This window comes from Alloalcanivorax mobilis (genome assembly GCF_002864685.1).
In the GTDB taxonomy this organism is placed as follows: Bacteria; Pseudomonadota; Gammaproteobacteria; order Pseudomonadales; family Alcanivoracaceae; genus Alloalcanivorax; species Alloalcanivorax mobilis.
In genome coordinates this window covers 56,576-114,246 of record NZ_NMQZ01000017.1, presented here as the reverse complement: position 1 = coordinate 114,246, position 57,671 = coordinate 56,576, and the positions used below count along the sequence as shown (strand labels likewise).

Genomic DNA, 57,671 nt, shown 5'->3' with positions numbered 1-57,671 from the left:
TCAAACTCTGACATTTGCGTAAATCTGTTGGACGCTAGACGCTAGACGCTAGACGCCGGACGCCGGACGCCGGACGCCGGACGCTAAATCAAAACCCGGCGCTGAAACGTTTACATGTTTCCTGGCAGGATGGTCCGTACCGACAGGCAACACGTCACACCGATCCGGTTACGGGTTTAGCGTCCGGCGTCTAGCGTCTAGCGTCTAGCGTCTAGCGTCCGGCGCCCTCCAGGGCGCCCAACAACCGATCCACATCCGCCTCCTCATGGGCCGCCGACAACGTCACCCGCAACCGCGCCTGGCCGTCGGGGACCGTCGGTGGGCGGATGGCGGTGACCAGAATGCCTTGCTGGGCGAGCGATTGGCTGAGGGCCAGGGCGGCGGCGTCGTCGCCAATCAGCAAGGGTTGGATCGGCGTGTCCGAGTCCATCAGGCCATAGCCCAGCTCGGCGGCGCCGCGCCGGAAGCGCGCGATCAGCGCGCTCAGGTGTTCCCGGCGCCAGTGTTCCGCCCGTGCCTTGCGCAGGCTGACCAGGCTGGCGGCGGCGACGGCGGCGGGCATGGCGGTGGTGTAGATGTAGGTGCGGGCGAATTGTATCAGTGTTTCGATCAGGTCCTCGGAGCCGGCGACAAAGGCGCCGGCGGTGCCCAGGGCCTTGCCCAGGGTGCCCATGTACACCGGCAGCCGCCCGTTCACCTGGTGGGCAAAGGCGGTGCCCCGGCCTTGGTGGTCGAGCACGCCCAGGCCGTGGGCGTCGTCCACCATCAGCCAAGCGTCGCTGGCCTCGCAGGCGTCCAGGTAGGCGGCCAGCGGCGCCTGGTCGCCGTCCATGCTGAACACGCCGTCGCTGACCACCAGCTTGCGCGGCGCCTCGGCGCGCGCCAGTTGCGCGGCCAGGGCGGCGGCGTCGTTGTGGGCGAAGCGGCGGGAGCGAGCACCACTGAGCAGGCCGGCGTCGAGCAGGGAGGCGTGATTAAGACGATCCTGGAACACCGCATCGCCTTTGCCCACCAGGGCGGTGATGGCGCCCAGGTTGGCCATGTAGCCGGTGGAAAACAGCAGCGCGCGCGCCCGGCCAGTGTGCTCGGCGAGCGCCTCTTCCAGCGCCTGGTGGGGGCGCTGGTGGCCGCACACCAAGTGCGAGGCGCCGCTGCCCACGCCCCATTGGTTGGCGGCGTCGCGGAAGGCGGCCACCACCTGGGCGTCGTTGGCCAGGCCCAGATAGTCATTGGAGCAGAAGTTCAGGCAGACACGGCCACCCACCTCGGCCACCCGGCCGCTGGGGGCGTCCATCAACGCCGGCTGGCGATAGCGGTGTCGGGCGCGCCGTTCATCCAGGCGCGCTTTAAGATCGAAACCCAAGGGGTGGCTCCGCTCGGCTCAGGCGTCCGCCGCTTGCTGGGCGGGGCGGCCGGTGTCCTTATCCAACACGTGCTTGGCGCCGCGTTTGTTAGGGCCGCTGTACGCCAGGGCGTCGTGGAACAGGCCACTGTTGTGCGCCTCTTCCTCGGCCACCTGGCTGCGCAATGCCTCTTCATGGGCTTCGTCGGAGGCTTCGTGGCGCGGGTCCAGCGGGTGAATGCCGAGCCGTTCGAACAGGCGGCGGTCGTGGTTCGCTTCCGGGTTGTCGGTGGTCAGCAGCCGCTCGCCGTAGAAGATCGAGTTGGCGCCGGCCAGGAAGCACAGGGCCTGCGCCTCGTCGTTCATTTCCTGGCGGCCGGCGGACAAGCGCACATAGGACTCGGGCATCAGAATGCGCGCCACCGCCACGGTGCGCACGAACTCGAACGGGTCCAGATCGTCCACGTCGGCCAGCGGCGTGCCCTCGATCTTGACCAGCATATTGATCGGCACCGATTCCGGATGGTGCGGCAGGTTGGCGAGCTGCTGCAGCAGGCCGACGCGGTCGTCACGGCCTTCGCCCATGCCGACGATGCCGCCGCAGCACACTTTCATGCCGGCGTCGCGCACATGGGCCAGGGTGTTGAGGCGGTCACCGTAGGTGCGGGTGGTGATCACCTTGCCGTAGTACTCCGGCGAGGTGTCCAGATTGTGGTTGTAGTAATCCAGGCCGGCGTCGGCCAGATCCTTCGCCTGCTGCTCGTCCAGCATGCCCAGGGTCATGCAGGTTTCCATGCCCAGGGATTTCACCTGACGCACCATGTCCAGCACATAGGGCATGTCCTTGGCGCGCGGGCTGCGCCAGGCGGCGCCCATACAGAACCGCGACGCGCCCTTGTCGCGGGCGGCGCGGGCCTCTTCCAGCACGCGTGCCACTTCCAGCAGCTTCTCTTTTTCCAGCTCGGTGTTGTAGTGGCCGGACTGCGAACAGTATTTGCAGTCTTCCGGGCAGGCGCCGGTCTTGATCGACAGCAGCGTGCTCACCTGCACCGCGTTCGCATCAAAGCTCTGCCGGTGCACGCCGGCGGCGCGGAACAGCAGATCGTTGAACGGCAAGGCGAACAGCGCTTCGATCTCACCGCGATGCCAGTCATGGCGTACGTGGATGGAAGCGGATGTCGTCTGGGACGTGGCGGCGGCTGCGGTCATCATGTCTCTCCCGAATGGTAAGCGAACAGACTAGCAGCCCGCCTTTCCCTGTCAACTTGAAAGCGTTTCAAAGGTTAACATTTGGATGTTTTTTAACCTCAATCCGTTTCGCAGCCAGGCGCCCTGCACCCTGTGCGCCCGCTCCGGCGGCGGCCTGTGCACCCTGTGTCGCGCCCATTTGCAGGCGAGTCTGACCCTGGAAAAGCCGCTGTGCCGCTGTGGCCTGCCGACCCCAGGGGTAGCGGCGGCCAGCCTGTGCGGTCGCTGCCTGCGCCGCCCACCGCCGTTCTCCGCCACCTACAGCCAATGGCGTTACGATTTTCCGGTGGACCGGCTGATCAATGCCTACAAACACCGCGGGCGTCTGCATCTGGAGCGGGCCCTGCTGAGCCTCGCCGAGCCGGCGCCGGGCCCGTGGCCAGAGGCCGACCTGGTGTGCCCGCTGCCCGCTCACTGGCGGCGGCGCCTCTGGCGCGGCTTCGACCAGGCCGAACGGTTCGCCCGCCATCTCGGCCAGAGCTGGCGCCAGCCGGTCGTCCCGTTGCTGCGACGGCGCCATGCCAGCCAACATCAGCAGGGGCTCAGCCAGACGCAGCGCCAGCGCAATCTGCGCGACGCCTTCATCGCCGACCCGCGCGCCCACGGTCAACGGGTTCTCCTGATCGACGACGTCATGACCAGCGGCGGCTCCGCCCGCGCCGCCAGCCACGCCCTGCTCAACGCCGGCGCGCTGGAGGTGCGGGTGTGGGTGCTGGCGAGGACGTTGCAGGGGCGGGTTTGAGCCACAAGCTGCAAGCTGCAAGCCACACGGATCGCGGCGCCTGGTAGCTTGTGGCTTGTGGCTTGTGGCTTGTGGCTTGTGGCTTGTGGCTTGTGGCTCATTTTCGACACGGAGCACGGCTTCACCGACGGCACGGCCTACGCTATTCCCTCCATCCTGGCCCCCAGCGCACCCCGTCCGTCATAATGCCGGCTCCTCTTTGCCCGCCACCGGACCGCGCCATGAAGATTCACATCGCCCAGGGCCACAATCCGCCGCACAACGTCAACGGCATCACCGTGGTGATCGATGTGATCCGCGCGTTCACCACCAGCCACGAGGCGTTTCTGGGCGGCTTGAGCCATATTTTTCCGGTGTCGTCGTCGGAGGACGCCTTTGAACTGCGCAAGCAATACCCGGACGCGTTGCTGGTGGGCGAGGTGCAGGCGCTGCCCATCGACGGTTTCGACCTGGGCAACTCGCCCTGGGAGATCCGCCACACCGATCTGCGTGGCCGCCATATCATCATGCGCACCACCAACGGTGTGGCGGCCACGTTGCGTGCTCGCGACAGCGCCCAGGTGCTGGTGGCGAGCCTGGTCAACGCGCGCGCCACCGCCCGCTATTTGCAGGCGCAAGCACCGGACACGGTGGTGCTGGTGGCGTCCCACCCCACCGGCGATGAAGACGTGGCCTGCGCCGAGTACATCCGCGCCCTGCTCGGCGGCGAGGGCATCGACCTGCAACAGGCTCAGCAACGCACCCGCAACGCTTTCGCCGCCCGCAAATTTCTGGATGGCAGCCACCCCCGCCTGCGTCCACAGGACATCGACATGGCCAGCCAGGACGGCGGCGACGACGCCCTGGTCATGGGCGTCACCTTCGAGCCCCTGCCCTGCATTCGGGTGGTGGAGACGTCCAGCGCCTGACGTCGGCGCCTGACGCCATGCGCCGTCCACTTGCCATTCGCCGCCTCGGCGCGTCGGCAGGCTCCCCGTGACCAAACTCGTCACTGCATCATCGGTTTGCATCAATGACGCTCCCGAAGTGTCCTGGTAGCGTCGTGCTATCCGGCAACTATCAGGAACGCATTCACCATGATCGAATGGAACGAACAGCAACAGATGATCCAGAAGATGGTCCGCGACTTCGTCAGCAAGGAAGTGGTGCCGAATCTGGATGACATCGAATACAACGGCGTGCCGCCTTACGACATCCTGCGCAAGATGATCAAAACGTTCGGCATGGACGTGATGGCCAAGGAACGCTTCGACAAACAGATCGCCCGCGAGAAAGCCGCCGGCGCCGACGGCGCCACCGACGCATCGTCGAAAAAAAGCGGCGGCTCCAGTGAGCAAGCGGCGATGACCATGATCCCGATCATCGAATTGTGCCGCCACGCCCAGGGGCTGGTGACCGCCATGGGGGTGTCCATGGGCCTCGCCGGCGGCGCGGTGATGGGCAAGGGCACCCTGGAGCAGAAGGAGCGTTGGGCGCTGCCTTTGTTGACCCTGGAAAAAGTCGGCGCCTGGGCGATTTCCGAGCCCAATTCCGGCTCCGACGCCTTCGGCCAGATGAAAACCGTGGCCCGTCGTGATGGCCAGGGCGGTTACCTCATTAACGGCAGCAAAACCTGGATCACCAATGGCCCCTACGCCGACACCATTATTCTGATCTGCAAACTGGACGAAGAGGGCGTGGAACCTCGCGACCGGAAAATCGTGTCGTTCATTCTCGACCGTGGCATGCCCGGGCTGGAGCAGTCCAAACCGTTCAAGAAGATGGGCATTGGCTCATCGCCCACCGGCGAACTGTTTCTCAGTGACGTGAAAGCCGGCCCGGAGCGCCTGCTCGGCGGCAGCGAGACCGCCTACGGCCGCTCCGGCGCCAAAGCCACCTTTATGCAAGAGCGCGCGGGCGTCGCCGCCATGGCCCTGGGCATGGTGGAACGCGCCCTGGAACTGTCGGTGGGCTACGCCCGTGACCGCCAGCAATTCGGCCGGCCAATCGGTGACAATCAGCTTATTCAGTTGAAGCTGGCGAAGATGGAAGTGGCGCGCGCCAATCTACAGAACATGGTGTTCCGCTACATCGAGCTGACCGGCGCCGGCAAACAGATGACCCTGGCGGAAGCCTCGGCGATGAAACTGTACGCCGCCCAGGCCGCCATGGAAGTGGCCACCGAAGCGGTGCAGGTGCACGGCGGCTACGGCTACATGCGCGAATCCCGGGTCGAGCAATTGATGCGCGACGCCAAGATCCTGCAAATCTACGCCGGCACCGACGAAATGCAGGTGATCGCAATCGCCCGGGATTTGATCGGACGGGGCTGATGCTGGACGCTGGATGCCGGACGCCGGACGCCGGACGCTAAACCCGTAACCGGACCGGTGTGACGTGTTTCCTGTCAGTGGTTGACTATCCTGGCAGGAAACACAAAAACGCTTCAGGCCGGGTTTTGACTTAGCGTCCGGCGTCCGGCGTCCGGCGTCCAGCGCCCCTTGCCTGCAACACCCGCCGGGTCCTACCGTGTCAGTCACAGGTTCGATAACTCAAAAGGAGGTGCCCCATGGCATTGCAAGAACAGCGCTGCGAAGCGTGCCAGGCCGATGCGCCACGCATCGGCGAGCAGGAAGCCCAGGAGCTGCAACAGGAAATTCCGGATTGGAAGCAGATCGAGGAAGACGGCGAGGAGCGCCTGCAACGCCCGTTTACCTTCAAGAACTTCGCCGAGGCGCTGGCGTTCACCAACCGGGTCGGCGAGCTGGCCGAGCAGCAGGGCCATCACCCGGCGCTGCTCACCGAGTACGGCAAGGTCACCGTCACCTGGTGGACGCACAAGATCGGCGGCCTGCATCGCAATGACTTTATCTGCGCCGCCAAGACTGACCAAATCTTCCAGGAGCCGGTTAACCGCGCCTGAACCGCACCGGGGTAGACTCGAGCGTTCCAGCCACCCCAGGAGCGCACCATGACGCTGAGCGAACAACAACAGGCCGCCATCAAGGCGGCCGCCGATAACAGCTTTCCCTTCGTGGCACGCTGCGGCGTACAGACCCTGGAGGTCGCCCGCGGTTACTGCAAAATGAAGATGCCTCTGGCCGCCAACCTCAACCACGTCGGCATCATGTACGCGGGCGCGCTCTACACCCTGGCGGAACTGCCCGGCGGTGTGATCTATCTGAGCTCCTTCGACACCGCGCGCTTCTATCCGATCGTCAAGGACATGCGGATCCGCTTTCGACGCCCGGCCACCACCGACGCCACCGTGGAGGTGCGTATCAGCGAAGCGGATATTGAGCGCATCGAAGCCACCGCGCTGGCGCACGGCAAATGCGATTTCGAGTGGGATTGCCAGATCAAGGACGATCAGGGCGAGGTGGTCGCGCTCACCCACAACGTTTATCAGTTACGAAAAATCGGCGCCTGAGTCGCTTTATTTATTTTTTCGCAATTCAGGGTTGACGTTTTTTGCGCGTCAGAGCTAATCTAAACCTACGCCGGCAGCAACGTTCCTGCCTGTCGGTGAGATGATTGTCCGTTGGGGTCTTCGGATTCGCTCGGGCAAGCATCGGCACCCACTGCGCGGCCTTCGGGCCGCGCTTTTAATTGCTCCGCACTCTGAATTACCGCCATCGGCGCCCCTGGCATGTGGCGCGCCCCGCCGCCGACCGGCTCGGCGAATCAGGCGCCGCCCAACTCCACCACCGCTTCAATAAAGACACGGGCGTGCTCCGGGTCCACCTGCGGCGTAATACCGTGGCCAAGATTGAAAATATGGCCGGGGTGAGCGCCGAAATCGTCCAGAATCCGCTTCACCTCGGCGCGAATCGCCGCCGGTTCCGCGTACAGCACCGCCGGGTCCATGTTGCCCTGCAACGCCACCCGGTCGCCCACCCGCCGGCGCGCCTCGCCGATGTTGATGGTCCAGTCCAGCCCCAACGCATCGCAGCCGCTGTCGGCCATGGATTCCAGCCACAGGCCGCCGTTCTTGGTGAACAGGATCACCGGCACCTTGCGGCCGTCGTGGTCGCGGATCAGGCCATCCACGATCTGCTTCATATAGCGCAGGGAAAACGCCTGGTACGCCTCGGCGGAGAGCGCCCCGCCCCAGGTGTCGAAAATCTGCACCACCTGGGCGCCATGGCGGATCTGGGCGTTCAGATAATCGGTGACCGAGCGGGCCAGCTTATCCAGTAACGCATGGGCCAGTTCAGGCTGGCTGTAGACCATGCCCTTGAGGTGGCGGAAATCCTTGCTCGGGCCGCCTTCCACCATATAGGTGGCGAGCGTCCACGGGCTGCCGGAAAAGCCGATCAGCGGCACCCGCCCATTCAGCTCACGGCGAATGGTGGCCACCGCGCGCATCACATAATCCAGATCGGTTTCCGCGTTCAGCTCCGGCAGGGCCGCGATGTCCTCGGCGGTGCGCACGGCATGGCGGAATTTCGGCCCTTCGCCGGTCTCGAAATACAAGCCCAACCCCATGGCGTCGGGAATGGTGAGAATGTCCGAGAACAGAATCGCCGCGTCCAGAGGGTAACGCGCCAGCGGTTGCAGCGTGACCTCGCAGGCCAGCTCCGCGTTGCGGCACAGATCCATGAACGACCCCGCCTTCTCCCGGCTGGCCCGGTACTCCGGCAAATACCGACCCGCCTGGCGCATCATCCAGATCGGGGTACGATCCACCGGCTCACGGGCCAGGGCTTTCAGAAAGCGGTCGTTCTTTAGCGGAGCATTGGACATGGGCATTCCTGATTTCTGGCCGGACGCCCGACGCCTGACGCCGGACGCTCCAACCCGTCTCTTATGGCATTGCGGCTCCGCAAAGAACCTCTGCGGAGCCGCAACCCTTTGGGCACTGTTTGTTGTAAAGCGTCGGGCGTCAAGCGTCCGGCGTCAGGCGTTCTCAAACATCCAAATAGTCGAGAATACCCTTAGCGGCCTCGCGCCCTTCCCAGATGGCGGTCACCACCAGGTCGGAGCCGCGCACCATGTCGCCGCCGGCGAAGATCTTCTCGTTGCTGGTCTGGAACGGGAAGGCCTGTTTTTCCACGGCGGTGACGCGGCCGGACTCGTCGGTAACCACGCTGTTGCCGTCGAACCAGTCGGCCGGGCTGGGGCGGAAGCCGAACGCGATGATGACCGCGTCGGCGGGCAGCACTTCCTCGCTGCCGGGAATCGGCTCGGGGCGGCTGCGGCCGTTGTTGTCCGGTTCGCCGAGTTTGGTTTCCACCACTTTCACGCCGACCACCTTGCCGTTCTCGCCGACCACTTCGATGGGCTGGCGGTTGAACAGGAACTCCACGCCTTCTTCCTTGGCGTTGGCCACTTCGCGACGGGAGCCGGGCATGTTCTCTTCGTCGCGGCGGTAGGCGCACACCACGCTGTCGGCGCGCTGGCGAATCGAGGTGCGGTTGCAGTCCATGGCGGTGTCACCACCACCGAGCACCACCACCCGCTTGCCGCTGACATCAATGAAGTCGGCCGGGTCTTTCTCGAAGCCCAGGTTGCGGTTGGCATTGGCGACCAGAAACGGCAGCGCTTCGTGCACGCCGTCCAGGTCCTCGCCGGGGAAGCCACCTTTCATGTAGGTGTAGGTGCCCATGCCCATGAACACCGCGTCGAATTCTTCCAGCAGTTCGTCGATGGTGATGTCGGTGCCAATCTCGGTGTTGAGGCGGAATTCGATGCCCATGCCTTCGAACACTTCCCGGCGCTTGGTCATCACCGGTTTTTCCAGCTTGAATTCGGGGATGCCAAAGGTCAGCAGGCCGCCGATTTCCGGATAACGATCAAACACCACCGGCTTGACGCCGTTGCGCACCAGTACGTCGGCGCAGCCAATGCCCGCCGGGCCGGCGCCGATCACGGCGACTTTTTTGTCGGTCCACACCACCTTGGACATGTCCGGCCGCCAGCCCATCGCCAGGGCGGTGTCGGCGATGTACTTCTCGGTGGCGCCGATGGTGACCGCGCCAAAGCCGTCGTTGAGCGTGCACGCGCCTTCGCAGAGGCGATCCTGCGGGCACACCCGGCCGCACACTTCCGGCAGCGAGTTGGTCTGGTGCGCCAGCTCCACGGCTTCCATCAGGTTGCCTTCGCTGATCAGCTTCAACCAGTTGGGAATGTAGTTGTGCACCGGGCACTTCCATTCGCAATAGGGGTTGCCGCAATGCAGACAGCGATGCGCCTGGTGCTCCACTTCCCGGGTTTCATACGGGTAGTAGATCTCTTCGTACTTATGCTTGCGCTGCTCGATCTCCTTCTTGGTGGGGTCCACCCGCGGCACATCGAGAAACTGGAAATGATTGTTCAGACGTTCAGCCATGTTCTTCCTCGTTATGCCGGGTTAGCGCGCATGCTCTTGAGCAGGTCTTCCAGGCTCGCCGCCTTGGGTTTGACCAGCCAGAACCTGCGGCTGATGGCATCGAAATTGTCCAGGATGTGCTGGCCCCATTCGCTGCCGGTTTCGTCCACGAACTCATGAATCACATGACGCAGGTGACTGCGGTGGGATTCGGTGGACTCCGAGCTGATCCGGTGCAGCTCGATCAGTTCCGGGTTCACGCGGTCGAAGAAGTCGTTGTCTTCGTCGAGCACGTAGGCGAAACCACCGGTCATGCCGGCCCCGAAGTTGTGGCCGGTGCGGCCCAGTACCGTGACGCAACCGCCGGTCATGTATTCGCAGCAGTGATCACCGGCGCCTTCCACCACCGCATTGGCGCCGGAGTTGCGCACACCGAAACGCTCACCCGCAGTGCCCGAGGCGAACAGCTTGCCGCCGGTGGCGCCGTACAGGCAGGTGTTGCCGACGATGGCGGTGTCCTGGGTCTTGAACGGGCTGCCCTTGGGCGGCCGGATCACCAGCTTGCCGCCGGCCATGCCTTTGCCCACATAGTCATTGGCGTCGCCTTCCAGGTACATGTGCAGCCCGCCGGCGTTGAACACGCCGAAGCTTTGCCCGGCGGTGCCGGTGAAGCGCACCCGGATCGGCGCGCTGTCCATGCCCAGGTTGCCATGGTGGCGGGCAATCTGCCCGGACACGGTGGCGCCCACGGAGCGGTCGCAGTTGGTGATGGTGTAGTGGAACGAGCCCCCGGAGCGGCTTTCCACGGCGGTCTGCATTTCCTCGACCATTTTGGCGTTGAGCAAGCCCTTATCGAACGGCTCGTTGCGCGCCACCTGGCAATGGGTCGGCTTGTCCGCCGGAATGTGATCGTTGCGCAGCATCGGCGTCAGATCCAAACGCTTCTGCTTGTCGGTGCTGCCTTCGATGCGCTCCAGCAGATCGGTGCGGCCGATCAATTCCGCCAGGCTGTTGACGCCCAACGCCGCCAGCAGCTCACGCACTTCACGGGCCACGAAGGTGAAGTAATTGATCAGCATTTCCGGGGCACCGATAAAGTGCTCCTGACGCAGATCCTCACGCTGGGTGGCGACGCCGGTGGCGCAGTTGTTCAGGTGGCAGATGCGCAGGTACTTACAACCCAGCACGATCATCGGCACGGTGCCAAAGCCGAACGACTCGGCGCCGAGAATGGCCGCCTTGATCACATCCAGGCCGGTCTTCAGGCCGCCGTCGGTCTGCAGGCGGATCTTGTCGCGCAGGTCGTTGGCGCGCAGCGCCTGATGCGCCTCGGACAGCCCCAATTCCCAGGGCGAGCCGGCGTAGCGGATCGAGGTCAGCGGGCTGGCGGCGGTGCCACCGTCGTAGCCGGAAATGGTGATCAGGTCGGCGTAGGCCTTGGCCACGCCGGAGGCCACCGTGCCAACGCCGGGCTCGGACACCAGCTTCACCGACACCAGCGCTTCCGGATTGACCTGCTTGAGGTCAAAGATCAGCTGCGCCAGATCCTCGATGGAATAGATGTCGTGGTGCGGCGGCGGTGAAATCAGAGTGACACCGGGCACCGAGTGACGCAGCCGCGCGATCAGCGCATTGACCTTGCCACCGGGCAACTGACCGCCCTCGCCGGGCTTGGCGCCCTGGGCGATCTTGATCTGCAGCACTTCCGCGTTGACCAGATAATGCGGGGTCACGCCGAAACGGCCGGAGGCGATCTGCTTGATCTTGGAGACCCGCTCGGTCCCGAAACGGGCCGGGTCTTCACCGCCCTCGCCGGAGTTGGAGCGGCCACCGAGCCGGTTCATGGCGGTGGCGATGGCCTCGTGGGCTTCCGGGCTGAGCGCGCCCAGGGACATGCCAGCGGAATCAAAACGCGGCAGGATATCCTCGATCGGCTCCACCTGATCCAGCTCGATGGCGCTGACGTCGTCGCGCAGCTTCAGCAGGTCGCGCAGGGTCGCCACCGGGCGGTCGTTGACCAGCGAGGCGAACTCTTTGTAGGCCTGGTAATCGCCATTCTGGGTGGCGCGGTGAATGGCGTGCACCACGTCCGGGTTGAAGGCGTGGTATTCCTTGCCGTGGATGTACTTCAGCACGCCGCCAGGATCGATCGGCTTGCGTTGTTTCCAGGCGTCGGCGGCAATCGCTTTCTGATCGTTTTCGAAGTCTTCGAAATTGGCGCCTTCGATGCGGCTTTGCACACCGTTGAAGCACTGGTCGACCACTTCACTGGCGATGCCGATGGCCTCGAAAAGCTGAGCGCCACGGTAAGAGGTGATGGTGGAAATCCCCATTTTCGAGAGGATTTTCATCAGCCCCTTGTTGACGCCCTTGCGGAAATTCTTCTGCAGCTCCACCGCGTCGCCGATCAGCTCGCCGCTCTTGACCATGTCGGAAATCACGTCATAGGCCAGGTAGGGGTAAACGGCGGTGGCGCCGAACCCGAACAGCACCGCGAAGTGATGGGAATCGCGCGCCGTGGCGGTCTCGACAATAATGTTGGCGTCGCTGCGCAGGCCACGGGCGGTGAGGTGGTGATGCACCGCGCCACAGGCCATCAGGGCGTGAATCGTCAGGGTGTCCTGGGCGATGCCGTGGTCGGAGAGCACCAGGATCACCTTGCCATCGCGTACCGCCTGCTCGGCGTTTTCGCACAGGGCGGTGACCGCCTGCTTGAGGCCCTGCTCGGCGCCGTAATGCAGGCTGAGCCGTTCGAACCCGTAGCCGGGGCGATCAATCTTGAGCAGATTGGTGAACTTGGAATGCGACAGCACCGGCGTGGACAGAATCGCCCGGTCGGCGTGGTCGGCGGTTTCCTCGAACACATTGCGCTCGGCGCCGACACAGGTTTCCAGGCTCATTACGATCGCTTCGCGCAGCGGATCGATGGGCGGGTTGGTGACCTGAGCGAACTGCTGGCGGAAGAAATCGTAAAGCGGCCGCTCACGCTGGCTGAGCACCGCCATCGGCGTGTCGTCGCCCATCGAGCCGGTGGCTTCCTGGCCGGATTCCGCCAGCGGACGCAGCACCTGGTCGCGCTCTTCGAAACTGATCTGGAAGAACTTCTGATAGCTGAGCAGATCCTGCGGATCGATGTCGTCGGTGCGCTCGACCTCATGGTCGTAGTTGGCTTCGATGCGCAAGGCGTTTTCTTTCAGCCACTGACGATAGGGGTGACGCACCTTGAGGCGATTGTCGATGTCGCTGGTTTGCAGCAACTCGCCCTTGTCGATGTCCACCGCCAGAATCTGACCGGGCCCGACCCGGCCCTTGGCGACCACGTCTTCCGGCTGATAGCTGTACACGCCGATTTCCGAGGACAGCGTAATAAAGCCATTCTTGGTGATCACCCAGCGGGCCGGCCGCAGGCCGTTGCGATCCAGCATGCAGACCGCATAGCGGCCGTCGGTCATGACCAGGCCGGCGGGGCCGTCCCACGGCTCCATGTGCATGGAGTTGTATTCGTAGAAGGCGCGCAGGTCGGCGTCCATGGTTTCCACGTTCTGCCAGGCCGGCGGCACCATCATGCGCACCGCGCGGAACAGATCCATGTCACCGGCGAGCAACACCTCCAGCATGTTGTCCATGCTCGATGAGTCGGAGCCCTTGCGGTTGACCAGCGGGCTGAGGTCTTCCAGGTTCGGCAGCAGCTCGTTGTCGAACTTGTTCTGCCGCGCCACCGACCAGTTGCGGTTGCCCTGAATGGTGTTGATCTCGCCGTTGGGGGCAAGAAAACGGAACGGCTGGGCCAGCGGCCACTGCGGCGAGGTGTTGGTGGAGAAGCGCTGGTGGAAGACCACGATGCTGGTTTCCATCGCCTCGTCGCCCAGATCCGGGAAGAACGCCGGCAGATCCACCGGCATCATCAGCCCTTTGTAGGACACCGTGGACGCGGACAACGAGCAGACATAGAAGTAGCCGTCCTCGTCGATGCGCTTCTCCGCGTGGCGGCGCGCGTAGAACAGGCGGCGGTTGAGCTGCGCTTCGGTTTCTCCCTCGACCCCGGCCACCAGCACCTGGTGGAAGCCCGGCAGCAGGCGCATCGCCAGCTCACCCAGGCAAGAGGGATCGGTGGGCACTTCGCGCCACCCCAGCACGGTCAGGCCCTGGGCGCTGATCTGCTCTTCGACGATCGCTTTCTGAGCGTCGGCGCGATCGGCCTCCGGATGGGTGAACATCATCCCCACGGCGTAGGTGCCGGGCAGGTCGATGCCCTGCGCTTCGGCGACCTTACGGAAGAAGGAATCCGGCTTTTTGAGCAACAGCCCGCAGCCATCACCGGTCTTACCATCGGCATTGATGCCGCCCCGGTGGGTCATGCAGGTGAGTGCTTCGATGGCGGTCTGCAGGAGCTCATGGCTGGTCTGACCTTCCATATGGGAGATCAGCCCGAAACCACAGTTGTCCCGGAATTCTCCGGGCTCATAGAGGCCCTGCACCAGCGTTGAATTCTGCTGCATCAAAACCTATCCTCTTGAAATTCAGAGACTTACAGAAGGCGGAACTGGCGCCAATAAAACGGCGACGGCAAAAAAGGGATATGCATTCTACACATTGAGGGGATAGGGAACAAACGGGAACCGAAAGCGTCGCCGCCTCCGGTTTCCGTGGGTTCCTCCGACATTCCGCCGCGGCCGCGTTTGGCGCCGCGCGGCAGTGAAATCAGGGCAACTCTTTGCGTATATCCGCCATTGGCCTTGGGAACGGGCCACTTTTGCGCAAGGCGTCGGGCAACGTCTCCCTGGCCGCCAGTGCCGCGTCCCGGCTGGCGTAAGGGCCCGCCACCACCAGGTAGACGGTCTTTTCGCCACGCCGTGTGCGATAGTAGGCGCCCTCGCCCCGCAGTTGGTCAAGCACGCCGCGCGCACCCTCTTCCCGGCCGGTGGCGATCAATTGCAGAAACCAGTCGGAGTCGGCCCGGCCCGCCAGCCAGCCCGCCTGACGATAATCGGAAGCGGCGGCGGCCGGCGTCGCCGGCTTACTGGCCGGCGCCGGAGCCGGCGTCTGCGTCTGAGCGGGTTGCGGCCGGGCGGCGGGTTGATCCGCCGACGCCGGAGCCGGCTTATCGGTGGCCGGAGCGGCCTCCTGCGCGGGCGGCTCACGGCGGCTCTCGGCTTTCTCGAAGGCCTTGGCCGAATCGGCGTATTCCGCCAGGGCGCGGCGGCTCTGCTCGGGAGAATTGATCAACGCCGGGCGCTGCGGCTTGGCTTCGGCTTGCGCGTCCGGGTCGGCTGGGGGCGCGGCCGGAGGCGCCGGTACTTTCAATCCCACCACCCGGCTCGATGCCGGCGCCTCGTCGTCATCGCCACCGCTGGCCAGCCACAGCACCAGCACCACCAGCACCAGCGCCCCCACCGCCAGGCCGTGGCGCAGCGGAATCGGCCGCCGACCGCCGGTGGTGGCCGCCGCCGGCGGTCGCGACTCGTGGTGCTCAAGCAGGCCCAGCAATGGCCCGGGCAGGCCGTCGCTGCGCTCGCGCAGCTCCGCCGCCTGTTCATCGTCCAGATCAATGGCGAACGCTTCCTCGACAAAGGCGATCACCTGCTCATCGTCCAAAGAGGGCAATACCAGGGTGTCCGCCACCGTCAGCCCGGCCGCGCGCACCTTTTCGCTGGTGCCCGGCACGCCGCCAAACACATAGGCGAGCCGCTGGCCGAGCTTCTGTTTCAACGAGGCCATGGTGGTCAATGCGGCGCTTTCCAGTTGCTCGGCGTTGTCCACCACGATCATCAAGCGGTTGTGCGCCAGCGTCTGCTTCAGGGTCTCCGCCAGATCGGTGCGCTCAATGCCGAAATGCCCGAGCATGGCGTCCACCACCGCATTGGCGTCCAGCGCCTCGGCGCCGTCCAGGCGAATCAGCTCGAAATCGCTGACCAGGGACATGGCCAACATGCCCAGCAGAGTGGAAACACCGCTGCCGGTGTCGCCCTCCAGCACCGTGGTGGCGCCTTCGTGGGCGTGGCCGTTCAGGGCGTCGAGAAGGTCGCCGCGTTCAGCGCCTTCGTAGAAAAAATCCTCATCTCTCACAAAAGGCCTCGAGCGTTCGCATCAATGCGTTGGGATCGTATTCGGCTGTGACCAGGGCATTGCCGATTTGTTTCAGCAACACCAGCCGCAGCCGTCCGTTTTGGACTTTTTTGTCCAGCGCCATCAGTTCTTCAAAATCTTCGACCGCCATGCCGCGCGGCGCCGTGACCGGCAGCTTCCAGGCCGCCAGCGCCGCCCTGACCCGCTCCACGTCGGCGGCCTCCAGCCAGCCCTGGCCGGCGGACAAATGCGCCGCCATCACCATGCCCGCGGCCACCGCCTCGCCGTGCAGCCAGTCCCGGTAGTGGGTAAAGGTTTCCATGGCGTGGCCGAAGGTGTGCCCCAGGTTGAGCAGCGCCCGGTTGCCTTGCTCGGTTTCGTCGGCGGCGACCACCTCGGCCTTATTGCGACAACTGCGCAGAATTGCCTCCGACAGCGCCGCCGGCTGGCGTGCCTCCAGGGCCGGTTGTTGCTGTTGCAACCAGTCCAGAAAGGCCGGATCGCGGATCAGACCGTATTTGATCACCTCGGCCATGCCGGCGGCGAACTCACGCTCGGGCAGGGTGGCGAGCACGGCGGTATCGATGATCACCGCGCGCGGCTGGTGAAAAGCACCGATCATGTTCTTGCCGCGCGGGTGATTGACGGCGGTCTTGCCGCCCACCGAGGAATCCACCTGCGCCAGAAGAGTGGTCGGCACCTGGATAAAATCCACGCCGCGCTGATAACAGGCGGCGGCGAATCCGACCATGTCGCCCACCACGCCGCCACCCAGCGCCACCAGCGTGGTGGTGCGCGAGTGGCGCCGGGTCATCAGGGCATCAAAAATACGCTCCAGCGTGGCCAGGGTCTTGTGGGCCTCGCCATCGGGCAGCACCAGGGTGTCGCATTGCAGGTCCGCCAGCCCGGCGGTCACGCGCTCAAGATAGAGCGGGGCGATGGTTTCGTTGCTGACCACCATCACCTGATTGCCACGAACGTGCTCGCGGATCAGTGCCTGGTCGAGCAGCCCCGGCGCGATGTGGATCGGGTAGCTGCGCTCCGCCAGCGCCACGTCCAGCCGCAGCACCTCGGGTTGATTCATAGACGACTCCGCCGTTTTTCAGACCGGTACCCGGCGCACCGTGAGAGGGGCGCGCGACGCCCGCGCCAGATCCGAAGATGGGAGCATTATCAGCCGCCGTGGGCGTCCAGACAACCAAGCACCTGATCACAGACCTTCTTGAGGTTGCCGGCGGCGGTGGAGACCACCACGTGGGCCACTTCCCGGTACAGCGCATCGCGCTCGGCGAACAGCGCTTCCAGACGCGCCTGGGGGTCGTCGGTCTGTAACAGGGGGCGGTTACGATCATTGCGGGTGCGCGCCAATTGCACGTCCACCGGCGTCCACAGGTAGATCACGCAACCGCGCTCATGCAGATAGCGTCGATTCTCCTCGCTGGTGACCGCGCCGCCGCCGGTGGCCAGCACGATGCCCGGCAAGGCGGTCAGTTCGTCAATCACCTCGCGCTCGCGGCGGCGAAACCCCTGCTCGCCTTCCATATCGAAGATCCAGGGGATATCCGCGCCGGTCTTTTCTTCGATCACCCGGTCGGAATCGTAGAATGGACGGCCCAGCAGATGAGCAAGATGTCGGCCCAGGGTGCTTTTGCCCGCCCCCATGGGCCCAACCAGAAAGAGTGACGGAGAGTCCTTTTCGATCACCGATTAGCCATTGTGTCTTTCACCAGGCGAGGCGTGATAAAGATCAGCAGCTCTTGCTTGTTATCACGGTTCACCTTTTTGCGGAACAGGGCCCCCAGCCAGGGAATGTCACCCAGGAATGGGGTCTTGGTGACCGAGTTTAGCTGTTGTTGCTGAAAAATGCCGCCCAAAACCACGGTCTCGCCATCATTCACCAGCACCGACGTCTCCACCCGGTTGGTGTTGACCGTGGGGGCGGCGTTCTCGCCGCTGCCCACCATGGTGCCGAGGGAGTCGTTGTTGACCTTGAGCTGCATGATCACATCGCCCTCCGGGGTGACCTGCGGCGTCACCTCCAGGCGCAGTTCGGCTTCGATGAATTCCACCGCCGTCGCCCCGGATGACGTGGCCACGTTAAACGGCACCTGCTGACCGGAGGCGATTACCGCCGGCTGCTGGTCGGCGGTCAGCACTTTCGGCGTGGCCACCAGTTCGCCGTGGCCTTCCGCTTCCAGAGCCGACAGCTCCAGTTCGATCAGCCCGGAATCCAGCGAGGTGAACCCGATCGCGAAGCGGGTGGCCTCGGCCGCCGACACGCCCATGTCCACGATCAGATCGTTGTTTTCTTCCTCGTCGAATTCTTCCATCTCGCCGAGACTGCCGTCATCGTCCCGGTCGATGTTGGCGTAATGCAGCTCGCGCAACGAGGTCAGCCGGCCGCCCACCGCGAACGATTGGCCATCGTTGGCCAGGCTGCTGCCGTTGTAGCCCAGCCCGCCCCAGCGCACGCCGAATTCATCGGACACGTCGGTGCTGGCGACCACCACCCGCGCTTCGATCAGCACCTGCTGCACCGGCACGTCGAGCCGCTGAATCAGGTCCTTGATTTCCTGCAGCTTGGCGGCGGTATCCTGAACGATCAGCGTATTGGTGCGCTGGTCCACCGACACCGAGCCACGCTCACTGAGCAGCGAACGGTCTTCGCCGCCTTTCTTGGTGATCAGGGCCTGCAGGTTTTCGGCGCGGGCGTAATTGATGCTCAGATACTCGGTGCGCAGCGGCGCCAGCGACGCCATTTGCCGCTGGCTTTTCAGTTCCTGCTCCTCACGGGCGGCGATTTCTTCCGCCGGCGCCACCAACAGCACGTTGCCCACCTGGCGCTTGTCCAGGCCCTTGGTTTTCAGAATCAGCTCCAGAGCCTGGTCCCACGGCACGCTCTGCAGCCGCAGGGTGATCTTGCCGGTGACCGTGTCCGAGGCCACCAGATTGAGATTGGTGAAATCGGCGATCAACTGCAGCACCGAGCGTACTTCGATGTCCTGGAAGTTCAGCGACAGCTTTTCACCGGTGTACTTGAACGCGTCGCGGCGCTGGCTCTGTTCCTCGGCGCGGGTCATAGGCTTGATGTTAATGCTGAACTCGTTGTCGGCCTGATAAGCGAGGTAATCCCAGTTACCGTCCGGCTCGATGGTGACCACGGTGCTGCCGTCGCTGACCTTGGTGTCGATAAACCGTACCGGGGTGGCGAAATCGGTGACGTCCAGGCGGCGCACCAGCCGATCGGCGATGCCGGCGCCAACGAAGCGCGCCACGATGCGACCGCCCTCCTCACGCACGTCCACCGGGATCGAAGGTTTGGAGAGCTGAAACACCACGCGGCCTTCGCCGTCGCCGCCACGACGGAAATCCAGATCACGGATCGAGGCATCTTCCGGGCGCAGCGGCGCGCCGGCCTGGCTGGCGGCGTCGATGGCCGGCGGCCGGCTGTCGCGGCCCAGGGTGATCACCAACTCCTGGCCTTCCACCTCGGTATCGTAGCCGGTCAGTTGTTCCAGATTGAAAATCAGCCGGGTGCGCTTTTTGGCCTCCACCACGGTCACGCTGCGGGCATTGCCGGAGCCCAGATTATGCTGTTTGATCTTCAGCCGGCTGTCGGTGTCGAGCAGATCCAGGGCGATACGCGCCGGCTTCTCGATGCTGTAACCCTTGACCTGCGGCGCCGGCCCCTCGAAGGCGACGCGCACCTGCATGCCATCGCCGGGCAGGGTATTGGCGTTCAGGTCGGTAATGGTGGCCGCCGTGCCGGTGGCCGCCAGGGCCAACCCCGCCACCGCCACCAAGGCGGCAATCCAGCGCCGGGAGGCTGTCCTTGTTTTATCTGATGTAAAGGTAATCATAACTGGCATCCCCAGCAGCATTTATTCAGCAAGCGTGACGTTTCGGGAACGTTCCACCCAGCCATCCTGTCCATCCGGAACAATCTCGATCAGAGAAACCTGATCGTCGGACACGCTCACCACACGCCCGAAATTTTTCCCCATATGGCTGCCCGTGCGCACCCGGGTCACCGCTCCAGTGGGGTCCGCCACCAGGGCCTCCAACGGATGGCCGGGCTTGGTGATGGTGCCCACCATGTTCAGCGCATCCAGGCTGAACCGCTCCAGGTACTCCTGGGGCCGGCTGCGATCCGGTTCCACATGGCGGCCATCCGGCACCGCCAGCAGCTTTTCATCCATCGGCGGCGTAAACGGCGCGCGCAGCTTGTGCGCCGAATAGGTGTAGGTGGCGATCGGCTTGAACTCCGGCGGTGGCTCGATGCGCCCGCGTGGCCGTGCCTTGATCTCTTGCAGGCGGGCGTCCAGCGAGCCCAGATCCGCCCCCGAACCGCAACCGATCAACAACGACGAAGCAGCCAGCAGCATCAGCCAGCGCGCCATCGGGCGTCTCATAGAGCCTGCCATGGAATGTCGTCCACTCATGTTTTATCCCCTCAGGACCGGCCGCCTTTTTTCTTGCTCTTGGCGTTCTTGCCCTTCTTTCCTTTGCCGGCCGGCCCGGTGTCCTCGTCGCCACCCGCATAGCGGTAGGTCTTGGCGGTAATCACCAGGTTGAGCAACCCGCCGGCGGCCTCCCCCTTACCCTGCTTGACCGGCGCGATACTGAAATCGTGCAGCGTAACGATGCGCGGCAACGCCGCCACCCCGGACACGAACGCACCAAAGGCGTGGTAATCCCCGGTGACGCGAATGTCGATCGGCAGCTCGGCGTAGAATTCCTTCTCGATCTCGTCCTTCAACGCGATGGTTTCGAATTCCAGCCCGCTGCTCAAGCCGGTGTGGGTGATGTCCTCAAGAAGACCGGGCACTTCGGTGTCCTTCGGCAACTGGCTTTTCAGGGTTTCGAAGTTCTCTTCCATCTCCGCCAGCTGCTGCCGGTACTGTTCCAGGTTGTGGGCCTTAAAGGCCTTGTTTTCGAAGCTGGAAAGCTGCGTCTGCTCCTCGCGCTGCAGACGATCGTGGCGTGCGTTCAGATCTTTGATACTGAGAAAGTAACCCAGCGCCAATACACCCGCGAACACCAGAATGGCGGCGCCGATTTTCACCGGCGTTGGCCAGCCTCCCACGTTTTCGAAGTCGAGGCTGTTGAGTTCATCGATCAGGTCGCGCACGTCCAGATTTTTCAGATCGGAGGCTTTCATGGCTTGCCCTCCTCCTTGCCGTCTTCGCCGCGTGGCGAACCCTGCTTGACGGTGAGCGTGAACGTATTGGCCTGGGCACCGCTCTCCAGCGCCTTGACGTTCAACAGGTTGGGTTCCACGAACCACGGAGAGGCTTCCAGGTTACGCATCAAACGGGACACCCGGTTGTTGGATTCCGCCACGCCGTTGATGGTGTACAGATCGCCTTTGCGGTCCACCGAGCTGAAATAGACGCCGTCAGGCAGCGTGCGCACGAACTGATCGAACACATAGACGATGGTCGGCCGGTTGCCCTGCAGGTCCTGGATCACCTGCATGCGCGCCACCAGTTGATCACGGCGCTCCTGCAGCGCCTTGATCTCTTCGATCTGCTTGTCCAGTTTGGCGATCTCGCCCTGGATATGGTTATTGCGTGTTTGCTGGGCGGCAATGTGGTCTTCAACCACGCCTTTCCAGAGCCAGAAAATCAGGCCGGCCAGCAAGGCGGCGAAGATCAGCATGGCGACGAATTCCTGCTGCCGCTGCTTGCGGCGCGCCTCCCGCCAGGGCAGCAGGTTAATGGTGGTGGTCATGGCTCGAAGCTCCTCAACGCCAGGCCGCAGGCGATCATCATCGCCGCGGCGTCGTTGGCGAGCGCCTGGGCGTTGACCTTGCCGGCCAGCGCCATATCGGCGAACGGATTGGCCAGCGAGCAGCCGGACCCCACCTTCTCCTGAATCAGTTCAGGCAGCCCGTGAATGGACGCGGAACCGCCGGCCAGCAGGATGTAATCCACCTCATTGAATTGGGTGGAACCGTAGAAGAACTGCAGGGATCGGTTGATCTGCTGAACGATGGCGTCCTTGAACGGCTGCAGCACTTCGGATTCATAGTCCTCGGGCAGTTCGCCGGTCTTCTTGGCCAGCCCGGCTTCCTCCATGGAGATCCCATAGCGACGCTGGATCTCCTCGGTCAGCTGCTTACCGCCGAACAATTGCTCGCGGGTATAAACACTGCGGCCCTGGTGGAACACGTTGAGCGTGGTCATGGTGGCGCCAATGTCGAACACCGCCACGGTGTCCAGTTCATCGCCGTTGGGCAGCGCCGGCAGCACCAGCTGGAAGGCGCGCTCCATGGCGTAGGCTTCCACATCCACCACCTTGGGCTGCAGGCCGCCGATCTCCAGCGCGTCGGCGCGCATTTCCACGTTTTCAGTGCGCGACGCCACCACCAGAACTTCCACCCGCTCCGGGTTGTCTTCTACCGGACCGAGTATTTGAAAGTCCATGCGAACTTCATCGAGCGGGAAAGGGATATACTGATCGGCCTCCACCTTAAGCTGGGTCTCCAGGTCGTCCTCGTTGAGCGAGGCGTCCATTTCGATCAGCTTGGTGATGGTGGCCGAGCCGGGCACGGCCACGGCGGCGGTCTTGGCGCCCGGGCGGGCACGGGCGACCAGTCGGGCGACGACGTCCCCGACCCCTTCAACGTCATTGATGTTTTTTTCCACCACGGAGTTGGCCGTCAGCGGCTCGACCCCGTAACTTTCTACTTTAAACCGGTTACCCGACCTGGAAAGTTCGAGTAACTTGACGGCGGTGGAACTGATATCGATCCCCAGCAGTGTCTGGGCCTTTTTTCTGAGAAAAGGCAGCACAGTCGTCGTCCCGCTTGTATGTTTATAGTGGTTTTTTTGCTTCAAAATTATCAAGTTACGTGATTTTTATGCTGAATCACTTGAGAAGTTAGTATTAACAGAAAGGTTATTAGATCACAACAACCTTTCCGCCGTATAATGACGTGCTTCACGGGTCTGCTAGCCCTTTCTTCTGATCTCTACCTCAGTTGCAACAATATGCAATCATCCGTCCTCTGGATACGCTCTCTGTTCCTCCTGATCCTGGCCGGTTGCGCCGGCGGTTTGTTGATACTGGCCGGCTGCTATTTATACTTGGCACCACAACTGCCAGCCGCCACCCAGATCCGCGAGGTGCAATATCAGATTCCCCTGCGCGTCTACAGCCACGACGGCAAACTGATCGCCGAGTACGGCGAAAAGCGCCGCGAGCCACTGACCTACGATCAGATCCCGCCGCTGTTCGTGCAGGCGGTGCTGGCCGCCGAGGACGAGCACTTCTTCGAGCACCCGGGCGTCGACCCCAAGGGCCTGCTGCGCGCCGCCGTGGAGCTGGTGCGCTACCAGGACATCCGCTCCGGCGGCTCGACCATCACCATGCAGGTGGCGCGCAACTTCTTCCTCACCCGGGATCAGCGCTTCCTGCGCAAATTCAACGAGATCGTGCTGGCGATCCAGATTGAGCGCATTCTGACCAAAGAGCAGATCCTCGAGCTGTATCTGAACAAGATCTATCTGGGCCATCGCGCCTACGGCGCCGAGGCCGCCGCCCGCGTTTACTACGGCAAGTCGCTGAGCGAGCTGAGCCTGCCCCAGTGGGCGATGATCGCCGGCCTGCCCAAGGCGCCCTCGGCCTACAATCCGATCACCAATCCGCAACGTGCCCTGCAACGGCGCAACTGGATTCTGCATCGCATGATGGAGACCGGCTCCATCGATGAGGCGCGGATGGAACAGGCCATCGCCAGCACGCCCTCGGCGCGCTACCACGCCTCGCAACCGGAAGTGGAAGGTGCCTATATCGGCGAAATGGCCCGCCTGGCCGCCACCAAACTGGTGGACAAGGATGTCTATACCGACGGCGTGAGCATCTACACCACCCTGGACAGCGAACGCCAGAATGCCGCCGTTACCGCCCTGCGCGACGGCCTGCATGCCTACGACGAGCGGCATGGCTACCGGGGCCCACTGGCCCACGTGGACATTGACGACCTGCCCGAACTGGGCTGGCCGCAAAGCACCGACACCGAACAGGCTCCCGACAACGAAAAGCCCGAGCCGGAACTCGCCCAGCAGCAACAACCGGACGGCGACGACACCGTCGAACCGGCGCTGAGCACCTGGGTGGACACCTTCAAGGATCAGCCCGACTACGGCCCATTGCGCACCGCCATTGTCACCGGCGTGCGCGAACGGGAAGTCGCCACCGTGCTGGCCGACGGCCACCGCGCGGTGCTCGACTGGAGCGCCCTGAGCTGGGCCAGCCCGGCCCTGCGCAAAGGTTACGTGGGCGATGCCCCGCGCCGCGCCGGCGACGTCCTTAAACCCGGCGACGTCATTTATCTGCGCCCCAGCGGCTCCGGCGAGAACACCCGCTGGCGCCTGGCGCAACTGCCGAAAGCGCAGTCCGCGCTGGTGTCCGTGGACCCGCAGACCGGCGCCATTCAGGCGCTGCAGGGCGGCTACAGCTTCTTTGCCTCGAAGTTCAACCGCGCCATTCAGGGCCAGCGTCAGGCCGGCTCGGTGTTCAAGCCCTTCATCTATACCTCGGCCCTGGAAAACGGCTTCACCCCGGCAACCATCATTAACGATGCCCCGGTGGTGTTCGACAACGAGAATCTTAAAGGCGGTGCCTGGCGGCCGACCGGCGCCAGCAGCCGCTTTTATGGCCCCACGCGCCTGCGCGAGGCACTGTATCGCTCGCTGAACCTGGTCTCCATCCGCATCCTCCGGCAGGTGGGCATCGGCCAGACCATGCAAACCCTGGATCGCTTTGGCCTGCCCACCGAGCGTTTTCAGCGGGACCTGTCCCTGGCCCTGGGCAGCGCCTCGGTGACCCCTCTGGAAGTGGCGGGTGCCTACGCGGTGCTGGCCAATGGCGGCTACCGGGTGCAGCCCTGGTTCATCGAGCGCATCGAAGGCAAGCATGGGGAAGTGCTGTGGAAGGCGCCTGAGGTGATTCAATGCGAGGCCCCCTGCGCGGTGATCGCCGACCAGGATGACACCACCAACACTCAACCCGAGACCGACGACGACGGCCGCCCGGTGCAACCGCCGCCGGTCATGGCGCCCCGAGTGATTGAGCCAGACGTGGCCTGGCTGATGTATTCGATCATGCGGGATGTGATCAAACGCGGCACCGGCCGTGAGGCCAGTAAGTTGGCCCGCGACGATCTGGCCGGCAAAACCGGCACCACCAACGACCAGGTGGACGCCTGGTTCTCTGGCTTCTCGCCGGCCCTGGTGGCCACCGTCTGGGTCGGCTTCGACAGCCCCGCCAGCCTCGGCTACGGCGAATACGGCGGCCGCGCGGCACTGCCGATCTGGATCGGTTATATGGGCGAAGCGCTGAAAGGCGTGCAGGATCAGCCACGGCCGCAACCCGAGGGCATCGTCTCGGTGCGCATCGACCCGAAAAGCGGCCTGCAAGCCCGGCCCGACAACCCGAATGCGATTTTCGAATACTTCCGCGAAGGCCACGAACCCGACTTGGAACCGCCCAACAGCGGCGGCAAATCGCCGGAACAGATTTTTTAAAAGCAGTTGAAAGTTGCAAGTTAAAAGTTGAAAGCGCGGCGACGGCCAATACCACAGCGTCGCCCTCGCCGCGCATACAGCTCTTGGCCAGCCATCCCCTTAAAGACTGCTCCCGGTCTCAGCGGTTCGAACGCAAAAACGCGAAGAGGGCCCCACCCACGGCACGGCCCTCCTCGCGTTTTAACTTTTAACTTTTAACTGCCGCGGCGCTAAAGCTCCGGAAAAATCTCATCCAGCGACTTAAGCGGGTAGTGGCTCGGGTAACCCTTGCGGGCCACGCCGGAGTTGACCGCGGCTTCCGCCACCGCGGCGGACACCCGACCCAGCAGGCGCGGATCATTGGGCTTGGGAATGATGTATTCGCGGCCAAAGGTCAGCGCGCCGCCGCCGTAGGCGTCCAGCACTTCCTTGGGCGGGGCCTCGCGCACCAGTTCGGCGATCGCGTGCACCGCGGCGATCTTCATTTCTTCGTTGATCGAAGTGGAACGCACATCCAGCGCGCCGCGGAACATGTACGGGAAGCACAGCACGTTATTGACCTGGTTCGGGTAGTCCGAGCGGCCAGTCGCGATGATGGCGTCGGAGCGCACTTCCTTGGCGGCCTCGGGGCGAATCTCCGGGTCCGGGTTGGCGAGCGCGAAAATGATCGGCTTATCCGCCATCTTCTTGACCATCTCCTGGGTCAGCATGTCCGGGCCGGACACACCGATGAACACGTCGGCGCCGTCAATGGCGTCGTCCAGGGTGCGCTTGTCGGTGTCGTTGGCGAGCGCCGCCTTGTACTGGTTGAGATCATCGCGGCGGCTGTGGATCACGCCCTTGCGGTCCAGCACCAGGATGTTCTCCTTGCGCGCGCCCATCTCGATCAGCAGACGCACCGAGGCCACCCCGGCGGCACCGGCGCCCAGGCACACCACGCGGATGTCCTGGATGCTTTTGTTCTGGATTTCCAGCGCGTTGATCAGCCCGGCGCACACCACGATGGCGGTGCCGTGCTGGTCATCGTGAAACACCGGCACGTCGCACTGCTCTTTAAGCACCCGTTCGATCTCGAAGCATTCCGGCGCGCAGATGTCTTCCAGGTTGATGCCCCCGAAGGTGCGATGAATGCGCATCACGGTATCGATAAAGGCCTGCGGGTCTTCCGCGTCCACTTCGATATCGAACACATCGATGCCGGCGAACAGCTTGAACAGAATGCCCTTGCCTTCCATCACCGGCTTGGAGGCCAGCGCCCCCAGATTACCCAGACCGAGAATCGCCGAGCCATCGCTGATCACCGCCACCAGGTTGCCCTTGGAGGTGAACCGATAGGCCAGTTCCGGCTCCCGCGCGATCTCACGCACGGGTTCCGCTACGCCGGGGCTGTAGGCCAGGCTGAGGTCGCGGCTGGTCTTGGCCGGCTTGGTCACCTCGACGCTGATCTTCCCCGGGCGCGGTTTGGCGTGATATTCCAGGGCCGCCTTTTTTAAATCCTCGGACATGGTGCTCTCCGCTCCCGATCAGGGCTGTTACTCATAGTGCTGGAAAAACGCGGCGCTTAACGTAAAAAGCACCCGTGCGGGTGCTTTTTACAGGCAAAACGCAACGTGGTATCAGGCGAATCAGTTCTTGCCCGCGCGCATCATGCCAAAGCGCTGTTTGAACTTGTCGATCTGACCACCGGTATCGGCCTGCTTCTGCTTGCCGGTATAGAAAGGATGGCAGGCGGAGCACACGTCCACACTGAAATCCTCGCTCCGCGTGGAGCCGGTCTTGATCACGTTCCCGCAGCTACAGGTGATGGTGACTTCCTGGTATTCGGGATGAATGTCTGTTTTCATAGCAAAGCTCCTTCAGGTGTCGCTACCCGATCCGGGGCGTCCGCCACCGCCGTTGTTGAAAACGGCCTGACAGGCGCCTGTCGGGCACCACACTGGCTTGCGCCGGGCAAAAGTGAAGGCGAATCATAACAGCTTGACACCAATGCGCAAGCCGTTTCCGGCCTTGCCGGGCCCGTTTCGCGCCGCCCGCGGCGTAACCGGAATCCGCCTGGAAAGCCAGGTGGAAAGCCATGTAGAACGCCAGGTGGAAAGCCACCTGGAAAGCGGCCCATCCGGGCCTTTCGGCCGGCCTGTCGAACGAGCCTACAGCGGAACAATTCGTGCCTTTAGACTCTGTCATCCAAGTTGCCCTGCCGGTTCCTTTGCCCGGCTGCTTTGACTACCGCTTGCCCGCCGGCACCGCCCTCCCCCCCCAAGGCGCGCGCGTGCGCGTGCCGTTCGGCCGGCGCACCCTGATAGGCGTGGTGCACGGCCAACAGCCCAGCGATCTGAAAAAACTGAAGGCGGTGGAGCAGGTGCTCGACGACGATTCGGTCATCGACCCGCCTTTGTATGCCCTGTGCGAGCGCGCCGCCCGCTATTACCACCATCCCCTCGGCGAAGTCCTCGGCTTTGTGTTGCCCGCGCTGCTGCGCCAGGGGCAGCCGGCGCGCGCCGGCGGCGAGGTGCGCTGGCGGCTCACCGACCGTGGCCGCCATGTCGATCCGCAACGGCTGCAGCGCGCCCCCCGCCAGCAACAGGCCCTGACCCTGCTTCTTGAACATCCCAAGGGCCTGACCCCGGCGATGCTGGAAGCGCTGTCGGTGTCACGGCCGGCGCTGCAGGCGTTGCGCGATAAAGAGTGGGTCGAGCGGGTCGATCTGGACATCGCCGCACCGCCGCCGGTCAAGGAGGTGCTCGCCGAGCCGGCGCTGCGCGCCAATCAGGAACAGCGAGCCGCCATCCAGGCGATCAACGACCGCCAGGGGTTTCACCCGTTTTTGCTCGACGGCGTCACCGGCAGCGGCAAGACCGAAGTCTATCTGCAGGCCATGGCGCCGGTACTCGCCGCCGGCAAACAGGTGCTGATGCTGGTGCCGGAGATCGGCCTGACACCGCAAACGCTGCGCCGTTTTCGCCAGCGCTTCGCGGTGCCGGTGACGGTGCTGCACTCCGGGCTCACCGATCGGGAACGTCTGGAAGCCTGGCTGGCCGCCCGAGAAGGCCGCGCGCGCATCATCATCGGCACCCGCTCGGCGGTGTTCACGCCCTTGCAGACACCGGGCCTGATCATCGTCGATGAAGCCCACGACAGCTCCCTGAAACAACAGGACGGCTTTCGCTATCACGCCCGCGATCTGGCCACCTGGCGCGCCCAGCAACTGGATGTGCCGGTGGTGCACGGCAGCGCCACCCCGGCCCTGGAAACCCTGCAACTGGCCCGCGCCGGCCGCTACGGCTGGCTACGGCTGACGCGCCGCGCCGGCGACGCGGCGGCGCCCGCCATCGAACTGCTGGACGCCCGCGCCGCGACGCCGGATACGCCCCTGTTGCCCGCCTCGCTGGCCGCCATCGCCGACACCATCAAAAAAGGCGAGCAGGCGCTGGTGTTCCTCAACCGGCGCGGCTTCGCGCCGGTGATCCTGTGCCGTGACTGCGGCTGGCAATCGGAATGCCCGCGCTGCGACAGCGTGCTCACCTGGCACCGCAGCGAGCAGCAACTGCGCTGCCACCATTGCGGTCACCAGCAACGTCTGCCCAACCGCTGCCCCGGCTGCGGCTCCAGCAACCTCATCGACGCCGGCGCCGGCACCGAAAAGCTGGAAGCGCTTCTGAGCGAAACCAGCCAGGCGCCGGTGGTGCGCATCGACCGCGACACCACCCGCCGCAAAGGCAGCTTGGACGCCAAACTGGCGCAAATCCAAAAGGGTGAACCGGCGGTGCTGGTGGGCACGCAGATGCTTGCCAAAGGGCACCATTTCCCGCGCTTGAGCCTGGCGGTGATCATCAACATGGACGCCGGCTTTCTGAGCGCCGATTTCCGTGGCCCCGAACAAGCCGCCCAGTTGCTGCTCCAGGTGGCCGGCCGCAGTGGTCGCCAGGACCGCCCCGGCCGCGTGCTGATGCAAAGCCGCCACACCGACCACAACCTGGTGCAACTGGCCGCCGCCGGGGATTACCACGCCCTCGCCGACGCCCTGCTCGATGAACGGCGCGGCGCCGGTCTGCCACCGTTCGGCTACCTGGCGTTGCTGCGCTGCGAAGCGATGGTCATGAATCAGGCACTGGGCTTTCTGGAAGAATGCGTGCAGGCGCTGCCCACCGTGGAGGGCGTGCACGTGCTCGGCCCGGTGCCGGCCCCCATGGAAAAACGCTCCGGACGTTACCGGGCCCAACTGCTGCTGCAGAGCAACAACCGCCCGCTGCTGCATGGCCTGCTCGACACGCTCATGGAAATCGCCCGCGCGCTGCCCTCCGGCCGCCGCTGCCGTTGGCACCTGGACGTGGACCCCATCGACCTGCTTTGAAGCCGCAAGCGGCGGGCATGTCTATCCAGGCACTTCAGGCTGACACCCACCAGGCAACGAAACCGCTGTGGGAGCGATCCTTGATCGCGAACCGGCGCAGCCGGACGGCGTTGCAACTTCCGCCAGACTGATTTGTCGACCTCAACCCGGCCCTCAAGGAGACGGTAGGCCAGCCCGATCCGCGCTCCCCCCCTGTTTTATGTCATGTTTATTGACTAAAATAGCCCGCCACCCACCACAGGAGACTCCATGACCCAGGTTGACGCCCTGTTCGAGCGTTATGGCCCACGCTATCGCTGGTGGGTCACGCTGACGGTGATGCTGGGTCTGGTGGCGCTGGGCATGTCGATCACCATCGTCAACGTGGCGATTCCCTATATCAAAGGGGCTTTCGGCATGAGCGACGCCCAGGTGCAGTGGCTGTCCACCGGCTTTCTCGCTTCCACCACCGTGTCTCTGCTGGTGGCCCCGTGGCTGGTGTCCGCAATCGGCCAACGCGCCACGTTCATGGGCCTGCTGATGGTGTTTATCGCCTTTTCCATACTCGGCGGTATCGGCAACGGCATGGCCGCGCTGGTCACCGCGCGGGTGGTTCAGGGGGCCATGACCGGCCTGATCCGGCCAGTCGCCATGGAGGCGCTGTACGCCGCCTATCCGCCAGAGGGGCGAGGCATGGCCACCGCCATGTACGGCATGTGCCTGGGCCTGCCATTAACGCTGGCCACGGTGGTCGGCGGCTGGCTGGTGGAGAGCTTCACCTGGCGCTATGTGTTTTTCATCACCCTGCCGATCTGCGTGGCGGCGGTGATCATGGGCTTTTTCTTTCTGCCCGGGCGCGAACGCAGCGGCCCGCGAGCGCCGTTCGACTGGGCCGGCGTGGTGCTGCTGTTCACCGCGATTTTTTCGGTCCTGGCGGCGTTGTCCAACGGCCAGCGCTGGGGCTGGGACGATCTGCGCGTGCCCGGCCTGATCGGCCTGGGCGGAGTGTGCGCGCTGGCGTTCGTGATCTGGCAGAAGCGCAGCGCGCACCCGTTGCTGGATTTGAACATCTTCGGCAACCGCATCTTTCTGTTCGGCACCCTGGCCATGTTTCTGTTCGGCGGCACCTTCTACGGCATCATGTACCTGTTGCCGCAGTTCGTGCAGTCGGTGCTGCACTACAGCCCGGTCAGCGCCGGGCAGATCTTCCTGCCCTCCACCCTGGTGCTGGGCATTCTGGTGCCGCTGGTGGGCTGGCTCAGTGACCGCTACCCGCCGCACTGGATCACCATTCCTGGCCTGATCTGCACGGTGTGGGCCACCTGGCACATGGCGCAAATGGATTGGAACACCTCGTTCACCTACCTGGCGGTGTCGATGGCGGTGTTGTCCATGGGCATGGCGGCGTTCCCGCCGCCGACGTTGTCGCGGGCGATCTCCGCGTTGCCGCCCCGCCTCACCGGGTACGGCTCCGGCGCGATCAACTTCGCCTTGCAACTGGGTGGCGCCCTGGGCACCTCGGCGCTGGTGATCGTGCTCGACCGCCGCACCGCCCTGCACGGCCAGCACCTGAACCAGGGCGTGCACGCCGGCAACGCCATGGCGCAGCAACAGATGAGCCAGCTCGCCGAACTGGCCGCGCGACTCGGCATCGCCAGCAATCAGCAAAACGCCATCGCCGGGCATTTGATGGGCCAGGTGGAAACCGTGTGGGCGTCGATTCTCGCCTACCAGGATGGCTTCTGGCTGTTGGTGGGCAGCCTGTTGCTGGTGGCGATTCCGTCCTGGTTGCTAAGCCGCAAGCCCCGCCCCGCCGAAGGCTAACGCTCTTTTTATGATTACCGTTTCGAGGACCCGACGATGACGTCACACAGCGAATCCGATCAGCCACAGGCCGCCAAGGCATACCGCCGGGCTCGCCCCTCGCGCCGCTTGAAATTGCTGGCGCTGCTGGTGCTGGCCCTGCTGTGTCTGATCTGGATCGGCCTGGCGTTGCACCACCGGCTGACCCATGTGAGCGCCCAGGACGCACGGGTGATGGCCAATCAGATCACCGTCAGCAGCCGCCTGCCCGGTTGGGTCGATGCGTTTTCGTTGATCGAGGGCGACCACGTGGAGCGTGGCCAGACCGTGGCGCAGCTGAACCGCCGCCCGGACCAGCTGCAACTGGACACCCTGACCGCCGGTGTCGCCGCCATGCAAGCCCAGCTCGATTACGAGCAGCAACGCCTGGCGCTTTCGGAGAAGCAACTGAGCGGCGGCATCGACATCACCGATGACGTGCTCGCCACCAGCCAGGCCGCGGAACGGGCAGCCAAGGCCCGCATGGTGCAAGCCGAGCGCACCTTCAACCGCTCCAAGGCTCTGCTGGAGAGCGGCAACATCTCCAAGCAGCAGCGCGATCAGGACTATTACACCTACCAGGCCGCTCGCGCCGAATACCAGCGCGCCCGGCAACAGGTGGCGGTGGACCGCTCCGCCACCAAAAACGCGCAACTGGGCTTTCTCAACGGCGTGCAGATGCCGCTGCCCAGCCCCGGCATTCTGCGCGTGCAATTGCGCGTCGCCGAACAGAATCTGGCCCGCGCCCAGGCGCGTCTGGCGGAACAGAAGCAACGGCTCGATGATCTCACCGTGCGCAGCCCCAGCAACGGCGTGATCAATAAAACCCTGATCGAACAGGGCGAGTACGTGTCCGCCGGCCAGCCCATCGCGATGATGCACGACCCGGACAAACTCTGGGTGCAGGCCAACATCAAGGAAACCGACATTGGTGAATTGAAAGTCGGCCAGGCGGTGGCGATCCAGATCGACGCCTTCCCCGACCTCACCTTCACCGGCCGCGTGCAGGTGATCGGCCGCGCCGCCACCAGCCAATTCGCCCTGCTCCCCGACCCCAACCCCTCCGGCAATTTCACCAAGATCACCCAACGCATCCCGGTGCGCATCGCCCTGGAAAAAGGCCCCCGTGACCGGATCGGCCCGGGCATGATGGTGGAGGTGGATATTGACGTCAGCGGAAGCTGACGGTCGGACGTCTGACGTCTGATGTCTGATGTCGGACGCTAAACCCCGACGCGGCTATGCATGGTGTGTTTACTGACAGGAAACACGTCACACCGATCCGGTTACGGGTTTAGCGTCAGACGTCAGACGTCCGACGTCCGACGTCCAGCGTCCGGCGTGTAAGCGTCTTCATATTCCCGTACAATCGCCGGTCCACCCCCGGGCCCGGAAGACCATGAAAGACCGCCTTATATCCCTGATTGACCAGGCGCTGGATACCCTGCGCGACAACGGCACCCTGACCCTGCCTGAAGACGTCCGGCGTCCGGTGCAGATTGACCGCACCAAGGACAGCAGCCACGGTGATTTCGCCACCAACATCGCTCTGATGCTGGCCAAACCGGCGGGTATGAAACCCCGCGATCTGGCCCAGGCTCTGGTGGCGGCGCTGCCCGAGGACCCGGTGGTGGCACGGGCGGAGATCGCCGGCCCCGGCTTTATCAATTTCTTCCAGTCCGCCGAGTGGCTCAATCGCCAACTCGACGCCGCCCTCGCCGATCCGCACCTGGCGGTGCCGCGCCCGGGCACCGCACAGACCGTGGTGATCGATTATTCCTCGCCGAATCTGGCCAAGGAAATGCACGTCGGCCATTTGCGTTCCACCATCATCGGCGACGCCGTGGTGCGCACGCTGGAGTTCCTCGGCCACAAGGTGGTGCCGCAGAATCACGTGGGCGATTGGGGCACGCAGTTCGGCATGCTGCTGGCCTACCTGGAAGAACAGAAGGACCGTGAAAGCGACGGCGAGCTGAGCCGGGAACTGGCCAATCTGGAGCACTTCTACCGCGCCGCCAAGAAACGCTTCGACGACTCCGACGAGTTCGCTGATCGCGCCCGCGCCCTGGTGGTCAAGCTGCAATCCGGCGACGAGTACTGCCTGAAGCTGTGGCGCGAGTTCAATCAGGTGTCGCTGAGCCATTGCTTCGCGGTCTATCGGCGCCTGGGCGTGAAGCTGGGCCCGGACGATGTGCACGGCGAAAGCGCCTACAACGACGATCTGGCCCGTGTGGTCGCCGATCTGGACGCCGCCGGCCTGCTCACCGAAAGCCAGGGCGCCCAGTGCGTGTTCCTCGACGAGTTCAAGAACAAGGAAGGCCAACCGCTGCCGGTGATCGTGCGCAAGGCCGATGGCGGCTACCTGTACGCCACCACCGATCTGGCGGCGGTGCGCTACCGTGCCGGCGCGCTCGGCGGCGACCGCCTGCTGTACTTCGTCGATCAGCGTCAGGCGCTGCATTTCCAGCAGATTTTCAGTGTCGCCCGCAAGGCCGGCTTTGTCGGTGCGCAGGTGTCCATGGAGCACATGGGCTTCGGCACCATGAACGGCCCCGATGGCCGGCCGTTCAAAACCCGCGACGGCGGCACCGTCAAGCTGGTCGATCTGCTCGACGAAGCGGAGCAGCGCGCCTACGACCTGGTCAGCGGCAAGAACCCCGGCCTGGATGACGACGCCCTGCGCGGCATCGCCCGGGCGGTGGGCATCGGCGCGGTCAAATACGCCGACCTCAGCAAAAACCGCGGCAGCGACTACATTTTCAACTTCGACCAGATGCTCAGTTTCGAAGGCAACACCGCGCCTTATCTGCTGTACGCCTATACCCGGGTGGCCAGTGTGTTCCGCAAGGCCGGCCTGGACATGAACGAGACGCGCGGCGATTTCCGCCTGGATCATGAGGCCGAACAGGCCCTGGCGGCGCGTCTGGTGCAGTTCGGCGAAGTGACCCTTCAGGTGGCGGAAAAAGGCACGCCCCACCTGCTGTGCGCCTATCTGTATGACCTGGCCGGGCTGTTCTCGGCCTTTTATGAACACTGTCCGATTCTCGCGGTCGATGATGAAGCGATAAAAGCGAGCCGGCTGAAACTCGCGGCGCTGACCGCGAAGACCCTCCACCGGGGCCTGACCCTGCTCGGCCTGACTCCCCTGGAGCGCATGTAATGGCAAAGAACACCCCCCGTCGCGGCGCCAGCCGTGGCCCGACCCGCAAGAAAACCAGCCAGCGGCAGGTGCCCGGCTGGGTGTGGATGTTCACCGGCCTGGCCGCCGGCCTGTTCGTGGCTTTTCTGGTGCACCTGGGCAAGGTGCAAATGGACCAGGGCGGCGAGCGCGCGCGGCCGGTGGCGAAACAACCTGCGCAAAAAGCCAGTACCGACAAGCCGCACCAACAAGCCGCCGATGACAGCAAGGACGACCAGCCCAAGTTCGACTTCTACGCGGTGCTGCCCAAGATGGAAGTGATCGTGCCCAAGGGCGAGGGCGAAGACAGCAACAGCGCCGGCAAGGCGCCGCCCACCGCCACCGACAACAAAGGCGCGGGCGCCAACACGCCGGTGGCCGGCCGCCACGACGAGCGTTTCCTGCTGCAGGCGGGCAGCTTCCGCAACCGCGCCGACGCCGACCGGCGCCGCGCCGAACTGACCCTGAAAGGGTATGACGTCAGTATCCAGCCGGTGAAACTGGAAAGCGGCGACACCTGGCACCGTGTCATGATCGGCCCCTACGACAACGTCAATGCCCTGCACCGCGCCCAGGACAAACTGGTCACCGCCGGCGTCGAAACGTTGCCGATTCAGGTTAAGAAGTAAACGCCGGACGCTAGACGCTGGACGCTAAAACCCGCGGCTGATGGCGTTGGTGTGTTTACTGGCGCGCCTCACCCTCCAGGAAACACACCACTCACTTCCGTGACGGGTTTAGCGTCTAGCGTCTAGCGTCTTGCGTCCAGCGTCTTGCGTCCAGCGTCTTGCGTCCAGCGTCTTGAAAACCCCCCGCCCCACCCGCACATCCGATTGACGTCAGAGAAGGAGACCTCCGTGGAACAATATCACGGCACGACCATTGTTTCGGTTCGGCGCGGCGCCAATGTGGTGATCGGCGGCGATGGCCAGGTGACCCTGGGCAACACCGTGATGAAGGGCAACGCGCGCAAGGTGCGCCGGCTTTATCACGGCAAGGTGATCGCCGGATTCGCCGGTGGCACCGCCGATGCCTTTACCCTGTTCGAGCGCTTTGAAGCGCAGTTGGAAAAACACCAGGGCCATCTGGTGCGCGCCGCCGTGGAGCTGGCCAAGGATTGGCGCACCGACCGCGCCCTGCGCCGCCTGGAAGCGCTGCTGGCGGTGGCCGACAAAGAGAATTCCCTGATCATCACCGGCAACGGCGATGTGGTGGAGCCCGAGGAAGGCGGCCTGATCGCCATCGGCTCCGGCGGCCCGTTCGCCCAGGCCGCCGCCAGCGCCCTGCTGCGCAACACCGAGATGTCCGCCCGCGAAGTGGTGGCGCAAAGCCTGAAGATCGCCGGCGACATCTGCATTTACACCAACCAGAATCACACCTTCGAGGAGCTTGAATAGTGGCTTCCCTGACCCCCCGTGAAATCGTCAGCGAACTGAACCGCCATATCGTTGGCCAGGAAGACGCCAAAAAGGCGGTGGCCCTGGCTCTGCGCAACCGCTGGCGCCGCATGCAGCTCCCCGAGGAGATGCGCGCCGAAGTGGCACCCAAGAACATTCTGATGATCGGCCCCACCGGGGTCGGCAAAACCGAGATCGCGCGGCGCCTGGCGAAACTCGCCGACGCCCCGTTTCTGAAGATCGAAGCGACCAAGTTCACCGAAGTGGGCTACGTGGGCCGCGACGTGGAATCGATCATTCGCGATCTGGTGGAAGTGGCGGTGAAACTGCTGCGCGAGAAAGAGATGGCGCGGGTGCGTCATAAAGCCAGCGACGCCGCCGAGGATCGCGTGCTCGACGCCCTGCTGCCCGCCGCCCGCGGCGAGGAACCGTCCGATTCCAACACCCGGCAACTGTTCCGCAAGAAACTGCGCGAAGGCGAGCTCGACGACAAGGAAATCGAAGTCGAGGTCAGCGCCAACCCACAAGGCGTGGAAATCATGGCGCCGCCGGGCATGGAAGAAATGACCAGCCAGCTCCAGCAGATGTTTTCACGGATGGGCAACAACGGCCGCAAAAAAGCCCAGAAACTGAAAGTGCGCGACGCCCTGCGCCTGCTGCGCGATGAAGAGGCCGCGCGCTTCGTCAACGAAGACGAGCTGAAAGGCCAGGCCATTGATCTGGTGGAGAACCACGGCATTGTCTTTATCGACGAAATCGACAAAGTGGCCAAGCGCTCCGAAACCGGCGGCACCGACGTGTCCCGCGAGGGCGTGCAACGCGACCTGCTGCCGCTGATCGAAGGCTCCACGGTGAGCACCAAATACGGCATGGTGCACACCGATCACATCCTGTTCATCGCCTCCGGCGCCTTTCATCTGGCCAAGCCCAGCGACCTGATTCCGGAACTGCAGGGGCGCTTGCCGATTCGCGTGGAACTGAGCGCGCTGACCGCCGACGAGTTCGAACGCATTCTCACCGAGCCCAAGTGCTCCCTCACCGAGCAGTACAAAGCGCTGCTGGAGACCGAGGGCCTCAAGCTGGAACTCACCGACGACTGCATCCGCCGCATCGCCGAAGTCGCCTGGCAGGTCAACGAGCGTACCGAAAACATCGGCGCCCGCCGCCTGCACACGGTGATGGAAAAACTGCTCGAAGAAATCAGCTACGACGCCGACGACCTGGCCACCCAGTACCACGACAAACCGCTGGTGCTCGACGCCCAAGCCGTGGACCGCTACCTCGGCGAACTCGCCGCCGACGACGACCTGAGTCGGTATATCCTTTAGCGCTTGCACGCTGGCACGCACGCGCTTCGCGCTACACGCTGCACGCAACACGCTTAACCCCCTATCCGATAGGGCCGGAGTGTTTCCTGGTGGGATGGCATGGCCATCACTGGCCATCCTGCCAGGAAACACGCCAACCGGTTCCGCCCCGGGCTAAGCTTGCAGCTTGCAGCTTGTAGCATGCACCCGCCCCTAAAGATTTCCCTGCGCGTCGGGCACCGGGTTGGCGAGCAGCCCCACATTGATAAACCATTGCTGCCCGGCGAGCCGGCGGCGCCTTACCACCTCTTCCTGCAACTCGAACATGCCCGGCTGAAGATCCGTGTCGGCGATCGGTTGATCGGCGAAGCGCAGGTAATTTTCGTCGGTCCCGTATTGATTCCACTGAGCCGCACCGGCGTGGGCGGGCTGGCCCGTTGCCGCGAAAGAGACCCAGTAGTCGATCATGGCTTCCGACAATTCGCGCTGCTCTTCGCCGTCCGGGCGGGGCCAGTTTTCCGACAGCCGCGCCTGCTCGCCCACCTGGCCGAACACAAACGGCAGCTCGCTGGCGTGGAAGGCGCACAGGTCCCGCTCCCGCGCCGCCGGGTAGCAATGGTCGAAGCGATACAGATAGGCCGGCACGCCCACCTCGGTCTGCTTGCGCACCATGCGCTCGGTGGCCCAGCCGTAGATGGCGTCGCGGGCCGTCGCCATGGTGCTGTAGTCCATGTCCGAGGCCGGGTACAACGCCAGGAAATCCCCGGCAAGATCGCCGTAGAGTTCCGTGATGGTGTTCTCGTAGCTGGCTTCGTCGGCCGCCGGCGGCGCGATCAGCGCCCGCTGGGAGCGTACTTCGCCTTCATTGAAGCCGGCCAGCAGCGGCACCCTCGCCTGCTCGCCGGCATCGAACACCGCCACCAGCTGGTCGGGCAGCGCCCAGCCGTCAATGGTGCCTTCCGGGCTGAAGCCGGCTTGTTGGCCGATCGCCACCAACTGGTCCGCGTCCAGGGCCCGGAGCTCGCTCAGATTGTTTACGCCGGCCTCCTCCATCACCGCTTCGCCATGCTGCTGCGCCGATGGCAGGCCGTTCGCCACCGTCGCCAGCATCGGTAAGGAGCGGGTGTTGGCGCTTTCGGAAATCGCCTTCTGGAACAGCCCGCGCGCCGGGGGGCTGGTGAGCAGGAAGCTGACGCTAAAGGCGCCGGCGGATTCGCCCATGATGGTGACGTTGCCCGGATCGCCGCCGAAGCGGTCGATGTTGTCGCGCACCCAGCGCAGCGCCTGGATCTGATCGAGCAGGCCATAATTGCCCGACACCCCCTGCGCGGATTCAGCGCTGAGCTCCGCCAGCGCCAGCCAGCCCAGCACCCCCAGGCGGTAGTTGATGGAGACGATCACCGCCCCGGCTTGCGCCAGCCGCGCGCCGTCGAACATCGGCTGAGCACTGCCGCCGATGCGCAAGGAACCGCCGTGAATCCAAACGATCACCGGCAAATCGGTGGTGTCGTTCGGCGCCCACACATTCAGCGTCAGACAATCCTCGCTCATTGACGGAAGAGGGTCGCGATAGAGGCTGGTCTCGGCCACCTCCGGTTGCACGCAAGCCGGGCCGAATTCAGAGGCGTCACGCACGCCCTGCCAGGCCTCGGCGGCCGCCGGCTCGCGCCAGCGCCGCTCACCCACCGGGGGCGCGGCGTAGGGAATGCCCTTGAACACCGACAGATCGCCGGCATAGGTGCCGGCCAGCCGGCCCTGTCGCACCTCCACCTCTGGCCGGGCGGCGGCATCGTTGTCATTGTCGTGGTCGTCGGAACACGAGGCGAGCATCGACACCAGCGCGCTCAGCAGCAGGCCGGTAACGATGGCGGATTTTTTTGCAAACATAAGCGCTCTCTCTTGTTGGATTAATACGCGCAGCCGGCGGGCATCCGCCGGAAGATACTCACTCACAAGAGAAATAGTAAGAAGTGGAGAGGGAACTGTCCACCGGGCGCCACCATGGATCGATAAAACCCATAAAAAACAACACGTTAGAGATTACTATCGAAAAGGAAAGGCGGCCAGAGGGGCGAGCTCTCCAGAACGGCCCCGGGCTGACAAGCCCGGGGCCAGGCAAACCCTGCCATGCGGATTCAGAACAGATCCGCGTCCAGGCTCATCATGGTGTCGGCGCCGGCTTTGATCTGCTCGGCCAGGGCGCCGGCACGGGGCAACAGGCGCTCGAAGTAAAAACGGCCGGTGTTCAGTTTGGCGCGGCCGAAATCGTCGTCGCGGCCGGCGGCGGTGACCATCATGCGCGCCCACAGCCAGGCGTAGGTGACGTAGCCGAACAGGTCGAGATACTCCACCGCGTTGGCGTTGACCGCGTCCGGATTGTCACCGGCCTGGCGCAGCAGTTCGGCGGTGGTGGCCTCGAGCAGATCAACGGCGGCGACCAGTTTTTCGGCCACGCCGTCCAGCCCCGGGGCATCGGCCTGCTCGTCGATCCAGGCGCGCACGTCGGCCAGAAAAGCAGCTACGTACTGGCCACCATTGCGAGTCACCTTACGGCCGGCCAGGTCGAGCGCCTGGATGCCATTGGTGCCCTCGTAGATCTGCGCGATGCGGGCGTCACGCACGAACTGCTCCATGCCCCATTCGCGCACATAACCGTGGCCGCCGAACACCTGCTGCCCAATCACCGTGGTTTCAAAGCCACGGTCGGTGAAGAACGCCTTGGCGATCGGCGTGAGCAGCGCGACGCGATCCTGGGCTGCCTTTTGTTCTTCGTCGTTTTCAGAGAACTTGGCCTTGTCCAGCTCCATGCCCACATAAGCGGAGAGCGCGCGGCCGCCTTCGTTGAGGGCGCGCATGGTCAGCAGCATGCGGCGCACGTCGCCGTGCACGATGATCGGATCGGCATTGCCGGCTTCATTCTTCACACCGCTGGCGGCGCGGCCTTGCAAACGGTCACGGGCGTAATCCACCGCGCTCTGGTAGCTCACCTCGCCCAGGCCCAGACCCTGAATGCCAATCGACAGGCGCTCGTAGTTCATCATCGTGAACATGCACGCCAGCCCCTGATTGGCTTCGCCGATCAGCCAGCCCTTGGCGTTGTCGAAGTTCAGCACGCAGGTGGCGGAACCTTTGATGCCCATCTTGTGCTCGATGGAGCCGGCGGCCACGCCGTTGCGTTCGCCCGCATTGCCGTTCGCGTCGGGCAGGAACTTGGGCACCAGAAACAGGGAAATGCCTTTCGAGCCGGCCGGCGCGTCCGGCAATTTGGCCAGCACCAGATGGATGATGTTCTCCACCATGTCGTGCTCGCCGCCGGTGATGAAAATCTTGGTGCCGGAAATATCGTAGGCGCCGTTGCCGTCCGGGATTGCCTTGCTGCGCATGATGCCCAGATCGGTGCCACTGTGCGGCTCGGTGAGACACATGGTGCCGCTCCACTCGCCGCTGTACAGCTTGGGCAGGTAGGCCTGCTTGAGTTCATCGCTGGCGTGGGCATCCAGGCACAGGGTGGCGCCGTTGGTCAGCGCCGGGTACAGCGCGAACGAGGAATTGGCGCTGTGCATCATTTCCTCGAACAGCACCGCCAGGGATTTGGGCATCCCCTGGCCACCGAATTCCGGGTTGCCGGAAAACGCGCTCCAGCCGTTCCCGGCGTAGGTCTTGAACGCTTCCTTGAAGCCATCCGGGGTGGTCACTTCGCCGTTGTCGAAGTGGCAGCCCTGCTCATCGCCTTCCCGGTTGAGCGGGAACAGCAGGTTCTCCACCATCTTGCCGGCCTCGTCGAGAATGGCATCGGAGAGGTCCCGGGTGATCTCGGCGGTGGCGCTCATGGAAGCCCACAGAGTGTCCGCTTCGAACACCTCGTTGAGCACAAAACGCATGTCTTCCAGGGGGGCTTTGAACGTCGCCATGTCTGTCTCCCGAGTCTGGCAGGTTGGCCCGCGAATCGGCGCGGAAAAGGGCAATCGGAGCGGCGGAGCGGCCGCCTGCCCCGGAAAAACGGGACGCCAAGTGTAGTCAGCCGGGCATCCCGGTTGAAAGACTATTTGTGACCAGCCGTTCATGGCGCCCCTGAAAGCCGCCGCCAGATGCCCGCCGCGTCTGGCCCGGCCCGGTTTATTTCACGGCCGGTTATCCCGTATTCTGGGGTGCTCCTGAAGAACAACCGGGCTGTTTCGCCGCCGCTCGGCACCCGCCACTATCGCTCAGGTCCCTTATGGTTCATATCGACACCAGCAACGGCGTTCTCACCGTCACCTTCGACGAACCGGAACGCCGCAACGCCCTGGGCGTGGCCGACTACACCCGCCTCGCCGGCGCCCTGAGCACCGCCGCCAAAGACCCCACCTTGAGAGCGGTGCTGATCCGCGCCACCGGCACGGTGTTCTGCGCCGGCAACCGGCTGGATGAGTTCGAGACCGAATGGCCGCAGCCCGACGACGGCCCGGTGCTGCGCTTCTTCACCGCGCTGGCGGCCGCGCCGGTACCGGTGATCGCCGCCGTGCAGGGCGGCGCGGTCGGGGTCGGCGCCACCCTGCTGCTGCATTGCGATCTGGTGCTGTGCAGCGACGCCGCCTTCCTGAAATTCCCGTTCGTGCCGCTGGGCATCGCCCCGGAGGGCGCCTCCTCGCGGCTGCTGCCCGAACGCCTGGGCATCAGCCGCGCCATGGACATTCTGCTCACCGGCCGCAAGGTGGAGGCCGGCGAGATCGACGCCCTCGGCCTGGGCATCAAGGTCGGCGACGGCGAGGCGCTTGAGCAGCGGGCCGGCGACTGGCTTAAGCGCTTCGCGGAACTGCCGGCGGACGCGGTACGCACCACCAAGGCGCTGATCCGGCGCCCGCTGGAAGCGGACATCAACGAGCGCTTCGACGTGGAAATCCGCGCCATCAACGGGCTGCTCGAACAGCAAAGGAAGACAACATGAGCAACGATAAAAACACACCTCTGGTGCTCAAGGACTTCGACCGGGGCGTCGCCACCCTGACCCTCAACCGCCCGCAACACGGCAATGCCATGACCCAGCCGTTATGGGACAGCCTGCTGGAGGCTCTCAATGACTGCGCCGCCGACGACGCCGTGCGGGTGATCGTGCTCACCGGCGCCGGCAAGGCGTTCTGCGCCGGCGCCGACATCGACCGCCTGAAACGCTGGGCCGCCGGCGGCGAGATCGACCTGCCCATGGAACGTCCGCGACCAGAAATTGAAAACGGCCTGGCGCTGCCCGCGGGCTTCGACGACCGCTATTCCTATCTGGCGCAAATTCCCAAGCCGATCATCGCCGCGATCAACGGCCCGGCCGCCGGCTCCGGCTTCGCCCTGGCCATGTTCTGCGACCTCCGCTTCGCCACCCCGCAGGCGAAACTGTGCGCCGCGTTTTCCCGGCTCGGCTTGATCGGCGAGATGGCCCTGCCCTGGATAGTGTCGCGGGCGGCGTCGCCCCACGTCGCCGCCGATCTGCTGTTCTCCTCGCGGCCGATGCCCGGCGACGAAGCCGCCGCCGTGGGCCTGATCAACCGCACCTACCCGCAAGAACGTTTCCTGGATTCGGTCATCGACTACGCCCACGGCGTCGCCGAGAGCACCACGGCCTGGTCGCTGGCCACCATCAAACGGCAGATCTGGCACGGCCTGATGCAGAACCTGGACGAAGCGGTGGACGACTACTACCCGATCATGGAACAGAGCCTGCACCGCGAGGACTTCAAACAACAACTCAAGGCCATGCTGGCGGCCATGAACGGTAAGACGTAGGCGTCGCGGCTGAAGCCCCTCTCCCCTGGCGGGAGAGAGGTTGGGGAGAGGGGGAAACGATCAATCCAAGGCCATGCTGGCGGCCATGAACGGCAAGACGTAGGCGTCGCGGCTGAAGCCCCTCTCCCCTGGCGGGAGAGGGGTTGGGGAGAGGGGGAGACGATCAATCCAACGCGGCTAACGCGCCGAACGGACCTTACTCCTCTCCCTGCCCCTCTCCCGCAAGCGGAGAGGGAACCGGTCCGAAAAGCCGGCATGTGACCCTGGCGCTTTCCAGGATCAGAACGCGAAGTGCTCCGCGTCCAGTTCCATCATGCATTCCAGACCGCCTTCGATGGCGCCCTTGTGCCCAGCGGAACGGGGCAGAATGCGCTTCATGTAGAAACGAGCGGTGCTGATCTTGGCGTTGTAGAAGTCCTCGTCGCCAGCGCCAGCGGCGATCTGCTCCTGAGCCTTGGCGGCCATGCGCGCCCACAGGTAGGCCAACGTCACGTAACCGGAGTACATCAGGTAGTCCACCGAGGCGGCGCCCACGTAATCCGGGTTTTGCATCGCCTGCATGCCGATCGACTGGGTCAGCTCGCCCCACTCTTTGTTGCTGGCCGCCAGCGGCTCGATCAGTTCCTTGAGGTCGCCGTTGTCGGCCTGGGCTTCACAGAACTGGTGCACGATCCTGGTGAAATTCCGCAGCGCCTGACCCTGGGTCATCATGATCTTGCGGCCCAGCAGGTCCAGCGCCTGAATGCCGGTGGTGCCTTCATAGAGAGTGGAGATGCGCGAATCGCGCACGTTCTGCTCCATGCCCCATTCGCGCACGAAACCGTGCCCGCCGTAGATCTGCACACCGTGGTTGGCGGCTTCCAGGCCCACCTCGGTGACGAACGCCTTGGCGATCGGCGTCAGCAGCGCCATCAGTTCATGCGCTTCCTCGCGCTCGCTGTCGTCCTTGGCCAGCTTCACCACATCGCCCAACTGCGCGCACAGGTACACCAGCGCGCGGCCGCCTTCGGCGAACGCCTTGCTGGTCAGCAGCATGCGGCGCACGTCCGGGTGCACGATGATCGGGTCCGCCGGGCCGTCCGGGTTTTTCGGGCCGGACAGGCTGCGCATGGCGAGGCGGTCCTTGGCGTAGGTGAGACCTCCCTGGAAACCCAGCTCGGCGGCGGCCACGCCCTGGATGGCGGTGCCCAGGCGAGCGAAGTTCATAAAGGTGAACATGCAGTTCAGGCCTTTGTTCTCCGGCCCGATCAGGTAGCCGGTGGCGCCGTCGAAGTTCATCACGCAGGTGGCGGAAGCTTTAATCCCCATCTTGTGTTCAATGGAGCCGCAGGCCACCGCGTTGCGCTCGCCAACACCGCCGCTCCCGTCGGTGAGGAACTTGGGCACGATGAACAGGGAAATGCCCTTGGTGCCCTGGGGCGCGCCGGGCAGGCGGGCCAGCACGATGTGCACGATGTTCTCGGCCATGTCGTGCTCACCGGCGGAGATGAAGATCTTGGTGCCACTGATCTTGTAGCTGCCGTCGGCCTGAGGTTCGGCCTTGGATTTGAGAATGCCCAGGTCGGAGCCGCAGTGGGCTTCGGTCAGGCACATGGTGCCGGTCCATTCACCGCTGATCAGCTTCGGCAGATAAGCGTTTTTCTGCTCGTCGGTGCCGTGCTCTTCAATGGTGGCGATGGCGCCATGGGACAGCCCCGGGTACATGCTCCAGGACCAGTTGGCGGTGCCGGTCATCTCGGAAATAGCAATGCTGGAGGAGCCGGGCAGACCCTGGCCACCGAATTCCGGATCGCCGTTCATGGCCGGCCAACCGCCTTCCACGTACTTGGCGTAGGCTTCCTTGAAACCCTTGGGGGTGGTCACCACGGTGTCTTCGAAATGGCAGCCTTCCTCATCGCCGGAACGGTTCAGTGGAGACAGTTCGTTTTCGGCGAACTTGGCGCCCTCTTCGAGAAACGCGTTGAGCAGCTCGCTGTTGACCTCTTCCAGGCCAAGACGGGCATAGTGGCCGTCCAGGTCCAGGACTTCGTTCAGCACAAAGCGCATGTCGCGCAGGGGAGCTTTGTAATCGGGCATCTCAGGTCTCCCTAAAATCTGTTTTGAAAGCGGGAAAACCGGCCCCGAGAGGGCTGAAGCAGTGCGCAGCGGCGGGGCGGGTCCATCGTCAGGGGCGCCAATGTTAGCGCCGCCCCAGAGCGGCTGCCCACCACTATTTGTGACCCACAAGTCAAACAAGCGTTTGAAAACGCGATTTGCCACGAAACACTGGTATAGTCGCCTCTGCAGACGCTCGCGGAGCCCGCATCGCGCCTCCGCCAGCCCGGCCGGAACCGTCCACAAGGAGTAAACGCCGCCATGATCGACCCCAATCTGCTCGACATTCTGGTCTGTCCGGTGAGCAAGGCGCCGCTGATCCACGATGAGCGCAACAACGAACTCAAGTGCAAGGCCAGCGGCCTCGCCTATCCGGTGCGCGATGGCATTCCAGTGATGCTGGAAGAAGAAGCCCGCACCATGAGCGACGAAGAGATCGGCGGCCTGTAATTGCCAGCGCCGCCCGGCTCCGCGCCGGCTAGAACACCGATAAATACCGCCCCCTCGAACAAGGAAGTACCGATGAAACGGCTTCTGATCGCCTTGCTGATGATCGCCAGCACTCCGTTATTCGCCGACAACGCGACGCCAGACGTCGACCAGCAAAACGACAACTGCCTGCTGCGCGCCGCCCGCAACGCCGACCAGAACGTGACCCTCGGCGAGCTGCGCCAGTGGTGCCAGAAAAGCCAGCAGAGCGCTCCCGAGCGCAGCCCCCATGAAGACGCGCTGCGCGCTCGCCTGGCCCTGGAAAACAGCAGTAAGGGCAACCCGTTCGTGATCACGCCGCACAACCGCAACTACGTGATGCCGTTCAGCTATCACTCCAATCCGCAATTGAACGATCCGGACCGGGCCGACCGGCACACGCAGTCCAACGAACTCAAATTCCAGCTCTCGTTGAAAGCGCCGCTGTACGACAATTTCTGGGGCGGCAGCACCCTGTACGCGGCCTTTACCGGGGTGTTTTTCTGGCAGGCCTACAATGAAGACGAATCGCGGCCGTTCCGGGAAATCAATTTCACCCCGGAGCTGTTCGTCGCCAAACCGGTGGATTGGCAGCTGGGCCCGGTGGATTCCGAACTGATCGCGTTCGGCATACGCCACGATTCCAACGGTCGCGGCGTGCCCGCTTCGCGAAGCTGGAACCGGCTGTTTGTGCGGCATGTCTCTCGCATCGGCCCTTATTATGTGTCGCTGATGCCCTGGTACCGGATTCCCGAGCAAGACAAGGACGATCCCATGGACGCCCGTGGCGATGACAATCCGGACATCGAGAAATACATGGGCCACTTCGAGCTGGAACTGGCCCGTGCTTTCGGCAACCACGTGGTGGAACTAAAAGTGCGCAACAACCTGCGCTCGGAGAACAAGGGCGCTGGCGAAGTAAACTACTCGTTCCCGCTCAATAAGCGCTTCAAAGGTCTGGTGCAAGTGTTCACCGGCTACGGCGACTCGCTGATCAACTACGACGATTACGAAACCCGTTTCAGCGTGGGCATCCTGCTCACCGACACACTGTGAACGACCGCCGGCGCCCGGCGCCGGCACAAAAACCCGACAAACACCATTAAAAATACCCCTTTAATTCACCACATCACACCTTTTCTCTTGCAATAGAGGGAAATCAAACGCCATATTAATGCGATTACATTACCCAAATAACAATACGGGAGTCGCAATCATGGCTTACAAACACCCTGCCGAACCGGATTTTCCGGGCACCATCGGCCGCACCGTCGCCGATTCCAAACCGGCCTGGCCGGAACCGGGCACGCCCCGGGGCGCCCCCAATATCGTGCTGGTGGTGCTCGACGACGCCGGTTTCTCGCATCTTGGTTGCTACGGCTCAAGCATCGCCACGCCCCACATCGACCGCCTGGCCGGCGAAGGGCTGCGCTACACCGGCTTTCACACCACCGCGCTGTGCTCGGCCACCCGTACCTGCTTGCTCAGCGGCCGCAATCACCACGCCGCCGGCATCCGCGCCATCTCTAACTTTGACACCGGCTTCCCGAACACGCGCGGCGCCATTCCGCCCAGCGCCGCGCTGCTGCCGGCGATCCTGCGGGACGCTGGCTACGCCACCTTCGCCACCGGCAAATGGCACCTGGCGCCGATGCGCGAATGCTCCGCCGCCGGCCCGTTCCTGAACTGGCCGCTGCAAAAGGGCTTCGATCGCTTCTACGGCTTTATGCAGGGCGAGACCGACCAGTTCTACCCGGAGCTGACCTACGACAACCACTTCGTGGCACCACCCTGCTCGCCGGAAGAGGGCTATCACGTCTCCGAGGACATCGTCGATCACTCGCTGGATTTCATCCGCGACAGCGTTTCTCTGGTGCCGGAAAAGCCCTGGTTGCTGTACCTGGCGATGGGCGCCATGCACGCGCCGCACCAGGCGCCCCAGGAATATCTGGACAAGTACCGGGGCAAGTTCGACCACGGCTGGGAAAAGGAACGCGAAATCTGGTTCGCGCGGCAAAAAGAACTGGGCATCATTCCCCAGGACACCGCCCTGGCGCCGCAAAATCCCGGCGTGCCCGATTGGGACACCCTGCCCGAGGACCACAAGCGCTTCGCCTCGCGCCTGCAGGAAGCGTTCGCCGCCATGCTGGAACACACCGACGCCCAGATCGGCCGCCTGATGGCAGGGCTCGCCGAGCTGGGCCAGGATGACAACACCCTGTTCGTGCTGATCTCCGACAACGGCGCCAGCCAGGAGGGCGGCGCCACCGGCACCCTGGATGAGATGCGCTATTTCAACGGCATGAAGGAAGACGTGGCCACCGCCGTGAAACGGCTCGACGACATCGGCACGCCGCGCAGCCACAGCAACATACCCTGGGGCTGGGCCCAGGCCGGCAACACGCCATTGAAATGGTACAAACAAAACACCCACGGCGGCGGCGTGCGCGACCCGCTGATCCTGCGCTGGCCGGGCAAGCTCGGCAAACCCGGCGAGATCCGCCGCACCTTCTGCCACGCGGTGGACATCACTCCCACCCTGCTCGATCTGATCGGCCTTAAAGCGCCGGAGACGGTGGCCGGCGTGCCGCAAATGCCGTTGCACGGCGTCAGCCTCAAAGCAACCCTGGACGACGACATCAAGGTGCCGCGCGCGGGCCAGTATTTCGAGATGCTTGGCCATCGGGCGATCTGGCAAGACGGCTGGAAGGCGGTCACCCACCACCGGCGCGGCGCCGATTTCGAACAGGACGAATGGGAGCTGTACAACCTCGACGAGGACTTCTCCGAATCCAACAACCTGGCGCGGAACCACCCGGACAAGCTCGAGCAGATGAAAGCGCTGTGGTGGAAAGAGGCGGAAAAACACGGCGTGCTGCCGCTTGACGATCGCAAGGCCGGCGACCTGTTCCGCGCCTCGCGCCGTAAAGGTGTGCCCAACGCGCGCAAGCGCTTCGTCTACTATCCGCCGATTTCGCACATTGTCTCCGACGCCTGCCCGGCGGTGTACAAGGGCTTCACGCTCACCGTGGAATTGCCCGACCACCCGGAGCATGGCGACGGCGTGCTGGTGTCGCGGGGCACCATCAACAGCGGTTTCGTGCTCTACATCCAGAACGGCAAAGTGCACTTCGACCACAACGGCTTCCACGACCACACCCATCTGGTCAGCGAGCAGCCGCTGCCCGCCGGCGAGCACACCCTCACCGTGACCATCACCCGGCGCCAGGACGGCGGCGGCGACGTCACCCTGGCGGTGGACGGCAACCACCAGGCGAGTGGCTCAACCCCGATGCTGCTGGTGATGCTCTCCAGCATCGGTATGGATTTCGGCCGCTGCCTGTCGCCGGTCACCGAAGGCTACAGCGCGCCCTTCCCTTACCCGGGGCGCATTCAAAGGGTGATTTTTGAACTGCCCGCCAGCGGCAGCCGTCAGCTCGACAAGGACGCCGACAACGCCAGCGAGCGGGCGATCATGTCGCAGCAATAAACCCGCCAACAACGCAAAAAGCGCCTGCTGGCGGGCTTCAGCGCTCGCCAGCGAGCGCCGCCAGCGTGTCGCGGCGCAGTGACTCCAAGGCGTCGCTGAAACGCACCGGATACGGCGATTCAGCCCGCGCCACGCCACGCAGCGGCGCCGCCAAAGCCGCCAGGTCCCGGCGCAAACGCTGGCGGGCGGCGTCCGCGTCCGGCGCCGCTGCCAGTGGCTCGCCGCCGGCGACCACGGTGCGCAACAGCGGCTCGCCCTGGCGTTGCTCGTCGGCGCCGGTAATCTCATCACCCAGCAGACGGCCATCGCCATCACGGTATCGCCAGATCTGCTTGGCGCCCGGGTAAATCGGTTTGCCCGGCGACGTCTTAAGACGCGGCCGGCCCCGGTATTCGGTGAGCTTGTAGGCGAAATCCAGAGACGGAGCGTCGGCCACCGAGCCCATCTCGGTGCCCACGCCGAAGCCATCGATGGGCGCGCCGGCGGCCACCAGCGCGGCCACCTTCCATTCGTCCAGGCCGCCGCTGACCACCACCTTGATCGCCGAGAGGCCGGCGGCGTCCAGTCGACGGCGGGCGGCGCGCGCCAGTTCGGCCAGATCGCCGGAATCGATGCGCACGGCCCCCACCTTCAACCCTTCGTCGCGCACCAGGGCAATCACCTTGTCCACCCCGGCCAGGGTGTCGTAGGTGTCCACCAGCAGGGTGGTGCCCGGGTAATCCCGGGCGTAGCGGCGAAACGCCTCGCTCTCGCTGTCGTGGGCCTGGATGTAGGAGTGCGCCAGGGTGCCCTGGGCGGGCAGGTCGAAATCCAGCGCGCCAAGCACGTTGCTGGTGCCGGCGATGCCCGCCACCCGGTAGGCGCGCACCCCGCGCCAGGCCGCTTCCAGACCGTGCATGCGGCGCATGCCGAAATCCATCACCGCGGCGTCGCCGGCCGCCAGCACCACTCGCGCCGCCTTCGACGCCAGCAGCGTCTCCAGATTCACATAGTTCATCAGCAGGCTTTCCAGAAGCTGCCCTTCGGCGATCGGCGCGCGCACCTCCAACAGCGGTTCGTTGGGGAACACCAGCGAGCCCTCGGGCAGCGCCCGCACCTCGCCGCTGAAGCGGAAATCCGCCAGCCAGTCGAGAAAACCCGGCTTGAACGGGCCCATACCCGCCAGCCGTTGCACCAGTGCGCGCGGAAAGCGCAGTTCGGTGATCAACCGGGCGACGTGCTCCTGGCCGCAGGCGACGGCGAAATTGCGCTCGCCGGGCAGTGCCCGAAAAAACAGGCTGAACACCGCCGGGTCCCGGGCGCCCTCGGCGTAATACGCTTGGGTCATGGTCAGTTCATAGAGATCGGTGAGCAGGCCGAGCTGGTCGGCGGCGGGCCATGGGGCGGTCATCGACACTCCTTGTGTGACGAGAATGGAAGGTCCGAAAAAGTGGAGGCTCCCTAGAGAATGGTTGCGCGGCTCCGTTATTCAAGCGCGGGCGGCGTCCAGCACCGCCTGGTGCAGTGCCCGGTCGGCCTCATTGGCCAGCACCCAGCGCAGCTCGCGCACATGCTGCAAACGAGGCGCCCACTCGAGCACCGCGGCCATCGCCACCGCCGCCGCCTCGGCCATCGGATAGCCGAAGGCACCGGTGGAAAGCGCCGGCATCGCCACCGTGCGCAACCGATGGCGGTCGGCCAGATCGAGCGCGTTGTGGTAACACTGGGCAAGCAGCCGGTCGGCGGGTTGGTCGCGGCCGTGGACCGGCCCCAGGCAGTGAATGACAAATCGATTGGGCAGGTCGTGGCCGCCGGTGATCACCGCCTGGCCGGGCCGGATCGGCGCCAGCGGCGCGCACTCGCGAGCCAGCCCGGGGCCCGCGGCGCGGTGCAGCGCGCCGGCCACGCCGCCTCCAGGCCCAAGCCCGGCATTGGCGGCATTGACCACCGCGTCCATGTCGCCCTGGTTGGCGATATCGCCAACCCGGCACTCGATACGCAATTGCTTCATCACGGCCTCCTGCCGTTGCCTGGCCGGTGCGCTATCATCGACCCGGTATCGATCTTTCGTCACCAGGGAGTGCGCGGGGCCGCTTCCCACTCAGTTTGATGACCGCGTTGCCGTCCTGTACCGGCCTTCCCAAAGCGGGCCAGGCCAAGCGCGAAGAGAGAGGTTTAGCATGCTCAATGAACGACCAGCAACACCGCTTCGCCCGCTTTGGGGCGCAACCCGCAGGGCCTCCTCCGGCGCGGCCATCAAACTGGATGGGAACCGGCCCAGAATGCGAATCGCGGCCCGTTTGTGCCTGCTCGGCCTGTTGCTGCTCAACAGCGCCTGCCAGACCCTGTCGGGGCTGGAAGCCCCGGAGGTCAACCTCTCGACCCTCAGTCTGGAGCAGGTCGGGGTGTTCGAACAACAGTGGCGGGTGGTGCTGCGCGCGCGCAATCCCAACGACCGCGACCTGACGCTGAAAAGCCTGGATTACGAGATCTTCATCAACGGCGAGCGCTTCGCCCGTGGCCTGACCGGCGAGGCGACGGTGCTGCCGGCGATGGGCGATGCTCTGGTGAGCACCCGCATCACCACCAGTTTGCTGAGCACCCTGGGGCGCCTGCAATCGTTGCAGGAGCATCCCGGCGCGCCGCTCGATTACCGGCTCAAAGGCAGCGCCCGGGTGGCCGGCGTGGCGTTCCCTTTGCATTTTGACCACCAGGGTCGGTTCCAACTGCCGACGTCGATACCGGTACGCTGACCGGCGGCGCGATGGCGCTGAGCCCGATGGTCATCAACAGACCGGCGCCACCGCGTTACAGTGAGGCAATCGGATCAAGCGGTGAGACATGTGGAACAGCAACCGGACTTTCAAGTGGCCATCATCGGCGCCGGCTTCGGCGGCCTGGGCATGGCCATCGCCCTCAAGGAACGCGGCCAGCACTCGCTGGTGATTCTGGAGAAAGCGGCGCGGATCGGCGGCGCCTGGCGAGACAACACCTACCCGGGCGCCGCCTGTGACGTGCCCTCGCATCTCTATTCTTTCTCGTTCGCGAAAAAATTCGACTGGTCGCGGCGCTTCGCCCCGCAGGCGGAAATCTTCGATTACCTGAGCCATTGCGCCCACCAATACGGTTTAGAGCCGCACCTGCGCCTCAACACCGAAGTAGGCGCCGCCCGCTTCGACGAAGAGCAGGCCCTGTGGCACCTGGAGACCAGCGCCGGGGTACTGACCGCGCGGGTACTGATCACCGCCACCGGCCAGCTCAACCGTCCCGCTTATCCCAACCTGCCGGGCCTTGAGCGCTTCCACGGCCCGGCGTTTCACAGCGCCCGCTGGGACCATGACGTGGATCTGAGCGGCAAGACCGTTGCGGTGGTGGGCACCGGTGCCAGCGCCATCCAGTTCGTGCCCGAAGTGGCGAAAAAGGCCAGCCAGGTGCTGTTATTCCAACGCTCCGCCGCCTACGTGATTCCCAAACCGGACCGCCCCTATACCGCCGCCGAGCAACAGCGCATGCAACGCTGGCCGCTGCTGCAGCAATTGGACCGCGGCAAGATTTACCTGCAGAACGAAACCCGGGTGCTCGGCTTCACCGCGTTGCAGGGCGCGATGAAAATCTACCAGCGGCTGTTCAAACGCTATCTCAAACAGTGCATCTCCGACCCCGGCCTGCGCGAAACGCTGACCCCGGATTATCCCATGGGCTGCAAGCGCATCCTGATCTCCAACGACTATTTCCAGGCCATCCAACGCCACGGCGTGCGGGTCATTAGCGGCGGCGTCAGCGCCGTCACCGAAAGCGGTGTCGAGGACGCCCACGGGCAACACCACCCGGCCGACGTGCTGATTTTCGGCACCGGCTTCCAGGCCACCGACTTCCTGGCACCGATGCGCATCACCGGGCGCGCCGGCCGCGACCTCAACGACGCCTGGCGCAACGGCGCCGAGGCCTACCTGGGCATCAGCGTGCGCGGCTTTCCCAACCTGTTCATGCTCTACGGCCCCAACACCAACCTGGGCCACAACTCCATCGTCTATATGTTGGAATCGCAGATCGCCTATGTGATCAGCGCTCTGGATACGCTTGAGCGCCACGGCCAACGCAGCCTGGAAGTGCGCGAGCGGGTGCAGAGCGATTTTAATCAGCGCCTGCAGCAGCGCATGCGCGCCACGGTGTGGGACAGTGGCTGCCACAGCTGGTACAAAACCGAGAATGGCCTGAACACCAACAACTGGCCCGGGTTTACCTTCACCTACCGGCGCCTGACCCGGCGCCTGGAGCCCGCCGATTATGAGATGTCGCCGTGAGCTGTAGCCGTGAGTTGAGCGGCGCCGCCCCCAGCCCCAGCCAGACCCTGGTCGCCGCGCTGCTGCGCGGTGCTCTCACCGCGCTGGTCAAACCCGCCTTCAATCCGCGCCGCGGGGTGGTGTTTCAGCGGCGCTGGCTGAGCGCCGCGGCGCGGGTCGCCCTGCCGGCCCGGGGCGTGCCCCGGCGGCGTGCCCATTTCGCCGGCGTGCCGGTGGAAATGGTCGGCGACGGCCGCGCCGGCTGCGTGCTGTATCTGCATGGTGGCGGCTATCTGAGTGGCTCGCCCGCCACCCACCGTGCGCTGACCACGCATCTGGCACGCCGCTCCGACACCACCGTGGTGGTGGCGGATTATCGCCGCGCCCCGGAGCACCCCTGCCCGGCCGCCCTGGACGACGCCCTGGCGGTGTACCGACGCCTGCTGGACAACGATCATGCCCCCGGCCGGTTGGCGCTGGCCGGCGACTCCGCCGGCGGCGGCCTGGCCCTGGCGTTGCTGCAACGGATCAACAACGAAGGCCTGCCGGCGCCGGCCAGCGCCATCCTGATTTCGCCCTGGCTGGATCTGAGCCTGCGGCAGACCCCCGCGTGGGTGCCCGGGGAGGCGATGCTCAACCTGCACTGGCTGGAAAAAGCCGCCGAGGCCTACGCCAGTGGCCAGCGGGACCAGGCCGGCGCGTCACCGCTGTTCGGTGATTGCGACAACCTGCCGCCGCTGCTGATCCAGAGCGGCGGCGATGAGATTCTGCGTGGCGACAGCGAGCGGCTCGCCGATGCCCTGGCGGGCACCCGCACCCGGGCGCGCTACCAGCTCTACCCGGATCGCTGGCACGTGTTTCAGTTGCACGCGGGGGTGCTCGCCGACGCCGACCACGCCATCGATGAGATGCGCGACTTTCTTAACCACCACTGGCAAGCCTGATGAAAAGCATTCTGATCACCGGCGCCGCCGCCGGCATTGGTCTGGCCACCGCCCGCCGCTTTCACCGCCAGGGCTGGCGGGTCGGCCTGTTGGACAGCAACGACGACGCCTTGCGAACGCTCCAGGCCGAGCTCGGTGAACCGGCCTGGCACCGACACCTGGACATCACCGACGCCGATGCCTGCCAACGGGCGGTGGACGACTTCGCCGCCACCGGCGGCCTCGACGTCCTATTCAATTGCGCCGGCATTTTGCGCATGGGGCACGCGGAAGACCTGAGCCTGGAAGCGCACCGCCTGACGTTTCAGGTCAATGTGATCGGCACCCTGCAAATGAGCCTGGCCGCGCTGCCCCATCTCAAGAAGGCGCCCGCGCCACGAGTGCTGAACATGAGCTCCGCTTCGGCGCTTTACGGCGTGCCCCACCTGGCCAGCTACTCGGCCTCGAAATTCGCGGTGCGCGGCCTCACCGAAGCACTCAACCTGGAATGGCGGCGCCACGGCATCGTGGTGCAGGACCTGATGCCACCGTTCGTCAACACCGCCATGGTCAGCGCGCAGACGTTTCAAGCACCGGTGGTGCGGCGCATGGGCGTGCGGCTGAGCGCCGGGGACATCGCCCGCGCCGCTGAGCAGGCGCTGCGGACCGAACGGGTACACACCCCGGTGGGCCTGTCGTTCCGCCTCACCACCCTGGTCGAGAAACTGGCGCCAAGCGGCGTCACCCGCGGCATGATGCGCTGGCTGAGCCGGGAATAACGGACCGGCTCAAGTGATGGCGCCGTGCTTCGTGGAGAACGGCTTCAAGCTACAAGCGACAGAGCGACTGCGTAGAGCTTCTTTTTGCGGCTTGAAGCCTGAGGCTTGCGGCGCTCTCCACGAAGCACGGCGCCACCAATGGCACGGTCTTTCCCTGCATCCTGCATCCTATTCCGCCACTTCCGGCGCCCAATGAATGGTCACTTTGCGGCGCCCCCAGTTGAGCGCGCCGCGCAGGTCCGTGCCCATATAGATGTCGATTTTGTTGCGCCAGCGGTCGTGCATTTTGTCGCGTACGTACCAGACACCCTCCAGCCCTTCGATGCGCACCGCGGTGCCGTACACCATGCCCCGCTCAATCAGATCCCGGGACACGGCGATCACATGCATACCCGGCTTCAGAACATCGCCCCAGGCAGCCACCGTGTGGTCGTCGCCGGCGCCCTGGCCGTGCAGGGAATTAAAGGCGGTGGCGGTGACCGTCAGCCGTTCCGAGAAGCGCCCTTCGAAGCGCTCGGCCAGCACCGGCGTCGCCAGCATCGTCAACAAAGCCGCCAGAGCAACGGCACACAGTGTGCTCAGCGGCGTTCTCAACCCGCTCTTCACCCGAGGGCCTTTAATCTGGCCGGATGCGTACATGGACAATGAATCTCCTGGTGATGATGTTCAGTGTTGCCGGTTGCGCCAGCCAGCCAGCGCCGCCGCCAATGGCCATGCAACAGTGGACGCCGCCCGGTGACATGCGCGGTGTAATCGTTGCCCTGCACAGCTTCGGCGACTATCGGGCCGCCTTCAACCTGGCGGCACCGGCCCTGGCACGACGCGGCTATCGAGTGTACGCCTTCGACCAGGCCGGCTTTGGCACCCGCAACCTCAATGACCGCTGGGCCGGGGAAGAGCGGCTGGTGGACGACGCCGCCCGCGCGGTCGCCGACGCGGCCCGCCAGCACCCCGGCCAACCCCTGTATCTGCTGGGCGAAAGTCTGGGCGGCGCGGTCGCCATTCTGGTCGCACATCGCCATCCGGAATTGCCGATCCGTGGCTTGATCCTGGCGGCGCCGGCGGTGCGCGAAGGCATTCGACTGCGCTACGGCTGGAACGTTCTGATCGCCAGCGCCGCCATCCTGGCTCCCGGTTACCGACTCACCGTGAACCGCGCCCCGGACGACCCGCTCCTGGCCCCCGAAGCGGCCCGGCGCCTCGCCGACGATCCGCGGGTAATGCGCCGGGTGCGAATGGACAGCTACTGGGGCTAGGGCCTGTTCGTACTCAGTTCGATGGCCGCGCCGGCCCTTCGGGTTGCGCCCCAAAGCGGGCCAAACAGCGTTGCTCGTCGTTCATTTAGCGTACTAAACCTCTCTCCTCGCGCCTTGCCTGGCCCGCTTTGGGGCGGCAACGCGGCCATCGAACTGAGTGCGAACAGGCCCCTCTGGCCGACAGCGCCAGCGACGAAGCGCCGGCGCTGTCCCTGCCCACCCTGCTGTTGTACGGCGGCCGCGACACCTCGGTACCAGCGGTCAGCATTGACCGCTTGCGTGGGCACCTGGGCGATCACGGCGAATACCACTTTTACCCGGATGCCCCCCATCTGCTGCTGCAAAGCCGCCACTGGCCGAACCTCACCGACACCATTGGCGACTGGCTTGACCGGCAGGCCGATGAGCGTGGTCGTCGCTGTAATGGCCGTTCCGGCCCGCCGTGCTAGGCTTTCCGCCATCGACTCAGGAGTGACTCATGGCGAAACGGGTTCTTATCACCGGCGGCAATTCCGGCATCGGGCTGTGCACCGCCGAACAACTGGCCGGGCGCGGCGCCGAGGTGCTGCTGGCCTGCCGCGACCAGACCAAGGGCCAGGCGGCGGTGGCGCGCATCAAGAACCGTTATCCGGAAGCGCGGGTGCGCCTGTTCAGCCTCGATCTCGCCGATCTGGCGGCGGTGCATGGCTGCGCCCGGCGCCTCACCGACGAGCTGGACGGCCTGGATGTGTTGATCAACAACGCTGGCGTGGTGCCCACCCGGCAGCAGTTCACCGCCGACGGCTACGAAATGCAGTTCGGCGTCAATTACCTGGCGCCGGTGCTGCTGACCCATCTGCTGCTGCCGCTGCTGCAAAGCCGCCCCAACGCGCGCGTGCTCCATGTGGCGTCGGTGGCGCATTGGCTGGGGCGCATCAATCCGAACACCTGGCGGGGCCGGCGGCCGTACCTGGTGATGGACGCCTACGGGCAATCCAAGCTGGGCAATATTCTGTTCAGCGATGTGTTGGCGCAGAAACTGGCCGGCCAGGGCATTACCAGCAACGCACTGCACCCGGGGGGCGTCGACACCGGCATTTTCCGCCACGTGCCGGGGCTGGCCATGAAGCTGATCCGCCCCACCCTGACCACCGCGGAAAACGCCGCCCGCCTGCCGGTGCGCATGGCCCTGGACGACACCTTCAACGACGTCACCGGCGGTTACTTCGACGCCAAGGGCGCGGCTTCCCGCTCGCCACGGGCACGCGATAAAAAAAGCGCCGCGCGCCTTTATGAACAGACCCTGGCCGCCCTTGAGCTCAATCCGCTTTAGCGGGCACCACCCCTTACAGGCTCTGTGTGGCCTGCCCGGGCGTTTCCAGAGCCTCGGCGCGGACCACCTGACGCAGTTGC

Annotated in this window: 47 protein-coding genes (1 of these 47 cut by a window edge); 25 read left to right on the top strand and 22 right to left on the bottom strand. The window is 64.6% G+C overall.

Going from position 1 to position 57,671, the window contains the following annotated elements:
• Positions 1 to 211 precede the first annotated feature (211 nt).
• Both bioF and bioB read right to left on the bottom strand, forming a co-directional pair.
• A complete protein-coding gene (gene bioF, locus CGS25_RS10340) occupies positions 212 to 1,363 on the bottom strand; it encodes an 8-amino-7-oxononanoate synthase (protein ID WP_089033327.1) in 1,152 nt (383 codons plus the stop codon).
• 18 nt (positions 1,364 to 1,381) lie between these two features.
• Entirely contained in the window at positions 1,382 to 2,551 is a 1,170-nt protein-coding gene (gene bioB, locus CGS25_RS10335; RefSeq protein ID WP_089033328.1) for a biotin synthase BioB, read from the bottom strand.
• Positions 2,552 to 2,636: 85 nt separating this feature from the next.
• On the opposite strand from bioB, the gene CGS25_RS10330 reads away from it, so the two are divergent.
• The 5 genes from CGS25_RS10330 to CGS25_RS10310 all read left to right on the top strand — a co-directional run bounded on the left by CGS25_RS10330 (position 2,637) and on the right by CGS25_RS10310 (position 6,741).
• Positions 2,637 to 3,332, top strand: a complete 696-nt coding sequence (locus CGS25_RS10330) for a ComF family protein (protein ID WP_101675397.1) — start codon at positions 2,637 to 2,639, stop codon at positions 3,330 to 3,332.
• Positions 3,333 to 3,553: 221 nt separating this feature from the next.
• Positions 3,554 to 4,240 carry a 2-phosphosulfolactate phosphatase gene (locus CGS25_RS10325; protein WP_101675396.1) on the top strand — a complete coding sequence of 229 codons (687 nt, stop codon included), beginning with the start codon at positions 3,554 to 3,556 and terminating at the stop codon, positions 4,238 to 4,240.
• A 168-nt stretch (positions 4,241 to 4,408) separates the two neighbouring features.
• Positions 4,409 to 5,644: an acyl-CoA dehydrogenase family protein gene (locus CGS25_RS10320; protein WP_089033331.1), complete on the top strand. Its 1,236-nt coding sequence runs from the start codon at positions 4,409 to 4,411 to the stop codon at positions 5,642 to 5,644.
• A 236-nt stretch (positions 5,645 to 5,880) separates the two neighbouring features.
• Positions 5,881 to 6,234, top strand: a complete 354-nt coding sequence (locus CGS25_RS10315; protein WP_089033332.1) for a 4a-hydroxytetrahydrobiopterin dehydratase — start codon at positions 5,881 to 5,883, stop codon at positions 6,232 to 6,234.
• Between the two features lie 48 nt (positions 6,235 to 6,282).
• On the top strand, positions 6,283 to 6,741 hold the full coding sequence (locus CGS25_RS10310; RefSeq protein WP_089033333.1) for a PaaI family thioesterase: 459 nt from the start codon (positions 6,283 to 6,285) through the stop codon (positions 6,739 to 6,741).
• Between the two features lie 254 nt (positions 6,742 to 6,995).
• Here CGS25_RS10310 and hemE read toward each other — a convergent pair whose 3' ends face one another.
• From hemE to CGS25_RS10255, 11 genes are all read right to left on the bottom strand, one after another.
• Complete coding sequence (gene hemE / locus CGS25_RS10305; RefSeq protein WP_089033334.1) at positions 6,996 to 8,057, bottom strand: uroporphyrinogen decarboxylase; 1,062 nt, start codon at positions 8,055 to 8,057, stop codon at positions 6,996 to 6,998.
• Positions 8,058 to 8,220: 163 nt separating this feature from the next.
• On the bottom strand, positions 8,221 to 9,642 hold the full coding sequence (locus CGS25_RS10300; protein ID WP_089033335.1) for an FAD-dependent oxidoreductase: 1,422 nt from the start codon (positions 9,640 to 9,642) through the stop codon (positions 8,221 to 8,223).
• A gap of 11 nt (positions 9,643 to 9,653) precedes the next feature.
• Positions 9,654 to 14,120 (bottom strand): glutamate synthase large subunit, encoded by a 4,467-nt coding sequence (gene gltB / locus CGS25_RS10295; RefSeq protein WP_101675395.1) that lies wholly within the window; start codon positions 14,118 to 14,120, stop codon positions 9,654 to 9,656.
• 202 nt (positions 14,121 to 14,322) lie between these two features.
• Positions 14,323 to 15,687 (bottom strand): SPOR domain-containing protein, encoded by a 1,365-nt coding sequence (locus CGS25_RS10290; protein ID WP_089033337.1) that lies wholly within the window; start codon positions 15,685 to 15,687, stop codon positions 14,323 to 14,325.
• Positions 15,677 to 16,771, bottom strand: a complete 1,095-nt coding sequence (gene aroB, locus CGS25_RS10285; RefSeq protein ID WP_408608727.1) for a 3-dehydroquinate synthase — start codon at positions 16,769 to 16,771, stop codon at positions 15,677 to 15,679. The genes CGS25_RS10290 and aroB overlap by 11 nt, the downstream gene beginning before the upstream one ends.
• A gap of 89 nt (positions 16,772 to 16,860) precedes the next feature.
• Complete coding sequence (gene aroK, locus CGS25_RS10280; RefSeq protein WP_089033338.1) at positions 16,861 to 17,391, bottom strand: shikimate kinase AroK; 531 nt, start codon at positions 17,389 to 17,391, stop codon at positions 16,861 to 16,863.
• The gene (pilQ, locus tag CGS25_RS10275) at positions 17,388 to 19,547 is read right to left on the bottom strand and encodes a type IV pilus secretin PilQ (RefSeq protein WP_089034589.1); all 2,160 of its coding nucleotides are present in this window, start codon (positions 19,545 to 19,547) and stop codon (positions 17,388 to 17,390) included. The genes aroK and pilQ overlap by 4 nt, the downstream gene beginning before the upstream one ends.
• 21 nt (positions 19,548 to 19,568) lie before the next feature.
• Entirely contained in the window at positions 19,569 to 20,099 is a 531-nt protein-coding gene (locus CGS25_RS10270; protein ID WP_232802349.1) for a pilus assembly protein PilP, read from the bottom strand.
• 41 nt (positions 20,100 to 20,140) lie between these two features.
• Positions 20,141 to 20,848: a type IV pilus inner membrane component PilO gene (locus CGS25_RS10265; protein ID WP_089033340.1), complete on the bottom strand. Its 708-nt coding sequence runs from the start codon at positions 20,846 to 20,848 to the stop codon at positions 20,141 to 20,143.
• Positions 20,845 to 21,420, bottom strand: a complete 576-nt coding sequence (locus tag CGS25_RS10260) for a PilN domain-containing protein (RefSeq protein WP_089033341.1) — start codon at positions 21,418 to 21,420, stop codon at positions 20,845 to 20,847. The genes CGS25_RS10265 and CGS25_RS10260 overlap by 4 nt, the downstream gene beginning before the upstream one ends.
• Positions 21,417 to 22,484: a pilus assembly protein PilM gene (locus CGS25_RS10255; protein ID WP_089033342.1), complete on the bottom strand. Its 1,068-nt coding sequence runs from the start codon at positions 22,482 to 22,484 to the stop codon at positions 21,417 to 21,419. The genes CGS25_RS10260 and CGS25_RS10255 overlap by 4 nt, the downstream gene beginning before the upstream one ends.
• A gap of 198 nt (positions 22,485 to 22,682) precedes the next feature.
• On the opposite strand from CGS25_RS10255, the gene CGS25_RS10250 reads away from it, so the two are divergent.
• On the top strand, positions 22,683 to 25,220 hold the full coding sequence (locus CGS25_RS10250; protein ID WP_101675394.1) for a penicillin-binding protein 1A: 2,538 nt from the start codon (positions 22,683 to 22,685) through the stop codon (positions 25,218 to 25,220).
• A gap of 209 nt (positions 25,221 to 25,429) precedes the next feature.
• Here the strand turns inward: CGS25_RS10250 and CGS25_RS10245 are convergent, their stop codons facing one another.
• Together CGS25_RS10245 and rpmE are read right to left on the bottom strand one after the other, a co-directional pair.
• Positions 25,430 to 26,704 (bottom strand): malic enzyme-like NAD(P)-binding protein, encoded by a 1,275-nt coding sequence (locus tag CGS25_RS10245; RefSeq protein WP_101675393.1) that lies wholly within the window; start codon positions 26,702 to 26,704, stop codon positions 25,430 to 25,432.
• Positions 26,705 to 26,824: 120 nt separating this feature from the next.
• Positions 26,825 to 27,043 (bottom strand): 50S ribosomal protein L31, encoded by a 219-nt coding sequence (gene rpmE, locus CGS25_RS10240; RefSeq protein WP_089033345.1) that lies wholly within the window; start codon positions 27,041 to 27,043, stop codon positions 26,825 to 26,827.
• Between the two features lie 320 nt (positions 27,044 to 27,363).
• On the opposite strand from rpmE, the gene CGS25_RS10235 reads away from it, so the two are divergent.
• The 7 genes from CGS25_RS10235 (at position 27,364) to hslU (ending at position 37,274) form a co-directional block, all read left to right on the top strand.
• Positions 27,364 to 29,550 (top strand): primosomal protein N', encoded by a 2,187-nt coding sequence (locus tag CGS25_RS10235; protein WP_101675392.1) that lies wholly within the window; start codon positions 27,364 to 27,366, stop codon positions 29,548 to 29,550.
• Between the two features lie 249 nt (positions 29,551 to 29,799).
• Positions 29,800 to 31,353 (top strand): DHA2 family efflux MFS transporter permease subunit, encoded by a 1,554-nt coding sequence (locus CGS25_RS10230; protein WP_101675391.1) that lies wholly within the window; start codon positions 29,800 to 29,802, stop codon positions 31,351 to 31,353.
• Between the two features lie 36 nt (positions 31,354 to 31,389).
• On the top strand, positions 31,390 to 32,556 hold the full coding sequence (locus CGS25_RS10225) for an HlyD family secretion protein (RefSeq protein ID WP_101675390.1): 1,167 nt from the start codon (positions 31,390 to 31,392) through the stop codon (positions 32,554 to 32,556).
• Positions 32,557 to 32,770: 214 nt separating this feature from the next.
• Positions 32,771 to 34,531, top strand: a complete 1,761-nt coding sequence (gene argS / locus CGS25_RS10220; protein ID WP_101675389.1) for an arginine--tRNA ligase — start codon at positions 32,771 to 32,773, stop codon at positions 34,529 to 34,531.
• The gene (locus CGS25_RS10215) at positions 34,531 to 35,178 is read left to right on the top strand and encodes an SPOR domain-containing protein (protein WP_101675388.1); all 648 of its coding nucleotides are present in this window, start codon (positions 34,531 to 34,533) and stop codon (positions 35,176 to 35,178) included. The genes argS and CGS25_RS10215 overlap by 1 nt, the downstream gene beginning before the upstream one ends.
• A 228-nt stretch (positions 35,179 to 35,406) precedes the next feature.
• Positions 35,407 to 35,946, top strand: a complete 540-nt coding sequence (hslV, locus tag CGS25_RS10210; RefSeq protein WP_089033351.1) for an ATP-dependent protease subunit HslV — start codon at positions 35,407 to 35,409, stop codon at positions 35,944 to 35,946.
• A complete protein-coding gene (gene hslU / locus CGS25_RS10205) occupies positions 35,946 to 37,274 on the top strand; it encodes an ATP-dependent protease ATPase subunit HslU (RefSeq protein ID WP_101675387.1) in 1,329 nt (442 codons plus the stop codon). The genes hslV and hslU overlap by 1 nt, the downstream gene beginning before the upstream one ends.
• A 192-nt stretch (positions 37,275 to 37,466) precedes the next feature.
• Here the strand turns inward: hslU and CGS25_RS10200 are convergent, their stop codons facing one another.
• Positions 37,467 to 39,140, bottom strand: coding sequence for a carboxylesterase/lipase family protein (locus CGS25_RS10200; protein ID WP_101675386.1), 1,674 nt, complete (start codon positions 39,138 to 39,140; stop codon positions 37,467 to 37,469).
• Positions 39,141 to 39,388: 248 nt separating this feature from the next.
• Entirely contained in the window at positions 39,389 to 41,164 is a 1,776-nt protein-coding gene (locus CGS25_RS10195) for an acyl-CoA dehydrogenase C-terminal domain-containing protein (RefSeq protein WP_101675385.1), read from the bottom strand.
• Positions 41,165 to 41,469: 305 nt separating this feature from the next.
• Here CGS25_RS10195 and CGS25_RS10190 point away from each other — a divergent pair, with 305 nt between their 5' ends.
• On the top strand, positions 41,470 to 42,180 hold the full coding sequence (locus CGS25_RS10190) for an enoyl-CoA hydratase/isomerase family protein (protein ID WP_101675384.1): 711 nt from the start codon (positions 41,470 to 41,472) through the stop codon (positions 42,178 to 42,180).
• On the top strand, positions 42,177 to 43,007 hold the full coding sequence (locus CGS25_RS10185; RefSeq protein WP_101675383.1) for an enoyl-CoA hydratase-related protein: 831 nt from the start codon (positions 42,177 to 42,179) through the stop codon (positions 43,005 to 43,007). The genes CGS25_RS10190 and CGS25_RS10185 overlap by 4 nt, the downstream gene beginning before the upstream one ends.
• Positions 43,008 to 43,286: 279 nt before the next feature.
• On the opposite strand, the gene CGS25_RS10180 is transcribed toward CGS25_RS10185, so the two are convergent.
• Complete coding sequence (locus CGS25_RS10180; protein ID WP_101675382.1) at positions 43,287 to 45,083, bottom strand: acyl-CoA dehydrogenase C-terminal domain-containing protein; 1,797 nt, start codon at positions 45,081 to 45,083, stop codon at positions 43,287 to 43,289.
• 279 nt (positions 45,084 to 45,362) lie between these two features.
• Here CGS25_RS10180 and CGS25_RS10175 point away from each other — a divergent pair, with 279 nt between their 5' ends.
• The 3 genes from CGS25_RS10175 (at position 45,363) to CGS25_RS10165 (ending at position 49,059) form a co-directional block, all read left to right on the top strand.
• Positions 45,363 to 45,551 (top strand): Trm112 family protein, encoded by a 189-nt coding sequence (locus CGS25_RS10175; RefSeq protein WP_089033358.1) that lies wholly within the window; start codon positions 45,363 to 45,365, stop codon positions 45,549 to 45,551.
• A gap of 72 nt (positions 45,552 to 45,623) precedes the next feature.
• Positions 45,624 to 46,625, top strand: coding sequence for a phospholipase A (locus CGS25_RS10170; RefSeq protein WP_101675381.1), 1,002 nt, complete (start codon positions 45,624 to 45,626; stop codon positions 46,623 to 46,625).
• Positions 46,626 to 46,785: 160 nt separating this feature from the next.
• Positions 46,786 to 49,059, top strand: coding sequence for a sulfatase-like hydrolase/transferase (locus CGS25_RS10165; protein WP_101675380.1), 2,274 nt, complete (start codon positions 46,786 to 46,788; stop codon positions 49,057 to 49,059).
• A gap of 37 nt (positions 49,060 to 49,096) precedes the next feature.
• On the opposite strand, the gene CGS25_RS10160 is transcribed toward CGS25_RS10165, so the two are convergent.
• Positions 49,097 to 50,449: a nicotinate phosphoribosyltransferase gene (locus tag CGS25_RS10160; RefSeq protein ID WP_101675379.1), complete on the bottom strand. Its 1,353-nt coding sequence runs from the start codon at positions 50,447 to 50,449 to the stop codon at positions 49,097 to 49,099.
• A gap of 78 nt (positions 50,450 to 50,527) precedes the next feature.
• Entirely contained in the window at positions 50,528 to 51,049 is a 522-nt protein-coding gene (locus tag CGS25_RS10155) for a macro domain-containing protein (protein ID WP_101675378.1), read from the bottom strand.
• 271 nt (positions 51,050 to 51,320) lie between these two features.
• Here CGS25_RS10155 and CGS25_RS10150 point away from each other — a divergent pair, with 271 nt between their 5' ends.
• From CGS25_RS10150 to CGS25_RS10135, 4 genes are all read left to right on the top strand, one after another.
• Positions 51,321 to 51,791 carry an LEA type 2 family protein gene (locus CGS25_RS10150; RefSeq protein WP_089033363.1) on the top strand — a complete coding sequence of 157 codons (471 nt, stop codon included), beginning with the start codon at positions 51,321 to 51,323 and terminating at the stop codon, positions 51,789 to 51,791.
• Positions 51,792 to 51,881: 90 nt separating this feature from the next.
• Positions 51,882 to 53,342, top strand: a complete 1,461-nt coding sequence (locus CGS25_RS10145; RefSeq protein ID WP_269800686.1) for a flavin-containing monooxygenase — start codon at positions 51,882 to 51,884, stop codon at positions 53,340 to 53,342.
• Positions 53,339 to 54,265, top strand: coding sequence for an alpha/beta hydrolase (locus tag CGS25_RS10140; protein WP_198588750.1), 927 nt, complete (start codon positions 53,339 to 53,341; stop codon positions 54,263 to 54,265). Before CGS25_RS10145 ends, CGS25_RS10140 begins: the two co-directional genes overlap by 4 nt.
• Positions 54,265 to 55,023 carry an SDR family oxidoreductase gene (locus tag CGS25_RS10135; RefSeq protein ID WP_101675377.1) on the top strand — a complete coding sequence of 253 codons (759 nt, stop codon included), beginning with the start codon at positions 54,265 to 54,267 and terminating at the stop codon, positions 55,021 to 55,023. The genes CGS25_RS10140 and CGS25_RS10135 overlap by 1 nt, the downstream gene beginning before the upstream one ends.
• Before the next feature lie 168 nt (positions 55,024 to 55,191).
• Here CGS25_RS10135 and CGS25_RS10130 read toward each other — a convergent pair whose 3' ends face one another.
• Positions 55,192 to 55,662, bottom strand: coding sequence for a 3D domain-containing protein (locus tag CGS25_RS10130; RefSeq protein ID WP_232802352.1), 471 nt, complete (start codon positions 55,660 to 55,662; stop codon positions 55,192 to 55,194).
• A gap of 5 nt (positions 55,663 to 55,667) precedes the next feature.
• On the opposite strand from CGS25_RS10130, the gene CGS25_RS10125 reads away from it, so the two are divergent.
• The 3 genes from CGS25_RS10125 to CGS25_RS10115 all read left to right on the top strand — a co-directional run bounded on the left by CGS25_RS10125 (position 55,668) and on the right by CGS25_RS10115 (position 57,591).
• On the top strand, positions 55,668 to 56,279 hold the full coding sequence (locus CGS25_RS10125) for an alpha/beta fold hydrolase (RefSeq protein WP_157933805.1): 612 nt from the start codon (positions 55,668 to 55,670) through the stop codon (positions 56,277 to 56,279).
• A gap of 128 nt (positions 56,280 to 56,407) precedes the next feature.
• Positions 56,408 to 56,728, top strand: a complete 321-nt coding sequence (locus CGS25_RS10120) for an alpha/beta hydrolase (protein ID WP_089033367.1) — start codon at positions 56,408 to 56,410, stop codon at positions 56,726 to 56,728.
• Positions 56,729 to 56,757: 29 nt separating this feature from the next.
• Positions 56,758 to 57,591 carry an SDR family NAD(P)-dependent oxidoreductase gene (locus CGS25_RS10115; RefSeq protein WP_101675375.1) on the top strand — a complete coding sequence of 278 codons (834 nt, stop codon included), beginning with the start codon at positions 56,758 to 56,760 and terminating at the stop codon, positions 57,589 to 57,591.
• A gap of 13 nt (positions 57,592 to 57,604) precedes the next feature.
• Here CGS25_RS10115 and CGS25_RS10110 read toward each other — a convergent pair whose 3' ends face one another.
• On the bottom strand, positions 57,605 to 57,671 hold the 3' portion of the coding sequence (locus CGS25_RS10110) for an acyl carrier protein phosphodiesterase (RefSeq protein ID WP_101675374.1). 542 nt of this gene lie beyond the right edge of the window; the window shows 67 of its 609 coding nt (coding positions 543–609); its start codon lies beyond the right edge, outside the window; it ends in the stop codon at positions 57,605 to 57,607.

Excerpts from the sequence above, each read along its gene's own strand:
- CGS25_RS10150 (WP_089033363.1), top strand. The coding sequence starts at position 51,321 with ATGCGAATCGCGGCCCGTTTGTGCCTGCTCGGCCTGTTGCTGCTCAAC.
- CGS25_RS10245 (WP_101675393.1), bottom strand. The coding sequence starts at position 26,704 with ATGTCCGAGGATTTAAAAAAGGCGGCCCTGGAATATCACGCCAAACCG.
- CGS25_RS10170 (WP_101675381.1), top strand. The coding sequence starts at position 45,624 with ATGAAACGGCTTCTGATCGCCTTGCTGATGATCGCCAGCACTCCGTTA.
- CGS25_RS10265 (WP_089033340.1), bottom strand. The coding sequence starts at position 20,848 with ATGAAAGCCTCCGATCTGAAAAATCTGGACGTGCGCGACCTGATCGAT.
- CGS25_RS10190 (WP_101675384.1), top strand. The coding sequence starts at position 41,470 with ATGGTTCATATCGACACCAGCAACGGCGTTCTCACCGTCACCTTCGAC.
- CGS25_RS10165 (WP_101675380.1), top strand. The coding sequence starts at position 46,786 with ATGGCTTACAAACACCCTGCCGAACCGGATTTTCCGGGCACCATCGGC.
- CGS25_RS10260 (WP_089033341.1), bottom strand. The coding sequence starts at position 21,420 with ATGACCACCACCATTAACCTGCTGCCCTGGCGGGAGGCGCGCCGCAAG.
- argS (WP_101675389.1), top strand. The coding sequence starts at position 32,771 with ATGAAAGACCGCCTTATATCCCTGATTGACCAGGCGCTGGATACCCTG.
- CGS25_RS10155 (WP_101675378.1), bottom strand. The coding sequence starts at position 51,049 with ATGAAGCAATTGCGTATCGAGTGCCGGGTTGGCGATATCGCCAACCAG.
- CGS25_RS10130 (WP_232802352.1), bottom strand. The coding sequence starts at position 55,662 with ATGTACGCATCCGGCCAGATTAAAGGCCCTCGGGTGAAGAGCGGGTTG.
- CGS25_RS10115 (WP_101675375.1), top strand. The coding sequence starts at position 56,758 with ATGGCGAAACGGGTTCTTATCACCGGCGGCAATTCCGGCATCGGGCTG.
- CGS25_RS10135 (WP_101675377.1), top strand. The coding sequence starts at position 54,265 with ATGAAAAGCATTCTGATCACCGGCGCCGCCGCCGGCATTGGTCTGGCC.
- rpmE (WP_089033345.1), bottom strand. The coding sequence starts at position 27,043 with ATGAAAACAGACATTCATCCCGAATACCAGGAAGTCACCATCACCTGT.
- CGS25_RS10270 (WP_232802349.1), bottom strand. The coding sequence starts at position 20,099 with ATGAGACGCCCGATGGCGCGCTGGCTGATGCTGCTGGCTGCTTCGTCG.
- CGS25_RS10325 (WP_101675396.1), top strand. The coding sequence starts at position 3,554 with ATGAAGATTCACATCGCCCAGGGCCACAATCCGCCGCACAACGTCAAC.
- CGS25_RS10300 (WP_089033335.1), bottom strand. The coding sequence starts at position 9,642 with ATGGCTGAACGTCTGAACAATCATTTCCAGTTTCTCGATGTGCCGCGG.
- CGS25_RS10320 (WP_089033331.1), top strand. The coding sequence starts at position 4,409 with ATGATCGAATGGAACGAACAGCAACAGATGATCCAGAAGATGGTCCGC.
- pilQ (WP_089034589.1), bottom strand. The coding sequence starts at position 19,547 with ATGATTACCTTTACATCAGATAAAACAAGGACAGCCTCCCGGCGCTGG.
- CGS25_RS10200 (WP_101675386.1), bottom strand. The coding sequence starts at position 39,140 with ATGTTTGCAAAAAAATCCGCCATCGTTACCGGCCTGCTGCTGAGCGCG.
- CGS25_RS10215 (WP_101675388.1), top strand. The coding sequence starts at position 34,531 with ATGGCAAAGAACACCCCCCGTCGCGGCGCCAGCCGTGGCCCGACCCGC.
- CGS25_RS10250 (WP_101675394.1), top strand. The coding sequence starts at position 22,683 with ATGCAATCATCCGTCCTCTGGATACGCTCTCTGTTCCTCCTGATCCTG.
- CGS25_RS10310 (WP_089033333.1), top strand. The coding sequence starts at position 6,283 with ATGACGCTGAGCGAACAACAACAGGCCGCCATCAAGGCGGCCGCCGAT.
- CGS25_RS10230 (WP_101675391.1), top strand. The coding sequence starts at position 29,800 with ATGACCCAGGTTGACGCCCTGTTCGAGCGTTATGGCCCACGCTATCGC.
- hemE (WP_089033334.1), bottom strand. The coding sequence starts at position 8,057 with ATGTCCAATGCTCCGCTAAAGAACGACCGCTTTCTGAAAGCCCTGGCC.
- CGS25_RS10180 (WP_101675382.1), bottom strand. The coding sequence starts at position 45,083 with ATGCCCGATTACAAAGCTCCCCTGCGCGACATGCGCTTTGTGCTGAAC.
- CGS25_RS10175 (WP_089033358.1), top strand. The coding sequence starts at position 45,363 with ATGATCGACCCCAATCTGCTCGACATTCTGGTCTGTCCGGTGAGCAAG.
- CGS25_RS10225 (WP_101675390.1), top strand. The coding sequence starts at position 31,390 with ATGACGTCACACAGCGAATCCGATCAGCCACAGGCCGCCAAGGCATAC.
- bioB (WP_089033328.1), bottom strand. The coding sequence starts at position 2,551 with ATGACCGCAGCCGCCGCCACGTCCCAGACGACATCCGCTTCCATCCAC.
- CGS25_RS10125 (WP_157933805.1), top strand. The coding sequence starts at position 55,668 with ATGAATCTCCTGGTGATGATGTTCAGTGTTGCCGGTTGCGCCAGCCAG.
- CGS25_RS10330 (WP_101675397.1), top strand. The coding sequence starts at position 2,637 with ATGTTTTTTAACCTCAATCCGTTTCGCAGCCAGGCGCCCTGCACCCTG.
- gltB (WP_101675395.1), bottom strand. The coding sequence starts at position 14,120 with ATGCAGCAGAATTCAACGCTGGTGCAGGGCCTCTATGAGCCCGGAGAA.
- CGS25_RS10160 (WP_101675379.1), bottom strand. The coding sequence starts at position 50,449 with ATGACCGCCCCATGGCCCGCCGCCGACCAGCTCGGCCTGCTCACCGAT.
- CGS25_RS10315 (WP_089033332.1), top strand. The coding sequence starts at position 5,881 with ATGGCATTGCAAGAACAGCGCTGCGAAGCGTGCCAGGCCGATGCGCCA.
- CGS25_RS10195 (WP_101675385.1), bottom strand. The coding sequence starts at position 41,164 with ATGGCGACGTTCAAAGCCCCCCTGGAAGACATGCGTTTTGTGCTCAAC.
- aroB (WP_408608727.1), bottom strand. The coding sequence starts at position 16,771 with ATGAATCAACCCGAGGTGCTGCGGCTGGACGTGGCGCTGGCGGAGCGC.
- CGS25_RS10185 (WP_101675383.1), top strand. The coding sequence starts at position 42,177 with ATGAGCAACGATAAAAACACACCTCTGGTGCTCAAGGACTTCGACCGG.